Origin of the sequence: Citrobacter sp. Ce119 (genome assembly GCF_030334525.1) — a bacterium.
GTDB lineage: Bacteria > Pseudomonadota > Gammaproteobacteria > Enterobacterales > Enterobacteriaceae > Citrobacter > Citrobacter europaeus.
On record NZ_JAOWDR010000054.1, the window covers coordinates 1 to 57,671 of the forward strand.

Here is a 57,671-nt window from a genome sequence, read left to right on the forward strand (position 1 = left end):
TTCTTTAAGGTAAGGAGGTGATCCAACCGCAGGTTCCCCTACGGTTACCTTGTTACGACTTCACCCCAGTCATGAATCACAAAGTGGTAAGCGCCCTCCCGAAGGTTAAGCTACCTACTTCTTTTGCAACCCACTCCCATGGTGTGACGGGCGGTGTGTACAAGGCCCGGGAACGTATTCACCGTGGCATTCTGATCCACGATTACTAGCGATTCCGACTTCATGGAGTCGAGTTGCAGACTCCAATCCGGACTACGACATACTTTATGAGGTCCGCTTGCTCTCGCGAGGTCGCTTCTCTTTGTATATGCCATTGTAGCACGTGTGTAGCCCTACTCGTAAGGGCCATGATGACTTGACGTCATCCCCACCTTCCTCCAGTTTATCACTGGCAGTCTCCTTTGAGTTCCCGGCCTAACCGCTGGCAACAAAGGATAAGGGTTGCGCTCGTTGCGGGACTTAACCCAACATTTCACAACACGAGCTGACGACAGCCATGCAGCACCTGTCTCAGAGTTCCCGAAGGCACCAAAGCATCTCTGCTAAGTTCTCTGGATGTCAAGAGTAGGTAAGGTTCTTCGCGTTGCATCGAATTAAACCACATGCTCCACCGCTTGTGCGGGCCCCCGTCAATTCATTTGAGTTTTAACCTTGCGGCCGTACTCCCCAGGCGGTCGACTTAACGCGTTAGCTCCGGAAGCCACGCCTCAAGGGCACAACCTCCAAGTCGACATCGTTTACGGCGTGGACTACCAGGGTATCTAATCCTGTTTGCTCCCCACGCTTTCGCACCTGAGCGTCAGTCTTTGTCCAGGGGGCCGCCTTCGCCACCGGTATTCCTCCAGATCTCTACGCATTTCACCGCTACACCTGGAATTCTACCCCCCTCTACAAGACTCTAGCCTGCCAGTTTCGGATGCAGTTCCCAGGTTGAGCCCGGGGATTTCACATCCGACTTGACAGACCGCCTGCGTGCGCTTTACGCCCAGTAATTCCGATTAACGCTTGCACCCTCCGTATTACCGCGGCTGCTGGCACGGAGTTAGCCGGTGCTTCTTCTGCGAGTAACGTCAATCACTAAGGTTATTAACCTTAATGCCTTCCTCCTCGCTGAAAGTACTTTACAACCCGAAGGCCTTCTTCATACACGCGGCATGGCTGCATCAGGCTTGCGCCCATTGTGCAATATTCCCCACTGCTGCCTCCCGTAGGAGTCTGGACCGTGTCTCAGTTCCAGTGTGGCTGGTCATCCTCTCAGACCAGCTAGGGATCGTCGCCTAGGTGAGCCGTTACCCCACCTACTAGCTAATCCCATCTGGGCACATCCGATGGCAAGAGGCCCGAAGGTCCCCCTCTTTGGTCTTGCGACGTTATGCGGTATTAGCTACCGTTTCCAGTAGTTATCCCCCTCCATCGGGCAGTTTCCCAGACATTACTCACCCGTCCGCCACTCGTCACCCGAGAGCAAGCTCTCTGTGCTACCGTTCGACTTGCATGTGTTAGGCCTGCCGCCAGCGTTCAATCTGAGCCATGATCAAACTCTTCAATTTAAGTTTGATGCTCGTGAATTAAACTTCGTAATGAATTACGTATGTTCACTCAGAGACTTGGTATTCATTTTTCGTCTTGCGACGTTAAGAATCCGTATCTTCGAGTGCCCACACAGATTGTCTGATAAATTGTTAAAGAGCAGTGCCGCTTCGCTTTTTCTCAGCGGCGCGGGGTGTGCATATTACGCCATCCCGCTACAGAGTCAAGCGATTATTATCGCCTTTCCCCGCTGACCCGGCGGCTTGTAATCCGTTGCTCCGTGTCAGTGGAGGCGCATTATAGGGAGTTATTTCAGGCTGACAAGTTAAAAATACAAAAAACCTATCAAGCGATTACTTTTCAACCAATAGTTCAATTTTCGCCTGGTTTTTAAACAAAAACGAGCCCCGCAGGGCTCGTTTATTGTCGTTTGTGACTTACTGCACTGCCACAATACGATCGTCATTCACTTCCAGGCGAATCGTTTTGCCTGGAATCAGCTCACCAGACAGGATTTGCTGCGCCAGAGGGTTTTCGATCTGTTGTTGGATAGCGCGTTTTAATGGACGTGCGCCATACACCGGATCGTAACCATTCGCACTCAGCAGCTTAAGCGCCTCGTCAGAGATATGGATTTCATAGCCACGCTCTTCCAGACGTTTGTACAGACGCTGCAGTTGGATCTGAGCAATAGAAGCAATGTGCTGCTCACCCAACGGATGGAATACAACAACCTCATCTATACGGTTGATGAATTCCGGGCGGAAGTTATGGCTCACGACGCCCAGCACCATATCCTTCATGTGGCCGTAATCCAGCTCACCAAAGCGTTCCTGAATCAGATCCGACCCCAGATTCGAGGTCATGATGACAACCGTATTACGGAAATCGACCGTTCTCCCCTGTCCGTCAGTCAGACGACCATCGTCAAGCACCTGCAACAGAATGTTGAATACATCCGGGTGCGCTTTCTCCACTTCATCCAGCAGGATGACAGAGTAAGGACGACGACGTACCGCTTCCGTCAGGTACCCCCCCTCTTCATAACCGACATATCCCGGAGGCGCGCCAACCAGACGAGACACCGAGTGTTTCTCCATAAACTCGGACATATCGATACGCACCATTGCATCATCACTGTCGAACATAAAGTTTGCCAGCGCTTTGCACAGCTCAGTTTTACCGACACCGGTTGGGCCAAGGAACAGGAATGAGCCAATCGGACGATTCGGATCGGACAAGCCCGCGCGGCTACGACGGATGGCGTTAGAAACGGCTTCCACCGCTTCATTCTGGCCAATCACGCGGCTATGCAGCTCCTGCTCCATACGCAACAGTTTTTCCCGTTCGCCTTCCAGCATGCGAGCAACCGGGATCCCGGTCCAGCGCGCCAGCACTTCCGCAATTTCTGCGTCCGTGACTTTGTTACGCAGCAGACGCATGGTTTTGCCTTCAGACTGGGTGGCTGCTTCCAGCTGTTTTTCCAGTTCAGGAATTTTGCCGTACTGCAATTCAGACATCCGCGCCAGGTCGCCGACGCGACGCGCCTGTTCGATGGCAATTTTTGCCTGCTCCAGCTCAGCCTTGATAGTTTGCGTTCCCGAGAGGGATGCTTTTTCAGCTTTCCACTCTTCTTCCAACTCAGAATACTGGCGCTCTTTGTCGTCCAGCTCTTCATTGAGCATATCGAGACGTTTTTTACTCGCCTCATCAGACTCTTTCATTAATGCCTGCTGTTCCAGTTTGAGCTGGATAATACGGCGGTCGAGCCTGTCGAGTTCCTCCGGCTTGGAGTCAATCTGCATACGAATGCTGGATGCCGCCTCATCAATAAGGTCGATAGCTTTATCCGGCAACTGACGATCGGCAATGTAGCGGTGAGACAGCGTTGCTGCCGCAACAATCGCCGGGTCAGTAATCTGCACATGGTGGTGCAGCTCATAACGCTCTTTCAGGCCGCGCAGAATCGCGATGGTATCTTCAACGCTTGGCTCAGCCACAAACACTTTCTGGAAACGACGTTCCAGCGCCGCATCTTTTTCGATGTACTGGCGATATTCATCAAGCGTTGTTGCGCCTACGCAGTGCAGTTCCCCACGCGCCAGCGCCGGTTTCAGCATGTTCCCGGCGTCCATGGCGCCATCGGCTTTACCTGCACCTACCATGGTATGCAGCTCATCAATAAACAGAATGACATTGCCTTCCTGTTTCGAGAGATCGTTCAGCACACCTTTTAAGCGTTCTTCAAACTCACCACGATATTTAGCCCCAGCCACCAGCGCGCCCATATCCAACGCCAGCACACGGCGACCTTTTAAGCCTTCCGGCACTTCACCATTGATGATACGTTGGGCCAGACCTTCCACGATGGCGGTTTTACCGACACCGGGTTCCCCGATTAACACCGGGTTATTTTTAGTACGACGTTGCAGCACCTGAATGGTGCGGCGAATTTCTTCATCACGCCCGATTACCGGATCGAGTTTGCCCTGTTCGGCACGTTCGGTCAGATCGACGGTATATTTTTTCAAGGCCTGACGTTGGTCTTCAGCCCCCTGGTCATTCACGCTTTCACCTCCACGCATTTGTTCAATTGCCTGAGTGATATTGGCGGTCGAAGCACCTGCTGATTTTAATAAGTCGGTCAGCGTACCGCGTGACTCAAGCGCCGCCAGAACGAACAGTTCTGACGAAATAAAGTTGTCCCCACGTTTTTGCGCCAGCTTGTCGCAAAGATTCAGTACACGCACCAGATCCTGAGAAGGCTGAACGTCACCGCCGGTACCTTCTACCTGCGGCAACCGGCTCAACGCCTGGTCAATGGCTGTACGTAACTGGCCAGCATTAATGCCGGCAGACGTTAATAAAGGACGTACCGATCCCCCTTCCTGATTCAGCAAGGCGCTCATTAGATGAAGTGGTTCGATGAATTGATTGTCGTGCCCCAATGCGAGTGACTGGGCATCGGCAAGAGCAAGCTGGAATTTATTAGTAAGACGATCCAGACGCATAACTCCTCCCATAACAGGCCAAAATTGCTACTGGAGATTAAATGAGGTCATCCCTCAATTATTCAAGGTGAATGACCTGAATTATGTGAAAAGAAAATTACGCGTACCGGATCGTCTTGATTCTTTAGGTTATATCAGCCAAATAAAACTTGCCATACGACCCGTGGTATTGTCGCGACGATAAGAGAAGAACGTCTCACTTTCGCTGAAGGTGCAGCGGTCGCCGCCGTGGACGTTCTCTACGCCGACATTTGCCAGCCGCTGGCGCGCAAGCTGATAAATATTCGCCAGGTATTTGTCGCCATGCGGTACAAATGCAAGGTCCGCTTGCGGATCTTTCGCCATGAACGCTGCGCGAACTTCTGGCCCCACTTCAAACGCGTTCGGGCCAATCGCCGGGCCTAACCAGGCAATAATGTTTTCAGGTTTATCGGCAAAACACGCTACCGTCTCTTCCAGTACGCCGGCGCATAATCCGCGCCAACCCGCATGTGCCGCCGCGACTTCCGTTCCCGCGCGATTACAAAACAGCACAGGCAGACAATCGGCCGTCATCACCGCACAGACGGTGCCCGGCGTGTTGCTGTATGAAGCATCAGCACGTTTGGAGGCGTAAGGCCCGCCGGTCAGTTTCAGGACATCCTTACCGTGGACCTGCTCCAGCCAGACAGGCTTTGACGGCAGATTGCCCGCAGCAAACAGTCGTTTGCGGTTCTCTTCAACATGCTCCGGGTTATCGCCGCAATGGGCGCCCAGATTCAGCGAATCGTAAGGCGGCATACTGACACCGCCAATACGGGTAGAACTACACGCCGCAACACCTTGCGGTATCGGCCACTGCGGGACAATTAGCTTACTCATAGCCAGGCAATATCATCCTTATGTTCTTCGAAATCAGCGCGCATCACTGCAATCAATTGCACCATATCTTGTGGTATAGGCGCGTGCCATTCCATTTCGATACCGGAAATTGGGTGATACAGGCGCAGCATAGTCGCGTGCAGCGCCTGACGGTCAAATTTACGCAGCACGGAGATAAATTCGTCTGAAGCGCCTTTCGGTGGACGCGGACGGCCGCCGTAGACCTGATCGCCTACCAGCGGATGGGTGATATGCGCCATATGCACGCGGATCTGGTGCGTACGTCCGGTTTCCAGACGCAACCGCAGACGCGTGTGCACACGGAAGTGTTCCATAATGCGATAGTGCGTCACCGCCGGTTTACCCATTGGATGCACCGCCATGTGCGTACGTTTGGTCGGGTGACGGCTAATCGGTTCCTCAACGGTTCCGCCTGCCGTCATGTGACCAATCGCCACGGCTTCGTACTCACGAGTGATTTCACGCAACTGCAGCGACTCCACCAGACGTGTTTGCGCCGGAACGGTCTTTGCCACCACCATTAATCCGGTCGTGTCTTTATCCAGACGATGTACGATACCCGCACGAGGAACATCCGCGATTGGCGGATAGTAATGCAGCAACGCATTCAATACCGTACCATCAGGATTCCCGGCGCCCGGATGCACTACGAGGTCACGGGGCTTGTTGATGACAAGAATATCGTCATCTTCATAAACGATATCCAGTGGGATATCCTGAGGCTCAAAACGAACCTCTTCATCAATTTCTGCATTGATGGAGACGCGCTCTCCGCCCAACACTTTTTCTTTCGGTTTATCGCAAAGATTGCCATTTACCAGTACGCGCTGGTCGAGGATCCATTCTTTTATGCGCGATCGCGAATAATCAGGGAACAATTCGGCCAAAGCCTGATCTAAGCGTTGACCGAGCTGATTTTCGGAGACTGTTGCGGTGAGTTCTACTCGTTGTGCCATAAACTGCTTCTTCGTTTAACGTTGGGTTTTACGGCTTTGCCGTTTAATATAGTGTGCTATTGTAGCTGGTCTTAACCGGGAGCAGGAACAGAGAATCTCCCGTAAAACATTTTGAGGAAAGTCAAAACGTCATGACGCGCATGAAATATCTGGTGGCAGCAGCCACGTTGAGCCTGTTTTTGGCGGGTTGCTCTGGTTCAAAGGAAGAGGTGCCCGATAATCCGCCAAATGAAATCTACGCGACTGCTCAGCAAAAGCTGCAGGACGGTAACTGGAAACAGGCAATAACGCAATTGGAAGCGTTGGATAACCGTTATCCATTTGGACCGTATTCTCAGCAGGTGCAATTAGATCTCATATACGCCTACTACAAAAACGCCGATCTGCCACTTGCTCAGGCTGCCATCGATCGTTTTATCCGTCTTAACCCGACACACCCTAACATTGATTATGTCATGTATATGCGTGGCCTGACCAATATGGCGTTGGATGATAGCGCACTGCAAGGATTCTTTGGTGTTGATCGCAGCGATCGCGATCCGCAACATGCCCGAGCTGCGTTTAATGACTTTTCCAAGCTGGTACGTGGCTATCCGAACAGCCAGTACACCACTGACGCCACTAAACGTCTGGTGTTCCTGAAAGATCGTCTGGCGAAGTATGAATATTCCGTTGCGGAATATTACACTGCCCGCGGTGCATGGGTTGCCGTGGTAAACCGTGTGGAAGGCATGCTGCGTGACTTCCCTGATACTCAGGCAACACGTAATGCTCTGCCGTTGATGGAAAACGCTTATCGCCAGATGCAGATGAATGCGCAGGCAGAAAAAGTAGCAAAAATTATTGCCGCCAACAGCAGCAACACCTGATTTACCTCAGAATGCAAAACGGCAGCCCAACGGCTGCCGTTTTTTTATCCATTAACGTCATCACTGAAGCGGTTTAGCTTCGACGCATCTCATCAAATATGGCCTGCTTTCAGGTATTCCTCAAGTAAAAAATCGCTTGTTCCTGCTATGCCTCACAAAAAGGTTTTCTTGACAAAAAGCGACAAAATAATGTGATTTAGATCACACATTTTGACATTAGGAACGGTATGCTGGAATCACCAAGACGGGAAAGACAAGAGGTAAAATTTATGACAATGAACATTACCAGTAAACAAATGGAAATTACTCCGGCAATTCGCCAGCATGTCGCAGACCGTCTCGCCAAACTAGAAAAATGGCAAACTCATCTGATTAATCCACATATCATTCTGTCTAAGGAGCCACAGGGTTTCATTGCTGATGCCACCATCAATACACCGAACGGACATCTGGTCGCCAGCGCAAAACACGAGGATATGTACACCGCAATTAACGATTTGATCAACAAGCTGGAACGGCAGCTCAATAAAGTGCAGCACAAAGGCGAAGCCCGTCGTGCCACAACTTCAGTCAAAGACGCCAACTTCGTCGAAGCAGAAGAAGAGTAGTCCCTTACATTGAGTGTATCGCCAACGCGCCTTCGGGCGCGTTTTTTGTTGACAGGGTGAAAACAGTACGGGTACTTTACTGACGTAGCCAAAGGAAAATTAAATGAAACTTATCCCGTTCTTCTTCGCATTCTTTTTTACCTTCCCCTGAATGGGAGGCGTTTCGTCGTGTGATAAAGAATGCGAAGACGAACAATAAGGCCTCCCAAAACGGGGGGCCTTTTTTATTGATAACAAGAAAGGCAACACTATGACATCGGAAAACCCATTGCTGGCGCTGCGCGATAAGATCAGCACGCTGGATGAAAAATTACTGGCCCTGCTGGCTGAGCGACGTGGACTGGCCGTAGAAGTTGGCAAAGCTAAACTGCTTTCTCATCGTCCGGTTCGTGATATCGACCGTGAACGTGATCTGTTGGACCGACTCATTCAGCTTGGCAAAGCACATCATCTCGATGCTCACTACATTACTCGCCTGTTCCAGCTCATCATCGAAGACTCCGTCCTGACTCAACAGGCACTGCTGCAGCAGCATCTGAACAAAATTAACCCGCACTCGGCGCGCGTAGCTTTCCTCGGACCAAAAGGGTCATATTCCCATCTCGCCGCACGTCAGTATGCTGCCCGTCATTTTGAGCAATTTATTGAAAGCGGCTGCGCGAAATTTGCCGATATCTTTAATCAGGTCGAAACCGGACAAGCTGACTACGCAGTGGTTCCGATTGAAAACACCAGTTCCGGTGGGATTAACGACGTTTACGACCTACTACAGCACACCAGCCTGTCTATCGTTGGCGAAATGACCATTACGATAGACCACTGTGTCCTGGTGTCTGGCACGACGGATCTCGAGACCATTGAAACGGTATATAGCCATCCGCAGCCGTTCCAGCAGTGCAGCAAGTTCCTCGGTCGTTACCCACACTGGAAGATTGAGTACACCGAAAGCACCTCTGCGGCGATGGAAAAAGTTGCGCAGGCTAACTCACCCCGCGTGGCGGCGCTGGGGAGCGAAGCCGGAGGCGTACTGTATGGTTTGCAGGTGCTTGAACACATTGAAGCTAACCAGACGCAAAACATCACCCGCTTCGTGGTACTGGCGCGCAAAGCAATCAATGTTTCCGACCAGGTTCCGGCGAAAACAACGCTGCTGATGGCGACAGGACAACAAGCCGGTGCGCTGGTTGAAGCGCTGCTGGTACTGCGTAACCATAATCTGATTATGACTAAACTGGAGTCACGCCCGATTCACGGCAATCCGTGGGAAGAGATGTTTTATCTTGATATCCAGGCCAACCTGGAATCCCCGCAGATGCAAAAAGCGTTGAAGGAGTTGGGTGAGATTACGCGTTCGATGAAAGTGCTGGGCTGCTATCCGAGCGAGAACGTGGTGCCGGTGGATCCGAGCTGACAATCTTAATTTTCCGGATGGCGCTACGCTTATCCGGCCTACAATTCATGCGACTTTTGTAGGCCAGATAAGGCGAAGCCGCCATCCGACATCTTACTTAAGGACGGCTGTCATTCGCCTGGCGCAACAAAGTACGGCTTTCACTCTGGAAGCGTTTGGCATAATCGCCGAACCAGTGCTCCACCTTACGGAAGCTGTCGATAAACGCTTGCTTATCGCCCTGCTCCAGTAAACCGATCGCCTCGCCAAAACGTTGGTAGTAGCGTTTGATCAGCGCAAGGTTGCTCTCAGACGACATAATGATATCGGCATAAAGCTGCGGATCCTGGGCAAACAAACGTCCGACCATCGCCAGCTCAAGGCGGTAAATCGGAGAAGATAGCGCCAGCAACTGCTCAAGCTGAACATTCTCTTCCGCTAAATGCAGACCATAAGCAAAGGTCGCAAAGTGACGCAATGCCTGAATAAACGCCATATTCTGGTCATGTTCAACGGCGCTGATCCGATGCAGACGCGCGCCCCACACCTGAATCTGTTCCAGAAACCACTGATAAGCTTCCGGCTGACGTCCGTCACACCAGACAACGACCTGCTTGGCCAGACTGCCGCTATCCGGACCAAACATTGGGTGTAATCCCACCACCGGGCCGTCGTGCGCCGCCAGCATCGCCTGCAAAGGACCGTTTTTCACCGAAGCCAGATCCACCAGAATACAGTCGGACGGCAGACGCGGTAATTTGGCGATCACCTGCTCGGTGACGTGGATCGGCACACTGACGATCACCATGCCGGCATCAGAGACAATCTCCGGCGCGCGATCCCAGTCCTGCTGTTCCAGGATCCGTACCTGATAACCTGACAGGGTGAGCATTTTTTCAAACAGACGCCCCATCTGACCGCCGCCGCCGACAATCACCACCGGTCGCAGAGAAGGACAGAGCGTTTTAAACCCTTTATCGTTCTCACTGGAATAAGATTCGCGCATAACACGGCGCAGCACATCTTCAATCAGGTCCGGCGGCACGCCAAGTGCTTCCGCTTCCGCCCGGCGGGAGGCCAGCATAGAGGCTTCCCGTTCCGGCACGTAGATTGGCAGTCCAAAGCGGCTTTTTACTTCACCGACTTCGGCAACCAGCTCCAGGCGGCGTGCCAGTAAATCCAGCAGCGCCTTGTCGACTTCATCAATTTGATCGCGTAATGCGGTCAATTCAGCAACCATAACCAACCTCTTATGCTACACGCGCCGACAGCTGGCCGTTTAAATCCTGGCTAATTTCACGCAGTAGCGCATCCGTCATTTCCCAGCTAATGCAGGCATCGGTTACGGACACGCCGTATTTCATTTCGCTGCGCGGCTGTTCAGAGGACTGGTTGCCTTCGTGAATATTACTTTCAATCATCAACCCAATGATCGAGCGATTGCCATCTTTGATTTGTGCAATCACGGATTCAGCCACGGCAGGCTGACGGCGGTAATCTTTATTGGAATTACCATGACTGCAATCTACCATCAGAGAAGGTCGTAGTCCCGCCTGCTCCATCTCTTTTTCGCACTGGGCGACATCTGCCGGGCTGTAGTTCGGCGCTTTACCCCCGCGCAGGATCACGTGACCGTCTGGATTTCCCTGAGTTTGCAGCAGCGCAACCTGCCCGGCCTGGTTAATACCAACAAAGCGGTGTGACTGTGCCGCCGCGCGCATGGCGTTAATAGCGGTCGCCAGGCTACCGTCGGTACCGTTCTTAAAGCCAACCGGCATCGAAAGACCGGAAGCCATTTCGCGGTGGGTCTGCGATTCCGTGGTTCGGGCACCGATTGCGGACCAGCTAAACAGATCGCCCAGGTATTGCGGGCTATTTGGATCAAGCGCTTCAGTTGCCAGCGGTAGTCCCATATTCACCAGTTCAAGCAGCAGCTGACGCGCAATTTTCAGGCCTGCTTCAACATCAAAAGAGCCATCCATATGAGGATCGTTAATTAACCCTTTCCAGCCGACGGTGGTACGGGGTTTTTCAAAATAGACGCGCATCACCAGGTAGAGGCTATCGCTGACCTCTGCGGCAAGGGCTTTAAATCGACGAGCGTACTCAATAGCCATTTCAGGATCGTGAATGGAGCACGGGCCACATACCACCAACAGACGCGGATCGCGACCGGAGATAATATCTGAAATGGTTTTACGCGACTGGGAGATTTGCGCTTCTTGCGCCTGGCTCAACGGGAATTCAGCTTTCAGCTGCTCCGGAGTCATCAGAACCTGTTCGTCGGTAATATGTACGTTGTTCAGCGCGTCTTTTTGCATGATGGTGATCCTGTTTAGCTCGTTTGCGATAGTTGATCCTCAGCGAGGAGGAGATAACGATAACATAATGGGTAAAGATTTCAATCCACAATCCGTAAATTTTAATTTACAACATGCAATTTAAAGCCAAAATCAGCCATCATTAATGTACACTTAAATTTACACCAACCAATATTCAGATCCGCTATGCTTACAAAAACGAAGGAGTACAGGCAATGAAGCAATTCATCAGCACCTTATTTCTATTATTTATTAGCGGATGCCAGATAGATCCCTATACCCACGCCCCAACCTGGACGGGTACCGACTGGTACGATGCCGGGATACAAGATGCCATTTCGGGGTATGCCGTTAAAGATAATGAAACTCTTGCCGACAACTACAATGACCCTGAAGTCGATCGTACGAAATATCTTAAGGGTTACGCCGAGGGACAACGTAAAACCTGCCAGCAGGATTTTGTTTATGCCAGGGGTTTGACCGGGAAAACCTTTCCCGCAAGTTGTGATACGGTCGAAAATGTTGACCAGTTACACAGCGCCTGGCAAAAAGGGGCAACCGAAGGTGCTGCCTCAATAAGATTAAACTAAACAATAGGTTATATTTTATTAATCACTAAGATTTTACTTAAATCATCTGTTGCTTTATCCCTGGCATAATGACGGCTTAGGAAAATAATGTTATTTTGTCCTAAACAATCTTGAATGTATTTCGACGTTTTACGGCAAACGCTGGTAGGTAACTATTCATGAGCTATTCTTACCGACTCATACTTCTACTGGCACTGCTCCTGACCGGATTACCGCTGTACGCCCAAAGCGTTACGGAAGAAGCGAAATCTGTACGCGCTATGGTTTCCGGCATCGTCAGTTATACACGTTGGCCCGCACTGTCCGGGCCCCCCAAACTGTGTATTTTCTCTTCATCGCGTTTTTCCAGTGTTCTGAAAGATACCAGTGCTGGTGCATTACCCTATCTTCCCGTCATCATTCGTACGGAACAAGAAATATTAGTTTCGCAGTGTGACGGTTTTTATTTTGGAAAAGAATCCCCTACTTATCAGGTGGAATTAAAGAATAAATATCCGTCTAAGGCATTGCTATTAATTGCTGAACAGAATCCCGAATGCATTATTGGCAGCGCTTTTTGCCTCATAATTAAAGATGAAGATGTGAGATTTTCCGTAAATATGGATTCCCTTTCACGCAGCGGCGTAAGGGTCAGTCCAGACGTATTGATGCTTGCACGGAATAATAAGCATGGATAAGGACCATTCTCCCATAACACGCCCGACGTTTAAGCGGACATTGCGGCGTATCAGCATAATCAGCGTTCTGGTAACCATGACGCTGATCTGGCTGCTGCTCAGCATATCTTCCGTGCTGGCACTGAGGCAGTATGCGCAAAAGAACCTGGATCTGACCGCAGCAACCATGACCCGCACGCTTGAAGCAGCGCTCGTCTTTTCTGATGGTGTCGCGGCAACTGAAACGCTGGCGGCGCTGGGCCAACAGGGGCAATTTTCCGTTGCAGAAGTACGTAATAAAAACCAGAAGGTAATCGCCACCTGGTGCTATAACGCGCAGGATACGACCGAAAAAATCAGCGGTATGATCAGCCACTGGCTGTTCCCACAACCGGTTACTCAGCCGATCTTGCATAATGGCAACGTCATCGGCGAAGTACGATTGACTGCGCGCGATAGCGTTATCAGTCATTTCATTTATTTGTCACTGGCCGTTCTTACCGGGTGCATTCTGTTAGCGTCTGGCATTGCATTAATGCTCACTCGCTATTTACATAATGGCGTCGTGGAAGCTCTGCAAAATATCACCGAGGTGGTACATGATGTTCGTACCAACCGTAATTTTTCACGACGCGTTTCAGAAGAGCGCATTGAAGAGTTTCATCTTTTTGCCCAGGACTTTAATAGTCTGCTGGACGAGATGGAAGAGTGGCAGCTGCGACTGCAGGCAAAAAACGCCCAGCTTTTGCGTACCGCTCTACACGATCCTTTGACGGGCCTGGCGAATCGCGCCGCATTTCGCAGCAGTATTAACGCCCTGATGAATGACGATGCCGCGCACAGCAGTTCCGCATTGTTATTTCTTGATGGTGATAATTTTAAATTTATAAATGATACCTGGGGCCACGCAGCGGGGGATCGGGTCCTGATTGAAGTGGCAAAAAGGCTGTCCGAGTTTGGTGGAACTCGACATCACCCATACAGGCTTGGCGGCGATGAGTTCGCTATGGTGCTTTACAGCGTTCACTCTGAATACGAAGTTCAGCGGATCTGCGCGGCACTGTCACAAGAGTTTAACCGACCTTTTGACCTGCATAATGGTCATCTGGCAAGCATGACACTCAGCATTGGTTTTGCGCTGACGTGGGAACACGCCTCTGCCGAGAAATTACAAGAACTTGCCGATCAAAATATGTATCAGGCCAAAAATTTGCGTGCTGAACGCATTATTAAAAAATAAGGAATTACACACATGCTAAAACGTCTATTGTCGCCGCTTCTTCTGCTTTTACTGATTTTGGCGGGCTGTCAGGCACCTCAGGGAAAATTTACCCCAGAGCAAATTGCAGCCATGAAATCGTACGGATTTACCGAAGCTTCCGGAGACTGGTCTCTTGGCCTGTCTGACAACATTCTGTTTGACAAAAACGACTATAAGCTCCGTCCTGAAAGCGAAAAGCAGATCCAGGAAATGGCATCCAAACTGGCTGCTACCGGGCTTAACCATGCGCGCCTGGATGGTCATACCGATAACTACGGCGAAGACAGCTACAACGAAGCGCTGTCGCTCAAACGCGCGAATGTGGTTGCCGATGCCTGGGCAAAGGGCGCCAACATCCCCCGCACCAACCTGACAACCCAGGGCCTCGGGAAGAAATACCCGATCGCCAGTAACCAGACCTCAAAAGGTCGTGCTGAAAACCGCCGCGTTGCGGTCGTGATCGCGACACCATAATCACTCCCCACTGGCTGCGCACCGCGCAGTCATTCCATTGCCATAAAGAACAAAAGAGTAAATGTCGGGATAAAAAAAGGGCCAGCCTTTCGGCCAGCCCTTTTCTAACAGGATGTCGCTTGCGCGAATCTTAGTTAAGACGCTCTTTGATACGAGCAGACTTACCAGTGCGCTCACGCAGGTAGTACAGTTTAGCTTTACGAACAGCACCACGACGTTTAACAGCAATGCTGTCAACTACCGGAGAGTGAGTCTGGAAGACACGCTCAACGCCTTCGCCGTTGGAAATTTTACGAACAGTGAATGCAGAGTGCAGACCGCGGTTACGAATAGCGATAACCACGCCCTCGAATGCCTGCAGACGTTTTTTGGAACCTTCAACAACCCATACTTTCACTTCCACGGTATCACCCGGACGGAAGGAAGGTACGTCCTGCTTCATCTGTTCTTGTTCAAGTTGCTTAATAATGTTGCTCATAATTTAATCTCTTATCCTGGGTAAACTGATATTGGGGGCTTACGCCTGCCCATCATGTTTATGTTGCTGTTGTGCGTGTTCCTTTTTGAACTCCGCCAGCAACCTTGCTTGCTCTTCAGTCAGAGCCAGGTTTTCCAGAAGTTCAGGTCTTCTAAGCCAGGTCCGGCCCAACGACTGCTTCAAACGCCAGCGACGTATCTCAGCGTGGTTCCCCGACAGTAACACCGCCGGTACTTCCATCTGCTCTAACACTTCAGGTCGGGTATAGTGCGGGCAATCCAGCAACCCATCAGCAAACGAATCTTCGATTGCCGAAGCCTCATGACCCAGAACTCCCGGAATAAACCGGGAAACGGAGTCGATCAGCGTCATTGCCGGTAACTCACCACCGCTGAGTACGTAATCGCCGATTGACCATTCTTCGTCAATTTCGGTTTGAATCACGCGCTCATCTATTCCTTCATAGCGACCACATACCAGAATCAGCTTTTGATTCGTGGCCAGTTCGCTAACGCCCGCTTGATCAAGCTTGCGTCCCTGAGGTGACAGATAAATCACCTTTGCGCCTTCACCAGCCGCAGCTTTTGCTGCATGAATGGCGTCCCGTAAAGGTTGCACCATCATTAACATCCCCGGTCCGCCGCCGTAAGGACGATCGTCCACGGTACGGTGCCGGTCATGAGTAAAGTCACGAGGACTCCAGCTCTGGATGTTCAGCAGGCCATTTTTTACTGCCCGGCCAGTTACCCCGTAATCGGTAATTGCGCGGAACATTTCTGGAAACAGGCTAACGATACCTATAAACACAAGCCAATCCCCATAACGCCGACTTTTACCGTTTATCCGGTGGTTTAAAAACCAGGATCCCAATCTACTTCGATAGTACGAGTAGCGAGATCGACTTTCTTGATAACCTGCCCATCGAGGAACGGTACAAGACGTTCCTTGATACCAAACGCATCTTTCAGGTTTGCCTTGATGACGATGACGTCATTCGAACCGGTTTCCATCATATCGACAACTTTACCGAGATCGTAGCCTTCAGTGGTCACTACCTGGCAGCCCATAAGGTCTTTCCAGTAATAGGAACCATCTTCCAGCGCTGGCAACTGCGAGGAATCCACGACAATTTCGCAATTAGTCAGTAGATTCGCCGAATCACGATCGTCAACGCCTTTCAGCTTGATGATCAGATCCTGATTGTGGTGCTTCCAGCTTTCCAGCTGTACTTGCTGCCACTGACCCGCCTTCTGGATAAACCAGGGCTGATAGTCAAAAATGCTTTCGGCGTCTTCAGTGGAAGAAAACACTCTGAGCCAACCACGGATACCGTAAGAAGACCCCATTTTCCCCAAAACGATGGGTTCTACAGGAGCCTGTGCGGCGAGTTGCTTGCTCATCATGACCACCGTGACAGATTAAGCTGCTTTGTTTGCTGCTTTGATCAGCGTAGCTACGCGATCAGAAATAGTCGCGCCCTGGCCAACCCAGTGAGCGATGCGATCCAGATCCAGGCGAGTGCCTTCTTCTTTTTCGCTAGCGATTGGGTTAAAGAAGCCAACGCGCTCGATGAAGCGACCGTTGCGTGCATTACGGCTGTCGGTAACAACAACCTGGTAGAACGGACGCTTTTTAGCGCCGTGACGAGCTAAACGAATAGTAACCATAACATCCTCTTGTGTGAATAAAACACCCAGGCCCCATCGAGGAACGGAGCCCGGGTGTCATATTAAAAGCCCGAAAATTTTACTGATTTCTGGGGAAAATGCAATCAGCAGTTGATAACTCTGCTATAAAAGGCCGTTGGCGGTGCAGTCAGTTCGGTGCCGGCGTGCGCGCAGCCACCGGAGCGTACACGCAGTACGTGAGGATGGCGAGCACACCCCGGTGCCGAAATGGCAAACAAGCCAGGCCGATTAGCGGCCTGGGAATCCTGGCGGCATCATCCCCTTCATACCACGCATCATCTTCGCCATTCCGCCTTTCTTCATTTTCTTCATCATGCGCTGCATGTCGTCGAACTGTTTCAGAAGGCGGTTTACGTCCTGTACCTGCATACCGCAACCGGCAGCAATACGGCGTTTACGGGAACCTTTGATGATTTCCGGCTTAGCGCGTTCTTTCATCGTCATCGAGTTGATGATGGCTTCCATACGCACCAGCACTTTATCGTCCATCTGCGATTTCACGTTGTCAGGAATCTGACCCATGCCCGGCAGCTTGCCCATCAGGCTTGCCATGCCGCCCATGTTTTTCATCTGGTTGAGCTGCTCAAGGAAATCGTTGAGATCGAAGCCATCGCCTTTTTTCAGCTTGCTGGCTAATTTCTCTGCCTGCGCGCGGTCAACCTTGCTTTCGATATCTTCGATCAGCGACAGCACGTCGCCCATGCCGAGAATACGTGAAGCAATCCTGTCCGGGTGGAACGGCTCCAGCGCTTCGGTTTTCTCGCCGACGCCGAGGAATTTAATCGGCTTGCCAGTGATATGACGAATAGAGAGCGCCGCACCGCCACGGGCATCACCATCAACTTTAGTCAGCACCACACCGGTTAACGGCAGCGCTTCGTTAAAGGCTTTTGCCGTATTCGCGGCATCCTGACCGGTCATCGCGTCGACCACAAACAGCGTTTCTACCGGCTTGATCGAAGCGTGGACCTGTTTGATTTCGTCCATCATCGCTTCATCAACGTGCAGACGACCGGCGGTATCCACCAGCAGCACATCGTAGAATTTGAGTTTGGCTTCTTTCAGCGCGGCGTTAACGATATCGACCGGCTTCTGACCGACATCTGACGGGAAGAAGTCGACACCAACCTGCTCGGCCAGCGTTTCCAGCTGTTTGATCGCCGCCGGGCGATACACGTCCGCGGAGACCACCAGCACTTTCTTCTTGTGCTTCTCGCGCAGGAATTTACCCAGCTTACCGACGCTGGTCGTTTTACCCGCACCCTGCAGGCCCGCCATCAGTACCACGGCTGGTGGCTGCGCTGCCAGATTCAGGGTCTGGTTTTCTTCGCCCATTGCCGCAACCAGTTCGTTACGGACAATCTTGACGAACTCCTGACCCGGCGTCAGGCTTTTGTTAACTTCATGACCAACCGCTTTCTCTTTTACGCGATTGATAAACTCACGCACTACTGGCAGCGCTACGTCAGCCTCCAGCAGCGCCATGCGCACTTCGCGCAGCGTCTCTTTAACGTTGTCTTCAGTAAGGCGTCCACGGCCACTGATATTGCGCAGCGTGCGCGACAAACGATCGGTTAAATTATCAAACATTGTCTCTCGCCTGGGGTGGAAACGGTCGGTCGCGACAGCGACACATCAACAGAAATTTGTCGCAGTATAACATGAAGCCGCCTTTGTTGTTATGCAACGGTTGGAGCAGCGGTCACGTAACGCTATACTGCTTTTCTTTATCACTGGCCAACTGTCGACACCTATATGCCCGTTTTTGCTCTGCTTGCCCTTGTCGCCTACTCAGTCAGCCTCGCGCTGATTATTCCCGCTCTGCTGCAAAAAAACAGCGGCTGGCGGCGTATGGCTATTTTCTCTGCGGCCGTCGCGCTGGTAAGCCATGCTATCGCCCTGGAAGCGCGTATTCTGCCCGGCGGTGAAAGCGGACAAAACCTGAGTCTGTTGAACGTCGGCTCGCTGGTTAGCCTGATGATTTGTACGGTAATGACCATCGTCGCTTCCCGTAATCGTGGCTGGCTATTGCTGCCCATTGTCTACGCCTTTGCGCTGATAAACCTTGCCTTCGCCACGTTTATGCCTAACGAGTTCATCACTCATCTCGAGGCTACGCCGGGCATGATGATTCACATCGGGCTATCGTTGTTCGCTTACGCCACGCTGATTATCGCCGCGCTCTATGCACTACAGCTGGCATGGATCGATTACCAACTGAAAAACAAAAAACTGGCCTTCAGCAATGAGATGCCGCCGCTGATGAGTATTGAGCGGAAAATGTTTCATATCACCCAAATTGGCGTGGTTCTGCTGACGCTCACCCTGTGCACTGGCCTGTTTTACATGCATAACCTGTTCAGTACCGAGAACATTGATAAAGCCGTTCTCTCTATCGTGGCATGGTTTGTCTATATCGTTCTGTTGTGGGGGCATTACCATGAAGGCTGGCGCGGACGTCGCGTCGTATGGTTTAACGTCGCAGGCGCAGTCATTCTGACGCTGGCCTATTTCGGCAGCCGTATACTGCAGCAGTTCGTGAGTTAAATCTTTAAGGAACCCTACGTGGAACACATCTCCACCACCACGCTCATTGTCACGCTTCTCATCATGGTGGTCATTTCCGCCTATTTTTCCGGTTCTGAAACCGGAATGATGACCCTGAATCGCTACCGTCTACGTCATCGGGCCAAGCAGGGAAATCGTCAGGCAAAACGCGTTGAAAAGTTACTTCGCAAGCCGGATCGCCTGATAAGCCTGGTGCTCATCGGTAATAATCTGGTGAATATTCTGGCCTCCGCGCTCGGCACCATTGTCGGTATGCGCCTGTATGGCGATGCAGGCGTCGCCATTGCCACCGGGGTACTGACGTTTGTAGTACTGGTTTTTGCCGAAGTATTACCAAAGACCATCGCCGCGCTGTATCCGGAAAAAGTCGCCTATCCAAGCAGCGTCCTGCTGGCTCCCCTGCAGATTCTGATGATGCCCTTGGTATGGCTACTCAATACCATCACGCGGCTGCTGATGCGCATGATGGGCATCAAAACGGATATCGTAGTGAGCGGTTCGCTGAGTAAAGATGAGCTGCGAACGCTGGTGAATGAATCGCGCTCGCAAATCTCACGCCGTAACCAGGATATGCTGCTGTCAGTGCTGGATCTGGAAAAAGTCAGCGTCGATGACATCATGATCCCGCGTAACGAAATCATCGGCATTGATATTAACGATGACTGGAAGTCAATCGTGCGTCAGCTTTCGCACTCCCCGCACGGCCGTATTGTGCTTTATCGCGACTCGCTGGACGACGCCATCAGCATGCTGCGCGTACGTGAAGCCTGGCGATTGATGGCCGAGAAAAAAGAGTTCACTAAAGAGACCATGTTACGCGCCGCCGACGAGATATATTACGTACCGGAAGGCACGCCGCTCAGCACCCAGCTCATTAAGTTTCAGCGAAATAAGAAGAAAGTGGGATTGGTCGTCAATGAATATGGCGATATTCAGGGGCTGGTCACGGTCGAGGATATTCTGGAAGAAATTGTCGGCGATTTCACCACCTCAATGTCACCCACGCTTGCCGAAGAGGTAACGCCACAGAATGATGGCTCGGTGATCATTGACGGCAGCGCCAACGTTCGTGAAATCAATAAGGCGTTTAACTGGCATCTGCCGGAAGATGACGCTCGTACTGTGAACGGTATTATTCTTGAAGCGCTGGAAGAGATCCCAGTGGCCGGCACGCGTGTGCGTATTGGGCAGTACGATATCGATATACTCGACGTGCAGGACAATATGATTAAACAGGTGCAGGTATTGCCGGTCAAGCCGCTACGAGAAAGCGTGTCGGACCAGTGAGCGTAATTCAGGCCGGGTAGCGCGTGAGCATTACCCGACCTGAAGGCTGATTAGCCTTTGGCTTTCGCCACAGAGACCATCGCGGCGCGGATGGTACGTCCGTTCAGGGTATAGCCTTTTTGCATTACCATCAGCACATTACCGGCAGCAACTTCGTCAGACTCGACCATTGCAATTGCCTGGTGCACATTCGGGTCCATCGGCACATCGATATCCGCAACCACCTGTACGCCAAACTTCGCCACGACATCCAGCATTGACTTACGGGTCAGCTCAATACCTTCAACCATCGCCGCCATAGCGTCATTATCTTTGTCCGCCACTTCCAGCGCACGGTCCAGACTATCCAGCACCGGCAGCAGTTCGTTGACAAATTTTTCCAGCGCAAACTTATGCGCTTTTTCTACGTCAAGTTCGGTACGACGACGCAGGTTTTCCATTTCCGCTTTGATACGCAACACGCTGTCGCGCTCGCGAGTTTCGGCTTCAGCAAGCTGAGCTTCAAGATTCGCAATTTTTTCATCGCGCGGATCCACCTGCTCAGCAGAAGCGTCTGATTCAACCGCCTCAACTTCTTCGTGCTGATCCATGATAATTTCTTCCGGGGCTTGCCCCTCAGGCGTTTTCTGTTCTTTACTACTCATGAATTTCTCCGCGTTTTTTTCGCATTCATCTCGCTAACTTGGCTTATTATGGGGATCAGATTCAGGGATTCAAGGGAAGTACTCACATTGTCACTAATCTTCGTTACAAGGACCTCGAGAAAATGAACAAACATTTCAAGTGTATTGGCATTGTGGGGCATCCACGTCACCCCACTGCACTGACCACACATGAAATGCTCTACCGCTGGCTGTGCGCCAAAGGTTATGAGGTTATCGTTGAGCAACAAATCGCCCACGAGCTACAGCTGAAAAATGTGAAAACCGGTACGCTCGCAGAGATTGGCCAGCAGGCAGACCTCGCCGTGGTCGTCGGCGGCGACGGCAATATGCTGGGCGCCGCACGCACTCTGGCACGTTATGACATCAAGGTTATTGGCATTAACCGCGGCAACCTTGGTTTCCTGACTGACCTTGACCCAGACAATGCCCAACAGCAGCTAGCTGACGTGCTGGAAGGCCACTACATCAGCGAAAAGCGCTTTTTACTCGAAGCCCAGGTATGCCAACAGGATTGCCAGAAGCGCATTAGCACTGCGATCAATGAAGTTGTGCTGCACCCTGGGAAAGTGGCGCACATGATTGAATTCGAAGTCTATATCGATGAAATCTTTGCCTTCTCTCAACGTTCAGATGGGTTGATTATCTCCACACCAACTGGTTCTACCGCCTACTCGCTCTCTGCCGGAGGCCCAATTCTGACACCTTCTCTGGATGCCATTACGCTGGTTCCGATGTTTCCGCATACGCTTTCCGCGCGACCGCTGGTGATCAACAGTAGCAGCACTATACGCCTGCGTTTTTCTCATCGCCGGAACGATCTCGAGATCAGCTGTGACAGCCAAATAGCCCTGCCTATACAGGAAGGTGAAGACGTATTGATTCGCCGCTGTGATTATCATCTGAACCTGATACATCCAAAAGATTACAGCTATTTCAATACATTAAGTACAAAACTAGGCTGGTCAAAAAAATTATTCTAATTTAACGCTAACCTCTTTACTGTATAAAAAACCAGTTTATACTGTATGTAATTACAGTTATGGTTTTTCATACAGGAAAACAGCTATGTTGGCACAACTGACCATCAGCAATTTCGCTATCGTTCGTGAACTTGAGATCGATTTCCAGAACGGAATGACCGTTATTACCGGTGAGACCGGTGCGGGTAAATCCATTGCCATTGATGCTCTCGGTTTATGTCTGGGCGGACGCGCAGACGCCGACATGGTGCGTGCAGGCGCCACGCGAGCCGACCTCTGCGCCCGTTTTGCCTTAAAAGATACCCCCGCAGCTCTGCGCTGGCTGGAAGAGAACCAGCTTGAGGAAGGCCGTGAGTGTCTACTGCGTCGCGTAATCAGCAGCGACGGCCGCTCTCGTGGCTTTATTAACGGTACCGCCGTTCCATTGTCGCAGTTGCGCGAACTGGGCCAGTTACTTATTCAAATCCACGGTCAGCATGCACATCAGCTCCTGACTAAATCAGAACACCAAAAATCCCTGCTGGACGGTTACGCCAATGAAGCGTCCCTGACTCAAGAAATGGCTGCGCGCTACCAGTTGTGGCACCAAAGCTGTCGTGACCTGGCGCATCATCAACAACAAAGTCAGGAACGCGCAGCCCGGGCGGAACTATTGCAATACCAGTTAAAGGAACTGAACGAATTCAACCCGCAGCCGGGCGAATTTGAGCAAATTGATGAAGAGTACAAGCGTCTGGCTAACAGCGGGCAATTGCTCACCACCAGCCAGCAGGCGCTGGCTATCCTGGCGGATGGTGAAGACATCAATTTGCAAAGCCAGCTGTACACCGCAAAGCACCTGGTTACTGAACTGGCAGGCATGGACGGCAAGCTTTCCGGTATTCTGGATATGCTGGAAGAGGCCACTATCCAGCTCAGCGAAGCCAGCGACGAGCTGCGCCACTATTGCGATCGTCTGGATTTAGACCCTAATCGTTTGTTCGAACTTGAGCAGCGCATTTCTAAACAAATCTCGCTGGCGCGTAAGCATCATGTTGCCCCTGAAGCGCTGCCACAGTTCTATCAGTCATTGCTGGATGAACAACAGCAACTGGACGATCAGGCCGACTCGCTCGAAACTTTAACCCTGGCGGTGAACAATCACCATTTGCAGGCATTGGAAACGGCAAAAATGCTGCACCAGCAGCGCCAACATTATGCTCAGGAGCTGGGACAACTTATTACAGAGAGCATGCATACTCTCTCGATGCCGCACGGTGTCTTTTGCATTGATGTGAAATTTGAGGAGCACCATCTGAGCGCAGACGGAGCCGATCGCGTTGAGTTTAAAGTGACGACTAACCCGGGTCAGCCGTTACAGCCAATTGCGAAAGTGGCTTCCGGCGGGGAGCTGTCGCGTATTGCGCTGGCGATTCAGGTCATTACCGCACGTAAAATGGAAACTCCGGCGCTGATTTTCGATGAAGTGGACGTGGGTATCAGCGGCCCAACTGCTGCGGTGGTGGGCAAAATGCTGCGTCAGTTAGGCGAGTCAACTCAGGTAATGTGTGTGACTCACCTGCCGCAGGTTGCTGGCTGTGGTCACCAACACTTCTACGTCAGTAAAGAAACGGATGGCGCGATGACGGAAACACACATGCAGCCGCTTGATAAACGCGCTCGCCTGCAGGAATTAGCCCGCCTGCTTGGCGGTAGCGAAGTGACGCGCAATACCCTCGCAAATGCAAAAGAACTGCTGGCGGCATAAACTTTTTTACCTTGTGAAGGTCTGAGTTCAACATAAAATCGCCGACCGACCCGACAGCAAAAGGTTTTAAAGTGGTGAAAGGTCTATTATCATCGGCATATTACATATGAGCCGCGTACTGCTCGGGCCCGAAAAGGAATCAAATCACTATGCGCTGTAAAACGCTGACTGCTGCTGCAGCAGTACTACTGATGTTGACTGCAGGCTGTTCCACTCTGGAGCGAGTGGTTTACCGCCCTGACATCAACCAGGGGAATTATCTGACACCGACCGATGTCGCCAAAGTGCGCACGGGTATGACGCAACAACAGGTTGCTTATGCCCTGGGTACACCAATGATGTCCGATCCTTTTGGCACTAACACCTGGTTTTATGTGTTCCGTCAGCAGCCTGGACATGAAGGCGTAACCCAGCAAACGCTGACGCTGACCTTTAACAGCAGCGGCGTATTGACCAACATTGATAACAAACCCGCTCTGACCGACAACAAGTAGGTTTGAAGATCAAAAAAAGGTGCTCAATGAGCACCTTTTTTATTGTCTGTTATTTTTTAGCGGATTTCTCTGCTCGCTGTCTGCGCAGCTCTTTTGGATCAGCAATCAGTGGCCGGTAAATTTCCACCCGATCGCCGTCATGCAGAACATCAGCAAGCTTTACCGGACGGCTGTAGATACCCACTTTGTTTTTACTGAGATCGATATCGGTTCGTAACTCCAGCAGCCCGGAAGCGCGGATAGCCTCTTCCACTGTTGCACCCTGCTGCAGCGTTACGCGCTGTAAATACTGTTTCTCAGGCAGCGCGTACGCCACTTCAACGACAATTTTAGCCGACGCTGACACTGTAAACCTCTTTCGCGCGAACCGTGAAGGCTTGCACCATATTTGAAGCCAGTTCTTTAAAGATACGGCCAAACGCCAGCTCGATTAACTTATTGGTAAACTCAAAATCGAGATGAAATTCAATACGACACGCTTCATGACTCAGTGGCGTAAACTTCCAGCCGCCAATCAGTTTCTTGAACGGTCCATCGACCAGATGCATCAGGATGCTCTGGTTACTGGTCAGTTGATTGCGCGTGGTGAATGTTTTGCTAATCCCTGCTTTCGAAACATCCACAGCGGCCGTCATTTGTCCCGGAGTCGACTCCAGGACGCGGCTACCAGTGCAACCCGGCAAAAACTGGGGATAGGATTTAACATCATTCACTAACTGATACATCTGTTCCGCACTGTAAGGTACTAAAGCGGTCCGGCTAATCTGAGGCATAACAATTCCCATCAATATCAATCACACAAATAATACCATTTATCACCTGCTAAAAAAAACGCTATAGCCTAACTCGTGCTAAGATAGCGCCTTGCGCCCCGCTGGATGAAATGGGGTGTTTTTCGATTCCAGATTACCTATACTGAGCGGCATTATGACGAAGAAAAAAGCACACAAACCTGGCTCAGCCACAATCGCGCTGAACAAGCGCGCACGACACGAATACTTTATTGAAGAAGAGTTCGAAGCTGGACTCGCCCTGCAAGGTTGGGAAGTCAAATCCCTGCGCGCGGGTAAAGCTAACATCGGCGACAGCTATGTCATTCTCAAAGACGGCGAAGCGTTCCTGTTTGGCGCCAACTTCACGCCGATGGCGGTGGCCTCAACACACGTGGTCTGCGATCCCACCCGTACCCGTAAGCTGTTGTTAAACCAGCGTGAGCTCGACTCTCTGTATGGTCGTATGAATCGTGATGGTTATACCGTCGTTGCGCTTTCGCTGTACTGGAAAAACGCCTGGTGCAAAGTGAAAATTGGCGTCGCGAAAGGTAAGAAACAGCACGATAAGCGTTCCGATGTGAAAGAACGCGAATGGCAGGTAGATAAAGCGCGTATTATGAAAAATGCTGGCCGCTAAACGAAACTTCCCTGTGACCAGTCTCTCATTCTGAGGCTGGTTCTTATTTTTTAGTTATTGAAACCCACCCAATACATTCACCAGGTTTATAGTTTATTTGTGCTGAATCGTTCAGGTATGAAATAAACCTCCCTGACGTTACGATAGCAGTCCATAGTCTAATAAAATAAAAGTTCAAGACCATTACGCTCATATTTTTACTTATTTAATAACACTATTATTACTGGTGTTTATTATATTAATGCGTATTCACGCTAAAATAAAAACCATAAAATACAATATGTTATAATAGCTGAGATCGTTAAAAGCATACTGGAAAGTATCCTTTTCAAATCACTAAATACTTTTTTAATATGGATAAGTTGCAGAATACTTTCTTTCTGACTATATCATCTAATACGAAAGAACTATTCAACCCAAAGGGCCCGAACGTAATTAATCAATAAAATAACATCTGCTTGACCTAATCAATGAAATTACATGTGTAAATTCATCTTTATGATGAACGGGCCCCTGTCTGCTCATTTTCCCAACGCGCTGTTGCGGATTAATACTCCCGGCATGCCATCAGGAGTGAACATATGCGTCTACTCGCCGTTGTATCAAAATTAACTGGCGTTTCCACAAATGTTGAATCCTCTGAAGTTACGCTCAGTTCGCCTTCTATCGTGAAACTGTCGGTGTCACGTGAGGAGGTGAGCCAACTGACACGCGTTAATCAGGACTTGGTTGTCACACTCCGCTCAGGTGAAACCATCACCATTAAAAACTTCTATGTCGGAAAAGGTGATGCGCAAAACCAGCTTGTTCTGGAAGACAGCAATGGCGCGCTATGGTGGGTTCAGGATACTGACGGGGCATTCCATTTCCAGCATCTGGACGATCTCACTCCGCTGATGACGGCCGAAGGTAGCCATGAAGGCGGCGCCGTCTGGCCGTGGGTTCTTGGCGGGATCGCGGTCGCGGGCGGAATTGGCCTTGCTGCGGGTGGTGGTGGCGGTGGCGGCGGTGGAGGAAGTGATAATAACGCCGGGAACGGTAGTGGTGGGAACGGCAATGGCAATGGCAATGGCAATGGCAACGGTGAAGGTAACGGCAATGGTGAAGGAAACGGTGGGAACGGTAGTGGCGACGGCGATGGTGGCACACCGCCAACGACAACCCCTAACATGCCTGACGTACCCGTTATTACCAGCGTAATCGATAACCAGGAGCTGATTACTGGTCCTGTTAATCAGCAGGAATCCACCAACGATAATACACCCACTCTGCAGGGCACCGGTCCCGCAAATGCCACATTGCATATTTTTGATAACGGCGTCGAAATAGGCCAGGTCACTATCGATGCCAACGGCAACTGGTCGTTTACGCCATCATCTCCGCTCGCAGACGGTACCCACCAGTTTACCGTCAGTGCATCAGACGGTACGGGCAGCAGCGGCATGTCGGACAGCTGGGAGATTATTGTCGATACGCTTGCCCCCGACGCCCCTGTGGTCACGCAGGAAATCGACAATGTTGGTTCCATCACCGGACTTATCGCCAATAACGGCATAACCGACGATGCCACGCCAACTCTCACAGGCACAGGCGAGGCAGGTAGTTTTATCAGCATTTCTGATAATGGCATTCTGATTGGCATGGTTCAGGTGGATGACAATGGTAACTGGACGTTTACACCCGACACGCCGCTCAGCGACGGCGTTCACAATCTGACGCTGACGCAAACTGACGCCGCGGGTAACGTCAGCGCGGAAACGAGCGTGCCAACATTCACAGTTGATACTACCCCGCCTGCCGCCGCGGTCATTACTTCCGTTAATCCGGAAGGTACAACGGTGACCGGGAGCGCGGAAGCGGGAAGCCTGGTCATTATTATCGGCAGCAATAATCAGGTTTTAGGTTCAACCACCGTTGATCAAACCGGTAATTTCTCGATCGCGATTTCTCCCTCACAGACGCACGGTGAAGCCCTGATCGCGAAGATTCAGGACCGGGCAGGCAACGTCGGGCCAGACACGTCCTTCAATGCCACCAACTCTGGCTACCCGGGCGTACCCGTTATCGTCAGCATTATGGATGATGTTGCCCCTTCAACCGGACCATTGAACAATAATCAGGCCACTAACGACCCAACGCCTACGCTCTCGGGTACTGCGGATGCCAACAGCACGGTTAATATTTATAACAACGGGGTGTTTGTTGTAAGCGTGCTTGCCGATACCAGCGGCAACTGGACCTGGACCTCCGCTACGCTCTTGCCTGACGGCCCACACGCCTTCAGCGCCACGGCGACAAACCAGTCAGGGACAGGAGGTATGTCGGCGGCATTTAATATCAGCATTGACACTCTGCCACCGCCAGCGCCGGACGATGTCAGCGTTTCCGCTGATGGTAGCGTCGTCACCGGGACAACTGAGCCGGGCAATACCGTGGTTATTACCGACGGCAATAATGTTCAGATCGGCAGCGGCGTCGCCGGAACGGATGGCGCATTTACCATTACCATTAACCCGCCACAGACCAATGGCGAAACCATTACCGCTATCGCCACCGATCCAGCCGGAAACCCAAGCCCACCGGAAACTGCACTTGCGCCAGACATCACGGCCCCGCAGCCGCCGGCTAACTTGCTGATAAATCCCACTGGCGATCAGGTTACCGGCACCGCAGAATCCAATAGCACGGTACATATTCTGGGCCCAGATGGCACAATTATTGGAACGACAACCGCCGGCCCGAACGGAAGTTTCACCGCCACGCTGCTTCCGCCGCAGACCAACGGAGAACATCTTGTCGCCAACGCGACGGATGCGGCTGGCAATACCAGCGGCAACAGCGCGATTACCGCACCGGATACCACGGCACCTGATGCGCCTACTGGCGTTATCGTCGCCGGTGACGGCGGGTCTGTGAGTGGACAAGCTGAAGCGGGAAGCACCGTCACCGTCAAAGACAGCAACGGTAATCAGATTGGCGTAGGCCAGGCTGACAGCGGCGGCAACTTCGCCGTGTCGATTACGCCATCGCAAAAGAACGGCGAAACGGTAAACGTCACCGCAACGGACAGCAGCAATAACGAGAGTCAGCCGACTTCCGCGCTGGCGCCGGATATCACAGCCCCCGGAACACCCATCATTACCGCCGTGACGGATGACCAGCCCATGTACCAGGGCCCTCTCGATAACGGCGACGTCACTAACGACAGCAAACCTAAACTGGAAGGCACCGCCGAAGCAGGTTCTCAGGTCAAAATTTACGATAACGGCATCCTGCTGACGACCGTTACCGCTGATATCAACGGTAACTGGGACTATACGCCAGCCTCGGCGCTGGGCGAGGGCGCTCACATCTTCACGGTGACCGCCACAGACGCCGCGAATAACGCCAGCAGCGCGGCAAGCTGGAAAATTATTGTCGATACCATTGCCCCAACAGTTCCAGTGATAACGTTGGTTAACGATGATGTTGGCAGCATTACGGGTAGTGTGGCAAACAACGGTTGGATCACCAACGACAATACGCCAACCATCTCGGGTACTGGTGAACCAGGTTCACTGGTGAGCCTGTACGATGGCATTCAGCTGTTGACGGTAATTCTTGTCGACAACTCGGGTACCTGGATCTATACCGTTCCGGGAAGTCAGGCGCTCAGCGATCGCACCCATCAGTTTACGGTATCGGCAACCGATGCCGCCGGTAATGTCACCACCTCACCCACAGTGGTCAGCGTTACCGTAGATACCCAACCGCCAAGCGATCCTGTCATTTTGGCTGTGACCGACGACGTTGGGAATGCGCCTATCGATCTACCTACCGGAAGCCGTTCAAACGATACCTTGCCAGTGCTGAAAGGTACCGGAACAGCCGGTTCTACGGTCACCATCTATGATGGGGCTACGCCAATTGGAAGCACGACTGTTTTACCCGGAGGCACCTGGAGTATTCAACTCAGCCAACCGCTCAGCGAAGGCTTACACAATTTATCCGCTATCGGAACGGACGTTGCAGGCAACGCCAGCAACGCCGGGAGCTTTACGTTAACCATCGATACCACGCCGCCAGCCGCACCGGTTATCGTCGCCGGGGAGGGACTGATAGGCAGCGCCACTCTCCCCCTGGCAAACGGCGGCAGTACGAAAAGTACCACCCCTGTTCTTTCGGGGACTGGCGAGCCGGGAGCTACCATCACCGTTGCAGATAACGGCACAACGTTGGGTAACACCATCGTCCAGCCTAATGGTACATGGACATTTACGCCGCCAAATGCGCTTCCTGAAGGACCGCATCAATTCACCGCCACAGCGACTGACGTTGCGGGCAACACCGGGATCCCGTCGGCAAGCTTTACCCTGACGGTAGACAATACGCCTCCCGCACAGCCTGGCGCGCCCATCATTACCGACGATGTGGCTCCGGTTACGGGTGTCGTGACGAATGGCAACACTAATGACACCACGCCAACCTTTAGCGGTACCGGTACAGCAGGTGATGTTATTTCGGTGTATCTCGATGGCAACGCTACGCCGCTGGGCACCACCAAGGTTGGTGCGGACGGCACATGGAGCTTTACGCCGACCACGGCTATTAACCCGGACAGTTATCAGGTCACCATCACCGCAACCGATCCGGCAGGCAACGTCAGCCAGCCGTCGACTGCCGTCACCCTGAACATTGATATTACGCCTCCGGCAACACCTACGATCTCTGCTGCAAATGACAACGCAGGCACTGTTCTGGGAGATATCCCAGCAAACGGCACAACCGATGACAGTACGCCAACTGTGCGCGGAACCGGGGAGAGCGGCTCGATCATTACGCTGTATAACGGCACTACCGTCATAGGCACTACTACCGTAGTAAATGGTTTGTGGAGCATCACACCGACGACGGCGCTGCCCAACGGCACCTACACGCTGACGGCAGTCGCCACCGATGCTGCAGGCAACCCCAGCGGCACCTCAAACAGCATTTCGTTTACGGTGAATTCGACACCGCTTACCGCCCCGCAGGTGACGGATATTGCAGATAACGTCGGCGTGATTACCGGTACACTCGGCAATGGAAGCGTGACGGACGATCTCTCCCCCACCGTCAGCGGAACGGGAACTCCGGGCAGTACGATCCTAATCTATGATAATGGCAATCTCATCCCGCTAAACATCACGGTAGGAGCCGATGGTAAATGGAGCGTGGACGTTCCGCTTTCTGCCAATGTGGAACATACGCTGACCTTTGGCGCACAGGATGCGGCAGGTAATAGCCTCCCGGCGGGCAACCCGGTAATTATAACAACCGATACGCAAGCGCCACCTGCCCCCATCGTAACCATCATAGATAATAACGGTACGCTGGTGAACGGGACAGCCGAACCGGGCAGCACCGTCATCATCAGAAATGGCACCACGGTCCTCGGCCAGGCCGTTGCTGACAGCATTACCGGCGCTTACACCGTCACGATTTCACCGGCTCAGACGGCGGGTGAAACAATGAACGCGATCGCTCAGGATCAGGCGGGCAACCAAAGCGGAGAAACATCGTTTACCGCCTCTATCTCGGGCCTTCCACACCCACCGACTTTGCAAATCATCGACGATGTTCCTTCCGGTTTAACTGAAATTGGTAACGGAAAAACGACCAATGACACGCAGCCAACCTTACAAGGCGTGGCAACAGCCGGCGCTGATGTACATATCTACCAAAACGGAATTCTGCTGATCACCGTCCCGGCTGACGCGAGTACCGGTGCCTGGAGCTACACCATCCCCAGCGCGCTGGCGGACGGCACGACCTGGAACTACGCGGTCTCTCAAACGGTTGGACTCGACACCAGCGGCCTGTCGCCAAACTATGCCATTACCATCGATACCACCGCGCCGCTCGCGCCAGACATCACCGCCGTTACTGATGACGTGGCTCCGGTGACGGGCAATGTCGGCAGTGGACAAAGCACCAACGACACGCGTCCTACGTTGAGTGGTACTGGCGAAATTGGGGCGACCATTACGGTTTATGACGGCGGCGAGTCCATCGGAACCACGACCGTAAACAGCAGCGGAAACTGGAGCTTTACCCCGCAGAATGCCCTGAGCGACGGTATTCACACCTTTACCGCGCGCGCCACCGACGCCGCCGGAAACCAGGGAGTTGCATCTGCCCCATACCCGATTACGGTTGATACGGGCCTGCCTTCGGCGCCGATCATTGTGTCAGTAACCGATGATGTAGGTGTAACGTCCACGCTCATTTCCGGGCAGGCAACCAACGATAATACGCCAACCCTGGCAGGTACCACCGAAGCCAATAGCGTAGTCACCATCCGCGATAACGGCACGGTGATTGGCACAACCACCAGCGACGGAAGCGGCATCTGGAGCTTTACGCCTTCTCCGGCGCTCGGCGAGGGCAATCACGCGTTGACCGCCACGGTCACGGACGCTGCTGGTAACGTCAGCCCGGCAACAGCGCCATTCTCGCTGTTGGTCGACACACTCCCACCAGTAGTGCCAACGATTGTGTCAGTTATCGACGATCAACCGGGAAGCACTCTGCTGACCAACGGCCAACTGACCAATGATGCCCAACCCACGCTGAATGGCATTACCGAACCCAATGCCATTGTCACTATTCGCAGTAATGGTACGATCATCGGCACCGCAAATGCCGATGGCTCCGGTAGCTGGAGCTTCACCCCTACCAGCGCGCTGGCTCAGGGCGAAAATATCTTTACCGTGACGGCGACGGACGCGGCTGGCAACACCAGTGGAGCCTCCGCCTCGTTCAGCGTTCTGGTCGATTCAATTGCCCCATCAGCACCGGTAATTCTGACCGTTCAGGACAATACCGCGCCGACAACCGGGCCTATCTCCAACGGGCAAATCAGCAACGAAAGTCGCCCGGCGCTCAGCGGTACCGGTGAAATTGGCGCGACCATTACCGTGCTGAGCGATGGTCAACCCATTGGCACCACCATCGTCGGCGCAGGCGGAACCTGGAGTTTTACGCCCTCCGCGGCATTAGGTAACGGCCTGCATACTCTGACCGTCACGGCTACAGATAGCGCTGGCAATACCAGTCTGCCTTCTGGCGGCTTTACCTACACCGTCGATACTTTGGCACCGACAGCACCGGTGATTACTCAGGTTGCAGATGATGTCGGCCCGCTGATCGGTAATCTGAACAACGGTCAGGCCACGAACGATCCACTTCCGACACTTAGCGGTACGGCGGAAGCCAATTCCACGGTGAGAATTTACGATAACGGATCGTTAATCGGCTTTACTTCCGCGGATGGTACGGGCGCCTGGAGCTTCACACCTGGAACCCAGCTTGGCAACGGTAACCACGCGCTGACGGTAACAGCCACCGACGCGGCCGGAAATATCAGCCCAACGTCTGCAGGATTTAACATCGTTGTGGATACCGTCGCCCCGCTTGCGCCAACGATTATCCAGGCTTTTGATGACGTGTTGCCGGGAACCGGAACGCTGTCGAACGGAGCCTTTACCAACGACACCCGCCCCGTACTCAACGGCTCAGCGGAAGCCGGTGCCCGGGTAGCCATCTACGATAATGGCACGCTGCTGGCAACGGTGACTGCGACGATAGACGGCACCTGGGAATATCTGACCACCACACTTGGCAACGGCCAGCATGTGTTTACCGCCATCGCCACCGACGCTGCCGGGAACGTGAGTCCTGTCTCAGGCGGGTTTACTATTAATGTCGACACCATTGCGCCATCCGTCCCACTGCTGGTCTCTGTAGTGGATGATATCGCAGGCGGCGTGTTCAATGCGGCGCTCAGCAACGGACAGTTGACCAACGATGCGCGCCCGACGCTGAACGGCACCGCCGAGGCAGGCAGCACCGTCAGCATCTACGACGGAAGCACCCTGCTGGGTACCGCTGTGGTGCAAAGCAATAACAGTTGGTCGTTTACCCCAACCACACCGCTGGCGAATGGATCGCACACCTTCACCGTCACCGCCACCGATGCGGCGGGCAACACCAGCGGCGCGACGCCAGGCTTTAGCGTGGTGGTCGACACCACGGCGCCGACGCAGCCTTCGATCAGCAGCATTATTGATGATATTGGGCCAAATACCGGGCCGATTGGCAGCAATCAGCCAGCTAACGACGCGCGCCCAACGTTAAACGGCATCACGGAAGCCAACGCGCGGGTTGATATTTATGATAACGGCAGTTTTGTCACCAGCGTGACGGCGGATGGTAGCGGCAACTGGAACTACACCCCGGCTACCGCGCTGGCGCAAGGCACCCATTCCTTTACCATCACCGCAACGGACAGTGCGGGTAATACCAGTGGCATGTCGTCTGCGGCCGCGATCGTGGTCGATACCGTTGCCCCGGGGATCCCAACCGGGCTGGCGGTAAACGCCAACGGCACCGCGCTCACCGGCGTTGCCGAGCCAAACAGCACGGTCATTATTACCTCCAGCGGCGGAACGGTGCTCGGCACGGCAACCGCCAATGCCTCCGGTAATTTCACCTTCACGCTGAACCCACCGCAAATCAGTGGGCAAACGCTGCTGGTTAGCGCACAAGATGCCGCAGGCAACATCGGCACGGCGGGTAACGTGCTGGCACCGTTTACCGGCGTACCGCCTGCGCCTGTTATTGCCAGCGTGTTCGATGACGTCGGCACGATCACGGGGCCGGTCGCGGCGGGCAAAACCACCAATGACACCCTGCCAACCCTTAGCGGAACAGCGCAGGCTAACGCCATCGTCAGCCTGTTCAACAACGGCGTACTAATGGGCACCACAACCGCAGACGGTAACGGGCTGTGGAGCTTTACCCCATCCGGCGCGCTCAGTGAAGGTAACCACGCGTTTACCGCCACTGCAACCAACGCCAACGGTGCAAGTGGGTTGTCCGGTTCGTTCAGCGTGATTGTGGACACCACGCCACCGCTCGCGCCAACAATACTGATCAGCGCCGATGGCGGTACCGTCAGCGGCGTCGCCGAAGCGGGAAGCACGGTCACCATTTCTCTGCCCGGCGGCACCAGCGTGACGGCAATCGCCAACAGCAGCGGTGTCTACAGCGTAAACCTGCCGGTTCGCCAGATTGAAGGACAGTCGCTGTCCGCCACGGCGACCGATGCGGCGGGAAATACCTCATCGCCGACAAGCGCTCTCGCACCGGTATTGCCGCTGCTGGCGGAAGACAATGTCACCAGCCTGCCGCTACAAACCGATGTGACCGTCAGCACCGAGCATCAAAGCGATTATGGCTTCCTGTTGGTCAATGCGCTGGGGAATGTCGCCAACGTACTGGGGAACGATACGGCAAGCGTGAATTTCAGCATCGCTTCTGGCGGCAGTGGATCCATTACAATCAATGCCGCTGCGACCGGCGTGGTGCTGTCACTGCTGAACACGCTTGAAGTCGTTATCCAGCGCTTTGACACTGGGCTGAATGCCTGGGTGACAGTGGTGGATACCGGGAAACCAGACTTCGCCAGCCTGCTCACCCTGGGCGCCTCGGGCGTAACGCTCAATTACAGCGGGCTGACTGGCGGTGATTACCGCGTGGTCAGCTACAACACCAACCTGCTGGCGACCGGGGCATACACCAGCCTTGATGTCTCAGTGGTAAAAGCCAGCGCAGGGACCATCATCGGTGGTACCACGGAATCCGGGAATATCATCACCGATACCGATCCCGCCAACGGGCAGGATAACGCGCCTTCCGGCACGCTGGTCACCGCCATCACCGACGGTAACGGCAACGTTGTGAACATCCCGGCAGGCGGCATTGATGTGCAAGGGAAATACGGTATTCTGCATATCAATCAGAACGGTAGCTACACCTATACCCTGACCAATACGTCAATCTCGGTGTATGGTCGTTCTGAAAGTTTCACCTACACGCTGACGCATGGCAGCGATCACTCCTCGGCAAAACTGGTGGTAACGCTCGGCCAGGCTCCAACCACCAGTACGGTAACCGCGGCAGACGATGTAGCTGCGCTGACTTACGGGACGCAGGTCAACGCAGTTGATCATGGCACATCACAGCAAACCGGGTTCACGCTCGCCAACGTCGGACTGGGTAATGTGCTGGATGTCAGCCTGGTTAACGGTTTAACCAATCCGATCAAATTTAACGTAGATGACGGCGCAACCCGCACGCTAACCGTCAAGGCCAGCGTGCTCGGCGTCACGGTGGGCGGTTTTGATCTCTATGTTTATCGCTTCAACGAGTCTATTCAGCAGTATGAACAGTTCCGCGTGAAACCTAACTGGGTCACGGCGCTGTTAGGTGGTAGCTCAACGGACTACACCATCACCCTGCCGGGCGGTGACTATCTGTTCCTGCTTAACGCCTCCGGCGGTCTGACGCTGCTGACCGGTTACACCCTGGATATTAAGGCGGATCACACCTACGCCGTCGACAGTCTGACAGCGACAACCAATGGAAACCTGCTGGTCAACGATTCGGCTCCGGCCAATACCGTTATTACCGAAGTGAATGGTGTCGCCGTTAGCGGCACCGGCACTACCAGCATTAACGGGCAGTACGGCACGCTGACTATCGATGCGAGAGGGAACTACACCTACACGCTGAGAAGCGGACTGGGCGCAGACGGTATCAACACGCCGGACAGCTTCGTGTATAAGGTCAGAGCGCCAAATGGCGATACCGGCAGCGCATCGCTGAACATTACGGCAACCCCACAGGCGCTGGATGCCGTAAACGACATCAGCAGCCAGATGGCGGTCACCACCCAGGCTGATACATCCAGGTCGTTTACCGACAACAGCGTTGGTAACGCCAGCTGGAGCGCCCAACTCCTTTCACCCACCTCACAAAATGGTACTGGCGTCATTGAAGTCGCGACGGGAACGGCGGTGCAAAACGCCATACTGCATTTTAACGTCGCTTCAGGTCTGACGCTGGGCGGACTGACCGTCACCTGGGCGCTGTATGACAGCAACAACGTCAAGATTGCCGGTAACTCATTCAATGGCGGATTGCTGATTGGCGGCAATATCGATATTGCCCTCAGCGGGGTAGTACTGCACCCCGGCAACTATCGCCTCGACTATACCGGCAGCGTCGGGGCTCTGGGGCTGGGGAATATCACCATCACCCCCAGCGTGAAAGGCACGATAATCGATCTGCAAAACTTCGAGACTTCAACAGCGAACAGCGTCACCGGCAATATTTATGACGGAGACCATATTGCCAGCGTGCATACCTTGCTAACGGTGAATGGCACGGGCGGCAGCGCCGCCACGCTGGATCCGCTGAGCAGCACGACCAGCGCCATCATTAACGGGTTGTACGGCAAACTGACCATTGGCATTGATGGTCATTACACCTATGCCCTCAACAGCGATGTCTCGCTCTCCACCATCGTCACCAAAGAGACATTTACCTACACCCTTAACGACCAGAATGGCCATACCGATACCGCTACGCTGACCATCAATATGAATCCGCAAGTGGTGAGTACCGTCGATGCCGATCGCCTGACTGGCAGCGCCTACGGCGATACGCTGATTTATCACCTGCTCAATGCCAACGACGCTACCGGCGGTAACGGAACAGCGGACACCTGGACCAACTTCTCGCTGGCCCAGGGCGACAAAATCGATATCGGCGACCTGCTGGTGGGCTGGAACGGGCAGAACGCTACGCTCGGCAACTACCTCACCGTGACCACCAGCGGTAACAACACGGTGATTGCTATCGACCGCGACGGTACGGGCAACACTTATCACTCAACCAATCTCATAACGCTGGAGAACGTACACACCACGCTCGATGAGCTGGTGCAACAAAATCACATTGTACCCTGACGTTAACGCAATGCGTTAAAGCGCCATAACTACAGCCCCGGATGCCATGACGTCCGGGGCAATAACAGTCGTCGCTGCCGTATTTTGTAAGGGATAAACTATGAGAAATGTCGCGCCTGTTGCCCTGCTGCTGGCATTAACGCTCTGTACCCTGCGGGTGAATGCCGAAGATGAACTGCAAATTATTACGCCGGAAGGACTGGCTACCAGCCAGATGCTTCCCTCGCTGGACGGCGCGGTTGCCGATCTGCCGCTGAGCGCTGCTGCCCCCGGCAGCCTGACGCTCAACGACGCGGTAAGTCGTGCCGTCAGCTGGCATCCTTCTATTCGTGAATCGATCGGCAAACTGCTTTCGCAAAACGAGCAGATCGACGTGGCGAAATCGAAATATTACCCGCAGGTTTCTGCCGGAATGAACAACGGTTACAGCAATACCTACACCGACCACGGCTTTAGCCCGGCGCTGGTTATTTCGGTGTCACAAATGCTGTACGACTTCGGCAAAGTGGCAAGCCAGGTTCGCGCCGAAACCGCCGGAGCTGCGCAACAGCAGGCGAATGTATTACTCAGTATTGATACCATCGCCCACGCAACCGCCAATGCGATAGTCCAGGTGCAGACGTGGCAGCAAATGGTGGATGCCGCCGAAGAGCAGCTCACTGCCTTAAACGGCATTGGTCGACTGACCCGTCAACGCAATGATGAAGGGGCAACCTCGCTGTCCGACGTGGTGCAAACCGATGCGCGCATCGAGTCCGCGCGTTCTCAGTTGGCGCAGTATCAGGCCAATCTCGACAGCAGCAAGGCCACTCTGATGAGTTACCTCGGCTGGAACTCGCTTAACGGCATCAGCAACGAATTTCCGGTCAAACTGGACAGCAGCTGCGATGTGGTCAAACCGGAAGATAAACTGGTTCCTGCGGTGCTGGCGGCCTGGGCGCAGGCAAATGTGGCGCAGGCAAACCTCGATTACGCCAACGCGCAGATGACGCCCACTATCTCTCTGGAACCGTCGGTTCAGCACTATCTCAACGACAAATACCCCAGCCATGAGGTGCTCGACAAAACCCAGTACTCCACGTGGGTAAAGGTCGAGATGCCGCTGTATCAGGGGGGCGGACTCACCGCCAGGCGCAACGCCGCCAGTCACGCGGTAGAGTCTGCACAGTACTCCATCCAGCGCACCCGACTCGAAGTACGGCAGAAATTACTGGAGTCCCGCAGCCAGGCGTTGAGCCTCGCCACCGCTCTGCAGATTCTGCGTCGCCAGCAGCGGCTGAGTGAACAAACGCGTGAGCTTTATCAGCAGCAGTATCTGGACCTTGGCTCGCGCCCGCTGCTCGACGTGCTTAACGCCGAGCAGGAGGTATATCAGGCCCGTTTTGCTGAACTCCAGACCCAAAACCAGTTGCGCCAGCTCCAGTTGAACTGCCTCTATAACACGGGCTCTCTTCGCCAGGCGTTCGCCTTAAATAACCGCAGTATTCAATCGGTGGAGATCAAGCTATGAGCGACCTCGATTCACATGCGGAAGATGCGATTGGCGAACACGCCCTGAGCCAGTGGGCGCAGGCGATGACGCATATTGCCAATCACTATCGCGTCACCTGTTCGCCCGGCGCAATCCAGGCCAACGCCCCATGGTTTGCGGGAAAAAGCCGGGCCACGGCCCTGTCGCAACTGGCGCGTCAGGCGGGACTATCATTTCATGCGCTGGATACCGCCACGCAGGCGTTCGGTCAGTGGCGTCTACCGGTAGTCGCGGAGCTACGCGACGGCCAACTGATGGTGATAGAGCATTTCAACGGTGAAGATACGTTAGATGTTTTTATCATCGCCGAAGAAGGCCAGCGTAACCGGTTAACGATTGCAGAACTTCTGCCGGAGATCGTGAGCATTACCGCGCTGCGCCCGCTGTCGGCGCTGAAGGACAGTCGGGTCGACCGCTATATTTCGCGCTTCAAGCCCGACTGGATGCGCGAACTGGTGTTAAAGGACATCCGCCCTTACCTGCCGGTCATGATTGCCGCCTTTTTGATTAACGTTCTGTCGCTCGCCGGGATTATCTTCTCCATGCAGGTCTATGACCGGGTGATCCCTGCCCAGTCTTATCCAACGCTGTATGTTCTCTCCACCGGCGTTCTGGTCGCGGTGCTGTTTGGCTTTTTGCTGCGCGAAGCGCGTACCCACATAATGGACCTGCTCGGCAAACGCGCCGATATGCGCATTTCCGATCGCGTGTTCAGCCACGCGCTGAGGCTGCGCAACAGCGCCGTTCCCCGTTCGACGGGGAGCTTCATTTCTCAACTGCGCGAGCTGGAACAGGTTCGCGAGATGATCACCTCTTCGACCATGTCGACCATTGTCGATCTGCCGTTTTTCTTTTTGTTTATCGTGGTGCTGGCCTTTATCGCCCCGCCGCTGGCATGGATAGCTCCCGTCGCAGCCCTGCTGATGATCCTGCCCGGTTTGCTATTACAGAAGAAGCTGGCGGTGCTCGCCAACCAGGCTGCCCATGAATCCACCCTGCGCAACGCAGTGTTGGTCGAAAGCGTTCAGGGGCTAGAAGACATCAAGCTGATGCAGGCGGAAAACCGCTTTTTACAGCAGTGGAACAGCTACATCCGCATTACCGGAGAGTCCGGGCTGCGCACGCGCAGGCTGACTCAGGGGCTGATTGGTTGGGGTATGTCGGTACAAAGCCTGGTCTACGCCGCCATCATTATGTTCGGCGCGCCGATGGTCATTGAAGGCACCATGACCACCGGGGCTGTGGTGGCCGCTTCGATGCTCGGTTCCAGAATGATTGCCCCGATGGCTAATCTGTGCGGCGTGCTGGCGCGCTGGCAACAGGTCAAGGCCGCGAAGATGGGGTTAGACAGCATCATGCAGCTTCCCACCGAAACGCAGTACGATGAAGACCGGGTGCATCAGGAGATTTTTCACGGTCATTATCTGTTTGAAAACGCGCACTTTCGCTACCACAGCGACGATCAGCGCGTTCCACTGCGCATCTCGCGTCTGGAGGTCATGCCCGGCGAACGGGTGGCGATCCTCGGGCGTAACGGTGCCGGAAAATCAACCCTGCTACAGGCCATGGCGGGCGGAGTGGAGATTATCCAGGGCGATGTCCGACTCGACAACCTCAGTCTGGCGCAGATCGATATGGCTGATTTACGCCGCAACATCGGCTTTCTTAGCCAGAACGCACGGCTGTTTTTCGGCACCCTGCGCGAGAATCTGACCCTCGGCGCACCGCACGCCAGCGACGCGCAGATCTTCGAAGCACTGGAGGTCAGCGGCGCGGCGGCTTTCGTTAAACAACTCGCCAAAGGGCTGGCACATCCCATTATGGAGGGCGGCAACGGTTTGTCCGGTGGACAACGGCAGTCGATCCTGCTGGCAAGAATGCTGCTGCGATCGCCCAATGTCGTGCTGCTCGATGAACCCAGCGCCTCGCTGGATGAACATACCGAGCGGGAGTTTATTCAGCGACTGAACCAGTGGCTGGGCAACCGCACACTGATTGTCGCCACCCATCGCGTACCGGTCCTGGAACTGGTCGAGCGCGTGGTGGTGTTAAAAGAAGGCCAACTGGTCATGGATGCCCCGAAAGCGCAGGCGTTGAATGCGAGCCGGGCACCCGCCCCAACTCACGGTCGGGAGTGGAAAAATGAAAACCAATCCGCATGACGCCGCCATGGATGACCTTGATATCCGTCGCGAGCACCGTTTTTCCGGGGCCAGCCGCATTATTCTGCTCAGCACGCTGCTGTTTGCCGTCCTGGGTATCTGGGCATATTTCGGCAAGCTGGATGAAGTCTCAACCGGCAGCGGGAAAGTAATACCCAGCTCGCGAGAGCAGATCTTGCAGTCGCTGGATGGCGGCATTCTCGCCGAGCTTACGGTTCGCGAGGGCGATAAAGTGCAGGCCAATCAAATTGTGGCGCGCCTCGACCCCACCCGCTCTGAGTCCAACGTTGGGGAGAGCGCCGCCCGTTATCGCGCCTCACTGGCTTCCAGCGCAAGGCTTAATGCCGAAGTTAACGATCTGCCGCTGGTCTTTCCCGATTCACTGCGCGCCTGGCCGGATCTCATCGCCTCCGAAACTCGCCTGTATAAAAGCCGCCGCGCGCAGCTTGCGGATTCAATGGCGGAACTGCAGGATGCGCTGGTCTTGGTCAATAAAGAGCTGGCCATCACCCAACGGCTGGAGAAAAGCGGCGCGGCCAGCCACGTAGAAGTGCTGCGCCTGCAACGACAAAAAAGCGATCTGGGATTAAAAATCACCGACCTGCGCTCGCAATATTTCGTGCAGGCGCGGGAAGCGCTGTCAAAAGCTAACGCCGAAGTGGACATGCTGGCGGCTATTTTGAAAGGACGCGAGGATTCCGTCACCCGTCTGACCGTTCGCGCGCCGATGCGCGGTATCGTGAAAAACATCCAGGTCACCACCATTGGCGGCGTAATCCCGCCTAATGGCGAGATGATGGAGATTGTGCCGCTTGACGACCATCTGCTGATAGAAACCCGCCTGTCGCCGCGCGATATCGCGTTCATCCACCCCGGTCAGCGGGCACTGGTGAAGATAACCGCCTATGACTACGCCATTTACGGCGGTCTGGAAGGCGTAGTCGAAACCATCTCTCCGGACACCATTCAGGACAAAGTGAAACCGGAAATCTTCTACTACCGCGTGTTTATCCGCACCCATCAGGACTTCTTGCAGAACAAACTGGGACGCCATTTCTCCATCGTACCAGGCATGATTGCCACAGTGGATATAAAAACAGGTGAAAAAACCATCGTCGACTATTTAATCAAACCGTTTAATCGCGCAAAAGAAGCGCTGCGCGAACGGTAAATCCTTGAGGATTAGGGGTTGCGGGGGCTGGTCACGCGTGTCACAAGTCTGTTATACTTGCTCTAACACATTGGGGCTGATTCTGGATTCGACGGGATTCGCGAAACCCAAGGTGCATGCCGAGGGGCGGTTGGCCTCGTAAAAAGCCGCAAAAAAATAGTCGCAAACGACGAAAACTACGCTTTAGCAGCTTAATAACCTGCTCTGAGCCCTCTCTCCCTAGCTTCCGCTCTTAAGACGGGGATCAAAGAGAGGTCAAACCCAAAAGAGATCGCGTGGAGGCCCTGCCTGGGGTTGAAGCGTTAAAACTAATCAGGCTAGTCTGGTAGTGGCGTGTCTGTCCGCAGGTGCCAGGCGAATGTAAAGACTGACTAAGCATGTAGTACCGAGGATGTAGGAATTTCGGACGCGGGTTCAACTCCCGCCAGCTCCACCAAATCATGATCCGGATACGTCCGGTAAAGTACAGAAAGCCCGCACGGCATAAGCCCTGCGGGCTTTTTTGTGTCTGTCGTTGTCCGAGAACATCCGGTTAAATCCAGAGAAAATTGGTACACGTTTAGGTACACGCTATACTGTGGTCCATTAAACGTGTACCAATTATGGAAGGAATCTAGGCATGGCGCGTATCACACGCCCCCTCACTAATAACGAGATCCTTAAAGCTAAGCCCCGTGAAAAGGACTATACCCTGCACGATGGTGACGGCCTGTTCTTACTTGTCAAAGCATCTGGTAAAAAACTCTGGCGCTTCCGATACCAACGTCCTGTAAGTAATAGCCGCACTAATCTGAGTCTCGGTTCATACCCTGCCCTTACGCTCGCAGCCGCTCGCCAGATACGCGACCAACATTTAGCTGCGCTAGCTCAAGGGATGGATCCACAACAGCAGCAAGAGCAAGCATCAGAGCAACGTCAGATTGAGCTGGATAGCATTTTCTCAACTGTGGCTGCCAACTGGTTCAAAATGAAGAGCAAAAGCGTCACAGAGGATTATGCGAAAGATATATGGCGCTCTTTAGATAAGGACGTGTTCCCGGCAATCGGTGCAATACCCGTTCAGGAGATAAAGGCCAGAACGATTGTTGAAGCATTAGAGCCAATCAAAGCGCGCGGAGCTCTTGAGACAGTTCGCCGCCTAGTACAGCGTATTAATGAAATCATGATTTATGCTGTTAACACTGGCCTGATTGACGCAAACCCAGCATCAGGGGTTGGGATGGCATTTGAGAAACCTAAAAAACAAAATATGCCGACACTGCGGCCAGAAGAATTGCCAAAGTTGATGCGCTCTCTGGTCATGTCAAATCTGTCTGTTCCGACTCGTTGTCTTATTGAGTGGCAGCTTCTGACCCTAGTGCGCCCTTCTGAGGCTTCTGGTGTTCGGTGGGTCGAGATCGATCTCGATGCCAAACTCTGGACGATTCCCGCCGAACGAATGAAGGCTAAGCGTGAACACATTGTCCCTTTGTCACCTCAGGCTTTAGATATTTTGGAAGTGATGAAGCCAATTAGTGCTCATCGCGAACATGTTTTCCCCAGTAGAAACGACCCAAAACAATCGATGAATAGTCAGACTGCTAATGCTGCTTTAAAGCGGATTGGATTCGGAGGAAAACTAGTAGCTCACGGACTTCGTTCAATTGCTAGTACAGCATTAAACGAAGCCGGATTTAATCCGGATGTAATAGAGGCTGCTTTAGCGCATTGCGATCGTAATGAGGTGAGAAGGGCATATAATAGATCTATTTATTTAGAGCAAAGAGTTGAAATCATGAATTGGTGGGGATTAACATGTATGGATAGTTATTTTAATAAGTTGAAAAACAGCTCGGGGGCAGTATGAAAAGCGTTCTTATAACGGATTTAGATAATACACTATTTGACTGGTTTTCAATTTGGCATAAAAGTTTCAGCGCAATGCTTAATGAAATATCTTCAATCAGTGGCATATCTATAGAAGAGCTCAAACCACAAATCAAGAAAATACATCAAAAACATGGCACTGCTGAATATGCTTTTGTAATTGAAGAAATACCTAGCATTAGAGCTAAATATGGAAACAGAGAGACCATAAATAAAATATTTGATCCAGCAATTCATGCATACAGAAGTGAGCGAAAAAAGCACTTAAAACTTTACGATGGTGTTTATGACACCCTTAACACACTCAAAAACATGGGTGTACTAATTATTGGCTATACAGAATCAAAAGAATTTTATTCAAATTATAGAGTTTCCAAATTAGGTCTCGATGGAATAATTGATATTCTATTTTCTCCTGAAGATCATACAATTCCTTTTGGAGTTATTCCTCAGTCAAATTATCAATTAACAAAAACCGTTAACATGCATACTCCACAGGGGGAAATAAAGCCTAATCCAAAAATCCTTAAAGACATTATACACTCTGTGGAAGCAACGCCAGAAAAGTGTATTTACGTTGGGGATAGTGAAATGAAAGATATTGCTATGGCACTTGAAGCTAATGTTGATGCGGTATTTGCAAAGTATGGTACAAGTCATTTTTCTACAAACACCGATGATTATGACCTATTGAGGGATGTCACTCACTGGACAGATTCTGATGTCGAACGTGAAAGAAAAATAAAAGAAGAGAATAAAGATATTCATGCAAAATTCATAATCAACCGATTTGATGAAATTCTACAGTTATTTCAATTTCAGAGGTTTTCAAAATGAACTCACAGGATAACGTTAAAAAATCTGATAATGTCGACATTGAAATACTAAAAATAAAAGTTGATGTTTGGAAGCAAGTGATAAACACGCAGCAACATTTTAATGATTTAGCGATGAAGATACGCAATTTCGCTATTTTAATCCTCTCGGCTTTCATTGGTGCTATCGCCGTTAGTTTCAAATCAGGCTTTGCACTTGTAGTTATGGGGCACTCGACGTCTATTGCTACCATTCTATCATTTGGTGGAGCAATAATATGGCTATTATTTTTCTTTGTCGATGTATATTGGTATCATCCCTTGCTAATCGGGGCAGTTAAGAAAGGCATGGAAATTGAGTCTCATTTAGATAAAGAATTGGGTAATGTCATTGATTTGACGCACACTATAGGACGTGAAAGCCCTAAAGAAATAAAGTTTAGCTTTCGTAAAAAAGAAATTGCCAAATTTAAACTGCATAGCAATCATAAGGCAAAAACATTTTATTTAGGTGTATTCTTCCTACTAATAGCTTCTTCAATTATATTATTATTCGTGGACACTCCTGAAACTTTAGCCAAAAAAGTTGAGCACCAATTTTTTAATATCGAATGCAAAAGAACCATCAACTTTGATGGAGTGGATTGCAAAATCATTTCAAGATAATAAAAAGTGGCCTAACATAGGCCGCTTTTTATTCATCGAACAGATCTGGATATTTCTTTTTTAATTCATCATTTACTTTTTTATCATGCAATTGACGGCTTTCATGATTATTCACTATCCTACTACAACTCAGCGCCTTCTTTATTTTCTCATTTAAAATCTCATTACTTTGAATAGCTCTATATTGATCTTTCAAAGATTTTTCCAAACATACATATGCAATTGTGAAAGCTAATACAAGAATGTGTTTTTCCACATCATCATCCCTAACAAACGTCTTAAAATCCTCCACTTGCATTATTATAGTTTTTGTTTTATTGGCCATTTCCTTATCGAAAATACTATACGGATTATGTGCATAAATATTTCTAATTGAATTGATATTATTAAATAGAGGCCTAACATTCTTAGATAAAATTCCCAACCCAATGAGCATATCCACTTTAAGAATGAAACTAATCCTCCTAACCTCAAGAGAAGAAGCATCATACATTGATAGAGTTAACAACTTATCAAGAATTGAATCCAATTCAAAATGGCATTTTATTACCAGAGAAAGCTGATCTTCGGTATTATTAGCCACTTCAATGAAATCATTAAAATTCATTACTTTCATTTTAAAACATCCTTTTTACATTACCATTTAATATATTTTTCTTTTAACTAAATGCATGTTGCAATCCATTATATAACGCTATTCTCTCTATTTTTTCAATTGATATACACAAGTTTTTTAAAATTGCCAAAACAACCAATCCTTCTGTTATTTTCATAAACCTGAACACTCTCTCATCTGACTCTTGAAATAAAGGTTGATGTATTATTCTATTTCTTGAAGTACATATTTCATTAATAGGTATTTTTTTCAAACCAAGTTGCATAATGATCGACTCTGAAAATCCGCTGATAAAGTGATGGATACAACTTTCCGTATTATTTTTAGCTTTATTAGCTCTCTTTATCGCCCTAAAAAAATCACTGATAGAGGCATCTGGAAAACTTTTTTTAAAATTACTTTTATTCTCTCTAAGAAAATCTTCCAATTTTTTTTCATCAACATACGACGATTTTTCCAATGTCATTTGCTCAAGAACCCGATAAAAACCTAGAAATTTTTCCTCACTATTATTCACCATTGTATAGCTGACATATTTTTTTATCATCTCACGTGTATTATCATTATTGCAATTAAAGTAACTATCCCATATCAATGTAGGAAATTCGTTTTCTGAGTCATCATGAAATGGTGTTGAGTACGGGATAAAAAATCCCATTTCAGATCTGTTTCCAGAATTCTTTTTCTCCGCAAAATAAAAATCTGCGCCATCACGAAACAAATGTGAACTGCTGTATACTTTTACTTCATCAATATCTATTGAACCACCAATTAAAAAACGTAATATCATATACAAATCTACGTAATGCTTAATTAAATCATCTAAATCAATACCATTTTCAAAAGTGATGGAGAAGTTTGGTTTTACGGACAAACCGACTGTGTGTAACCCACTCAAACCACCTAATTTAAATGAATAGTAAAGTCCAATACGGCCTAATCCCTTAATGTTCTTTTCAAACTCAGTACAATCATCATCGTCAGGCAATTGATTCATCAACCCAGCACCAATAATACGTTCTAACCTCCTAGTACAACCTGACCACTTTTTCAGTCCCTCGCCAAAAACACTAATTCTTGAAAAGGAAATGTTTTCATTTAAATGACTCTTAGACTTTAGAAAGCCTTGTACTGAATATGAATAATCATTAAATCGGCCATTACCGCCTAACCTCATGTGCATACTTCCGTTCAATTCAAGTCCGAATAACAAAAAGTAATCTAAATCACTTGAGAAAATTACCTTTTTAAGAGCCAACATATCCATGTAATTTCTTTTAACTTCACAGTTAAAATCCAAGATCCTTAGTGTGATTTTATTTCCAGCAATTGTCATTTCTGCAACATGATGCTGATTATCTAATTCTACAGCCCCCTTCAATAAACCAGAAAAACCATCAGTATAGTAATTTACTTTGTCCTTCATCATTCATCCTTTAAGTTGATTACAGTTATTTTTAGTTCATACAAGGGTTATAGTCCCCTAAAAATATTATGATTAAACCATTTTATTATATACGCGCGCAATGCTCTCCCCGCCACGCCTGCCCGCTTAAGAGGTCGCTTTTAATGCAGGTGCATGAACCGGCTCAGGCCGCGCCGGTACTGGCGCGGTGGGGAAAATAAAATACGGGGATTTGCATGCAAAACCATGCACCTTATGGATGCATGGCTTTTTTCGGGAAAAATAGCGGAATTTTCGCGGATTTTTTTGCGTGCTACCGTGCGGCCAGTTCTGCACGTCGACGGGTGTAAATCAGGTTCTGTGCCGGGGTGAATTTCTCGCGATTATCATCCCGCGAAGCCGCATCAGGCCTGAATCCGATGGCCGTTAAAATATCGCTGTCCTGCGCGGAATAATTAATTTTTTCATCTGCGGCCAGCCACACCGACAGGGCTTCACGCAGATAATCAACCGAGTGCTGCATGGCGCTCTGTTTTACTGCGGGAAGCTGTTCGTTATACCCCATCAGCTCAGGTGCCAGCGTGGCGGCCAGCTCCGCGCCGTGCTGCCGCATAAAGTCATGGAGCCGGTTGCGGATGCTGATGTGCTGCACCTCCTCATGTGAGCGGATATAGCGACCGGCGGCCTGATTAATTTCCCATTTTTTCACATCGATATTGTCGCGCAAATCCTGCATTCTGCGCGGGATTTGTTCGTCACCGGCAAGGAGCTGTTCACGGTATTCCCGTTCAAGGTCTGCCAGTTCGGCTTTACGTTTCAGCCAGCTATTTTTGTTCGTCTGACAGGCCTCAAAGGCCTGCTGTATTGTCACAGTGGTCACGTGTCTCTCTCCTGATTAATGCCGGAACGGCGAACTGTAGCAGCCCTGTACTTTACGCGGCGGTGGTGGCGCCACCGGCGCGGGGTCGGGTTTCTCCGGTGCGGCACGTATCACACCGTCAACCGACTCGATGGTGCGGAAAGTGGCCGAGCATTCGATATTGGTACACTGGTGATAACGCTGTTTGACGTTTTCCGACAGATAACGGCTGGTACGGACGTGCGCGGTCTTTTTGCAGAACGGACAGTGAAACATAATTCAGCCCTCTGCCTGTTCGTGGTCTTTTGCGGCCAGTTCAGCGGCAAGCTTCATCCGTCTGGCCGGGCTTCTTAACAGCGCCATATCAACCCCGGTTATGATCGGGCGATTCATGCCCGTTACGGACAGAACCGGCTCCTGCTCCATATCAAAATGATACAGGGCTGACTGCAGATTCAGGGCATCACCCAGCTCGCGGGTCACGGTCGCACGCGGCGAGGTTTCTCCGCTCATTTCCAGCGACCGTATACGCAACAGAAAGGCACGTAACAGTGCGGGGCTGATACCGGTCAGCGCCTTCTTCCACTCGCTGTTGGCGTAGGTAGTGAACGCTTTTTCATGGGCGCTGATATAAGCCGTACCGGAGGAGCATGTGCCAAGCATGGCGAGACTTTTGTCTTTCTCCAGCTCGGTAATCAGACCGATGAACTCATCAGCCAGTTCGCGGCTGGCGATACGTTTACTGTGTTCAGCTTTCAGTTCAGGAGTGAGGTTGCCGCGCAGAGTTCGAAAGCGGCTGCGCCAGTCCTGTTCGGCCTGTGCACTTTCACTGAGCGCGGTCTGTCGTTCCTGCTCACAACGCTGAATGGAAGCCTCAATGTCGCTGAGTTTACCCATGCTGGTCGTGTGTGCGTCTTTTGCTTCGTTAAGTGCGGCCAGCGCACCGACAATACGTTGTTCCGCGCCTTCATCCTGTTTACTGATAACGGTCTGCATGGCTTTGATAATGAGTTCGGGTTTCATGTTCAGGCTCTCCGTGTGTTCAACCTGAAATGATTCTGACGCCTCCTGCACAACAACACGATTCATTGCCGTTGTCAGAGTGCTGGCACAAACAGACCTTAGAATCAGGCTGGCCAGAGAAAGGTCGCAGGAAAACCTTACTCACCGTTTGTTTTTTTACTTATAACTATTCACCACTGTTCACCTTAAATAAAAAGATAAGTAATACAGTAAGTTAAAGGGTGAACAGTTGTAGGTCTGACTGTTCACCGTCTGTTCACCACTGTTCACCCTTCAGTTTTTTCAGCCAGTCAGTCACTTAGACTTTTTAGTGATTAAAAATAATAAATATATAAAAAAAAGCAATCAGCAATGGGCCACCGGTTTGCCAACGTTTGCCAAAAAACGGCCAACGTTTGCCACTGTATAAAAAACGCTCTGTTGTGTGGTAGAGCAGTACAAAATGACTTGTTGCCCTGAGGGAAAATATTCACAAAATAGAGAGCTACCCGAAGCCGGACGGACACGACCGGCACTGTATGGACTTTGTGAGGTAGCCCGATGCACACCGCTTTTTCTTCCCCGTCTTCTGCCCCTGCCGCCCCGCTGATGCCGGTTTCTGATACCGTTCACGAACGCTTTATCCGTCTGCCCGAAGTGATGCATCTGTGTGGCCTGTCCCGCTCGACCATTTACGACCTCATCAGCCGGGAAGCCTTCCCGAAACAAATCTCCCTCGGTGGGAAAAACGTGGCGTGGGCGCAGTCTGAAATCACCGCATGGATGGCAGATCGCATTGCCGAACGTAACCGGGGCTATGACGCATGATGATGACCGTTCAGCAAACAGCCCCTTTTTCTGGCTTGCTTCTTTTCGCTGTTTCCAGGTATAGTTTTCCCGCTGTCGCAAAATCGGCAGCCGGGCGTGAGAACCCGAGTTTAACTGTGGCGACACCGGACGCGCCATGCGTCTTTTTTTGTGTCTATGCTTTTGCACACCCATTTATCGGGCAACGGTTCTTTGTCTGTTGCGCCGTCAAAATAATGGTGGCTCAGGCGGGGCAGCCTTCGGGCTGGCCGGTTTCCATAGTTGCCGGTTTCTCACCCCCGTCTGGGCTACCACCATTGCGTGAGAACTTCGGTGGTAGCTGTAATCAGCTAACTATGGAGGTTGCCGCTATGGCTACGACCCTCACCCCTTCACACCCGCAGTTTGTCTTTGTGTTTGCCGCCGTTCGTCGCGCAGACCGTAACCCCCGTATCTGTATGCTCCGCACCGTTGCCGGTGATGAGCACGCCGCACGCCTTTCCCTCGTTCGCGATTACGTCCTCTCGTTTGCTGGCCGTCTGCCGGTTGCGGAGGTGCGCGCATGAGACACACCACCATTACCGCCCGTGACCTCGAATGTCTGGAGCATATGCGCAACGTCGGCCAGCTCGTCAATGAGCTGATGCAGGTGCAGGACTGCGCGACCGTTCGTCGTGACCCGGCGCAGCAGTTACAGCTCACCTCCGTGATTTACCTCATGACCGCCCAGCTCGACGGTGTGGTCGAACGCTGCAATCAGCAGTGGCTGACCGGGGAGGGTAACGTATGAAAAAGCCATTACCGCCCGTATTACGCGCCGCGCTGTATCGTCGCGCCGTGGCCTGTGCATGGCTGACCCTGTGCGAACGCCAGCACCGCTACACGCACCTCACCCTCGACGCGCTGGAAAGCGCCATTGCCGCCGAGCTGGAAGGCTTCTACCTGCGCCAGCACGGCGAGGAAAAAGGTCGCCAGATTGCCTGTGCCCTGCTGGAAGATTTGATGGAAGCCGGACCACTCAAAGCCGCGCCGTCGCTGTCCTTTCTCGGGCTGGCCGTGATGGATGAGCTTTGCGCCCGTCATATCACCGCACCGGTACTGCACTGAGGGAGAAAATAACCATGAAAATGAACGTAACGGAAACCGTAAAACAGGCGTGCGGCCACTGGCCGCGCATTCTCCCTGCGCTGGGTGTGAAGGTGATTAAAAACCGCCATCAGGCCTGCCCGATTTGTGGCGGTGATGCCTGTAGCGATCGCTTTCGCTTTGATGACCTGGAGGGGCGCGGCACGTGGTACTGCAACCGGTGTGGTTCGGGTGACGGACTCAGGCTTGTCGAAAAGGTGTTCGGTGTAAATCCGTCTGAGGCCGCCCGGAAGGTGAATGCCGTGACCGGCAACCTGCCGCCGGTTGCCCCGGAAGTGATTGCGGCCGCAGAGGCTGCAACCGATGCCGACCGCAAAGCGGCGGCTGCACTGGCCGTCAGGCTCATGGAGAAAACCCGACCGGCCACTGGCAATGCCTACCTCACCCGCAAGGGTTTCCCCGTTCTGGAATGTCTGACGCTCACCGTCATGCATAAAACCGGCGGCGTGACGTTCCGCGCCGGGGATGTGGTTGTCCCGCTGTATGAGGATACCGGCGCACTGGTTAACCTTCAGCTTATCAATGCTGACGGTCTCAAACGCACCCTGAAAGGCGGTCAGGTCAAAGGGGCATGTCATGTCATCGAAGGGAAAAAACAGGCCGGAAAACGCCTGTGGATTGCGGAGGGTTATGCGACCGCGCTCACCGTACATCATCTGACCGGGGAAACCGTCATGGTGGCGCTGTCCTCCGTGAACCTCCTTTCTCTGGCGAGCCTTGCCCGTCAGAAATACCCGGCCTGTCAGATTGTCCTCGCCGCCGACCGTGACCTTAACGGCGACGGCCAGAGTAAAGCCGCTGCGGCCGCAGACGCCTGTGAGGGCGATGTTGCCCTGCCGCCGGTATTCGGTGACTGGAATGATGCGTTTATACAGTACGGCGAGGAAGCCACGCGAAAAGCGATTTATGACGCCATCCGGCCACCGGCGCAAAGTCCGTTTGATACCATGAGCGAGGCGGAATTTACCGCCATGAGCGCCAGCGACAAGGCCTTGCGGGTGCATGAGCATTACGGCGAAGCGCTGGCGGTGGATGCGAACGGCCAGCTCCTGTCCCGCTATGAAAACGGCATCTGGAAAAATATCCCTGCCGCCACTTTTTCACGGAATGTTGCTGACTTATTCCAGCGTCTGCGCGCCCCGTTCTCGTCGGGGAAAATTGCTTCGGTGGTGGAGACCCTGAAACTGATTATTCCCCAGCAGGATACACCGGCGCGCCATCTGATTGGTTTTCGCAACGGGGTACTCGATACACAAACCGGCCTGTTCAGCCCGCACAGTAAATCGCACTGGCTGCGCACGCTGTGCGACGTGGATTTTACCCCGCCGGTGGAAGGCGAAATGCTGGAGACTCACGCGCCGAACTTCTGGCGCTGGCTCGACCGTGCGGCCGGTAAAAATCCACAAAAACGCGACGTGATTCTGGCTGCGCTGTTTATGGTGCTGGCGAACCGCTACGACTGGCAGCTCTTTCTCGAAGTCACCGGTCCCGGCGGGAGCGGCAAAAGTATTCTGGCCGAAATCGCGACCCTGCTCGCCGGGGAAGATAACGCCACGTCAGCCGATATCGACACACTGGAAGACCCGCGCAAACGTGCATCCCTGATTGGCTTCTCGCTAATCCGTCTGCCAGACCAGGAAAAATGGAGCGGTGACGGCGCAGGGCTTAAGGCCATCACCGGCGGCGATGCGGTCTCAGTTGACCCGAAATATCAGAACCCGTACTCAACACATATTCCGGCAGTGATTCTGGCCGTGAACAATAATCCCATGCGCTTCACCGACCGCAGCGGCGGGGTGTCACGTCGCCGGGTGATTATTCACTTCCCGGAGCAGATTGCCCCGGAGGAACGCGACCCGCAGCTCAGGGATAAAATTGCACGCGAGCTGGCCGTCATTGTGCGCCAGCTTATGCAGAAATTCAGCGACCCGATGACCGCCCGCGCACTGCTCCAGTCGCAGCAGAACTCCGACGAGGCACTCAGCATCAAGCGCGATGCTGACCCGACGTTTGATTTTTGCGGCTATCTGGAAATGCTCCCGCAGACCAACGGGATGTTTATGGGTAATGCCAGTATTATCCCGCGTAATTACCGTAAATATCTTTATCACGCGTATCTGGCCCATATGGAGGCTAACGGGTACAGGAACGTGCTCAGCCTGAAAATGTTCGGGCTGGGGCTGCCCATGATGCTGAAAGAATACGGCCTGAATTATGAGAAGCGGCACACAAAGCAGGGGATACAAACCAATCTGTCGCTGAAAGAGGAAAGCTACGGCGACTGGCTGCCGAAGTGTGACGAACCCGCAGCAACATAACCAACTCCAGACCGGCAACAGCCGGTCTTTTTCTTTCTGGCCATTGCCACAAGGTGAACAATCCACTGTTCACCCTTCACCGTATATTCACCCTGTATCAACATGAAATTATTGATAAAAAACCAGAGGTGAACAGTGTGAACAATAAAACCTGAAAAAACTTTTTATCACCCCGCGCATCGCCTTACCGGGCGCATCCTGGACGAGCAAAAATCACATAGGTGAAGAGTCGACTGTTCACTCTTCACCAACTCATCACCACCTAACCACATGATATAAAATGATAAATAACCGAGGTGAACAGTGTGAACAGTTAAATGCAAAAAAACTTTTTTTCTGTGCTTATTGTTTAAAAAAAAGACCACATGAAAAAGGTGACACATTTCTAAAGAGGGATCGTATTACTATGACATTTCATAATTGGTACACGTTTAGGTACACAATTGAAAGTTGAATACGGAAAAATCCTTTATATTTAATACATTGAGAAATTTATTCAGACTCCGCCAGCCCAAACACCGATGAAAAGCTCTCAGCGTAAGCTGAGGGCTTTTTTGTGTCTGTATTGCCAGTAGCACTGGTCAAATCCAGAGAAATGGGTACACGTATAGTTTCACGTGTGAACGTGTGATTAAAATTCAACCTCACTTCTGATAAGCAAACTGCAGCGCCAAATAAATATCAGGCAGCATCATGATGCAGGCCCATGCTAAATAATGATGATAACTCGTTATTTAACCCAATATTAAATGTGGATTTCCCCCAAGACAACGTAACCGTATTAATTTCTCACACTGCAAAAGTGGAAAAATAGCGTTATCCGCACTTACAGTTTTTTCCTAAAGCCAGCGCTTCGTTTGTATGCCATGCTTAACCACGCTAATAACTTATAACGCTAAGCGAGGATATTATGAAAAAGACAATTATCGCATTATCTGCAATTCTGCTGGCTTCTCCCGTTATTGCCGCCACGACACACGCAACTGATAATGATGTAGCTGCCGCACACGAAAACGCCAATACCGCAAAAGAAAAACTGCATCAGGCGCAGAATCAGGGCGAAGAGCAAAAATTAAAAGCCAAACATGCTGCTGAAGGCAAACAAGATGACCTGAGCAGCAAAGTAAGTGAAGGTTCACAAAAAGCCTGGAATACAACCAAAGAAGGTACTGAAAAAGGCTGGAATGCAACAAAAGAGGGTACCGAGAAAGGCTGGAATAAGACCAAAGAAGGTGCTGCCTCCGTTGAGAAAAAAGTCAGTGAATAATCTTCCAAACATTGAAAAATAAAAAACCGCGAAAGCGGTTTTTTATTATCAGCTATTCTTATAATAAATGCAGAAACGCATTAAAGGGTACTGGTTTACTGAACAGGTATCCCTGACCAAAGCTAACGTCCATCCGTCGCAGCCTCTCCATCTGCTCTTCACTTTCTATCCCTTCCGCTACCAATGGGATCCTGGCCAGTTCAGAGAGGTGAACAATGTTGCTGATAATGCTATCACTCACGCCACCTTTACCCAATGAATCGATAAACATCTTATCAACTTTCAAAAATCGCGGCGCAATACGTTGCAGCGCAGCATAGTTAGAATACCCGGTCCCAAAGTCATCCAGGGCTAGTGCCGCTCCCGCCTCCTTCAAGCGCTTCAGCACGCTTTCACGAATCAGATTCTGCTGTCGCTCGGTGATTTCCAGCATCACGCCAATATGAAACAAGTTCATCCGCCGAATAAAGGCGATAGTGGCATCGGTAAATTCATTATCTTCCAGTGACAGTGGAGGTATGTTAATACCGATGTGAAAGGGTATATCGCAATGATCCCTGAGGCACCGCATATCAGTCTCTACCTGCGTCAAAAGTTTCAGCGTCAGCGCATTGATCAAGCCGCTATGTTCAGCCGTGTGGATAAATTCGTTAGGGGGAATAATTCCCTGCTCAGGGTGATTCCAGCGAGCGAGAACTTCAGCCCCGACGATTTTTCCGGAAGCGAGTTCGACGACGGGCTGATAAAATGGAACAAATTCATCATTATGAATCGCACGCTGCAGTATTTTTATCGGTGAAATCCGCTGCACCCGGCGTAAGTGGAAATATAACAGCAACGACAGTAGAACAAATAAAATAAGAAGATAATGGTTATCTCGCACATAATCTGCAATGCCATCCTGTGAATCCGTCACAATCCAGAAAGGATAGTTTTGTGAGGCCATCTGCACGAAAGGATGTTTTGCTGGATACAATAAAAAATGCACATCAATTTTTGCTTTACGGGCAAAATCCATGAGAATTTTATCGATCGCCGCTTTATATACCGCAACCGCCACCACCTGCCCCTGAAACGGAAAATAGAGGATATACATCTCCGTCTTCAGCCGATAAATCTGTTCAATCATCAGTGAGTGTGTGGTCGTTCCTCTGGAAACAATCCCCGGCGATTCTCTGCCTTCGAGAGAAGAACAGTTCCACTCACCATTCCTGATAATACTGACTGAACGAATCTTCTCGCCAGATGCCGTAAGAAGACGCAATTTTCGTAGCAGATCGTCGGTGCAATTTTCCTGGATATTTGCGCTGGCCAACACAGCCAGCGTATTTACGTCGTCAAATATCGTGTCGATTTCTTCGATCAGGCTATTTATCGCGTGTTCCCTGACAAGTTGTCCCTCTCTATCCCATTGCTGCCATGACGTCAGCACACCGGCCAGAAGAAAAAGCAACACCAGCATGATGGGTGTGATTTTCTTGGTTACAGACATGATTAACTCGTGTTGTTGAACAAAGCGCCCTGAAGGACGCTTTTTAGATGTTATTTCAGGAGGAAATAACCAGACTGACATACGCCAGTCTGGCTGAACTTGCCCGGCAGAATCAGCTTAGAAGTTCCATTTCACACCGACCATCGCAGCGCTGTCGTTATAGCCTTTGTCGCCAGCCTGGACCCCGATGTTGCCCCACAGATTAAGACGCGGACTCACCTGTCCTTCCACACCCACTTTTACCTCGGCGATATTTTTCGCCCCATCCTGACGAACATTCACGCCGTCCATGGTCGTACTGAAATCACGTGAATTGTGCAGCCAGTTCAGTTCGGCAAACGGCTGGAATTCACGCTCTTTACCGTTATCCATCTGATGATGGCTCTTAATCCAGGTTTTCAGGCCCAGCCGGGTCTGTACATTGCCGCTACCGTTGCTGGTGATACGGGTGCCGTTGCTTTCCTGATGATCGTCCGCCTTCACGCCCATCCAGACCGCCTGCGCCTGAGGCTGGATGTACCATTCATTCAGCGTGCCCTGACTGCCGGAAAATTCGCCCATTTTCTGGGCATATCCCATTTCCAGCGAAGCGGTCACCCCTTTCGATTTATATGACTCGCCCTGCAGGTCATCGCCTTTAACATTGTTATCAAACCAGCTGTACTGAGCCCAGCTGTCCAGCCAGGCGCCGTTATGCGACGCGTCATTGGCATACCATGTGGCATACACGCCGGTGCTGTAGCCATTGACTGAACCCCGGGAACGATAACCCGTGCGTGATGACCGGGTGTTACTGTGGTCGTTCCCGTAGCCCGCCATCACGCCCAGGTGCCAGCGGTCAAGTCCGTT

General features: G+C 51.7%; 47 protein-coding genes, 1 rRNA gene, 1 other RNA gene and 1 other annotated feature (1 of these 50 running past the window's edge). Of the genes, 28 read left to right on the forward strand and 21 right to left on the reverse strand.

The window, feature by feature from the left end; genetic code table 11:
* Nucleotides 1-10 precede the first annotated feature (10 nt).
* The 4 genes from OGV80_RS14380 to rluD form a co-directional block, all read right to left on the reverse strand.
* Nucleotides 11-1,550: ribosomal RNA gene (locus OGV80_RS14380) — 16S ribosomal RNA — on the reverse strand.
* 417 nt (nt 1,551-1,967) lie between these two features.
* Nucleotides 1,968-4,541, reverse strand: a complete 2,574-nt coding sequence (clpB, locus tag OGV80_RS14385) for an ATP-dependent chaperone ClpB (RefSeq protein WP_043017231.1) — start codon at nt 4,539-4,541, stop codon at nt 1,968-1,970.
* Nucleotides 4,542-4,670: 129 nt separating this feature from the next.
* Nucleotides 4,671-5,402 carry a purine nucleoside phosphorylase YfiH gene (yfiH, locus tag OGV80_RS14390; RefSeq protein ID WP_080626219.1) on the reverse strand — a complete coding sequence of 244 codons (732 nt, stop codon included), beginning with the start codon at nt 5,400-5,402 and terminating at the stop codon, nt 4,671-4,673.
* Nucleotides 5,399-6,379, reverse strand: coding sequence for a 23S rRNA pseudouridine(1911/1915/1917) synthase RluD (gene rluD, locus OGV80_RS14395; protein WP_043017233.1), 981 nt, complete (start codon nt 6,377-6,379; stop codon nt 5,399-5,401). The genes yfiH and rluD overlap by 4 nt, the downstream gene beginning before the upstream one ends.
* A 131-nt stretch (nt 6,380-6,510) precedes the next feature.
* On the opposite strand from rluD, the gene bamD reads away from it, so the two are divergent.
* The 4 genes from bamD to pheA all read left to right on the forward strand — a co-directional run bounded on the left by bamD (nt 6,511) and on the right by pheA (nt 9,267).
* The gene (gene bamD / locus OGV80_RS14400; protein WP_043017234.1) at nt 6,511-7,248 is read left to right on the forward strand and encodes an outer membrane protein assembly factor BamD; all 738 of its coding nucleotides are present in this window, start codon (nt 6,511-6,513) and stop codon (nt 7,246-7,248) included.
* Between the two features lie 269 nt (nt 7,249-7,517).
* Complete coding sequence (gene raiA, locus OGV80_RS14405) at nt 7,518-7,856, forward strand: ribosome-associated translation inhibitor RaiA (protein ID WP_003031244.1); 339 nt, start codon at nt 7,518-7,520, stop codon at nt 7,854-7,856.
* 102 nt (nt 7,857-7,958) lie between these two features.
* Nucleotides 7,959-8,084, forward strand: a sequence feature (Phe leader region).
* Entirely contained in the window at nt 7,960-8,007 is a 48-nt protein-coding gene (gene pheL, locus OGV80_RS14410) for a pheA operon leader peptide PheL (RefSeq protein ID WP_101706155.1), read from the forward strand. It overlaps the preceding feature by 48 nt.
* A gap of 22 nt (nt 8,085-8,106) precedes the next feature.
* Nucleotides 8,107-9,267, forward strand: coding sequence for a bifunctional chorismate mutase/prephenate dehydratase (gene pheA / locus OGV80_RS14415; RefSeq protein ID WP_075145815.1), 1,161 nt, complete (start codon nt 8,107-8,109; stop codon nt 9,265-9,267).
* A gap of 97 nt (nt 9,268-9,364) precedes the next feature.
* On the opposite strand, the gene tyrA is transcribed toward pheA, so the two are convergent.
* Both tyrA and aroF read right to left on the reverse strand, forming a co-directional pair.
* Entirely contained in the window at nt 9,365-10,486 is a 1,122-nt protein-coding gene (tyrA, locus tag OGV80_RS14420; RefSeq protein WP_003826456.1) for a bifunctional chorismate mutase/prephenate dehydrogenase, read from the reverse strand.
* Nucleotides 10,487-10,496: 10 nt separating this feature from the next.
* Nucleotides 10,497-11,567, reverse strand: a complete 1,071-nt coding sequence (gene aroF, locus OGV80_RS14425; protein ID WP_016154067.1) for a 3-deoxy-7-phosphoheptulonate synthase AroF — start codon at nt 11,565-11,567, stop codon at nt 10,497-10,499.
* A 215-nt stretch (nt 11,568-11,782) separates the two neighbouring features.
* On the opposite strand from aroF, the gene OGV80_RS14430 reads away from it, so the two are divergent.
* The 4 genes from OGV80_RS14430 (at nt 11,783) to OGV80_RS14445 (ending at nt 14,548) form a co-directional block, all read left to right on the forward strand.
* Entirely contained in the window at nt 11,783-12,157 is a 375-nt protein-coding gene (locus tag OGV80_RS14430; protein ID WP_043017971.1) for a DUF2799 domain-containing protein, read from the forward strand.
* A 158-nt stretch (nt 12,158-12,315) separates the two neighbouring features.
* Nucleotides 12,316-12,834 (forward strand): regulatory sequestration protein YfiR, encoded by a 519-nt coding sequence (gene yfiR, locus OGV80_RS14435; RefSeq protein ID WP_043017236.1) that lies wholly within the window; start codon nt 12,316-12,318, stop codon nt 12,832-12,834.
* A complete protein-coding gene (gene dgcN / locus OGV80_RS14440; protein WP_286515182.1) occupies nt 12,827-14,053 on the forward strand; it encodes a diguanylate cyclase DgcN/YfiN in 1,227 nt (408 codons plus the stop codon). Before yfiR ends, dgcN begins: the two co-directional genes overlap by 8 nt.
* Nucleotides 14,054-14,065: 12 nt before the next feature.
* Nucleotides 14,066-14,548 carry an OmpA family protein gene (locus OGV80_RS14445; RefSeq protein ID WP_043017238.1) on the forward strand — a complete coding sequence of 161 codons (483 nt, stop codon included), beginning with the start codon at nt 14,066-14,068 and terminating at the stop codon, nt 14,546-14,548.
* Between the two features lie 130 nt (nt 14,549-14,678).
* Here the strand turns inward: OGV80_RS14445 and rplS are convergent, their stop codons facing one another.
* The 5 genes from rplS to ffh all read right to left on the reverse strand — a co-directional run bounded on the left by rplS (nt 14,679) and on the right by ffh (nt 18,304).
* Nucleotides 14,679-15,026 (reverse strand): 50S ribosomal protein L19, encoded by a 348-nt coding sequence (gene rplS, locus OGV80_RS14450; RefSeq protein ID WP_002914145.1) that lies wholly within the window; start codon nt 15,024-15,026, stop codon nt 14,679-14,681.
* Between the two features lie 39 nt (nt 15,027-15,065).
* Nucleotides 15,066-15,833: a tRNA (guanosine(37)-N1)-methyltransferase TrmD gene (gene trmD / locus OGV80_RS14455; protein WP_003031232.1), complete on the reverse strand. Its 768-nt coding sequence runs from the start codon at nt 15,831-15,833 to the stop codon at nt 15,066-15,068.
* Between the two features lie 44 nt (nt 15,834-15,877).
* A complete protein-coding gene (gene rimM / locus OGV80_RS14460; protein ID WP_003031230.1) occupies nt 15,878-16,426 on the reverse strand; it encodes a ribosome maturation factor RimM in 549 nt (182 codons plus the stop codon).
* A gap of 18 nt (nt 16,427-16,444) precedes the next feature.
* Nucleotides 16,445-16,693, reverse strand: coding sequence for a 30S ribosomal protein S16 (gene rpsP, locus OGV80_RS14465; RefSeq protein WP_003031228.1), 249 nt, complete (start codon nt 16,691-16,693; stop codon nt 16,445-16,447).
* Between the two features lie 249 nt (nt 16,694-16,942).
* Complete coding sequence (gene ffh, locus OGV80_RS14470) at nt 16,943-18,304, reverse strand: signal recognition particle protein (protein ID WP_003031226.1); 1,362 nt, start codon at nt 18,302-18,304, stop codon at nt 16,943-16,945.
* 165 nt (nt 18,305-18,469) lie between these two features.
* Between ffh and OGV80_RS14475 the strand changes: the two genes are divergently transcribed.
* Together OGV80_RS14475 and OGV80_RS14480 are read left to right on the forward strand one after the other, a co-directional pair.
* Nucleotides 18,470-19,261: a cytochrome C assembly family protein gene (locus OGV80_RS14475; RefSeq protein ID WP_043017239.1), complete on the forward strand. Its 792-nt coding sequence runs from the start codon at nt 18,470-18,472 to the stop codon at nt 19,259-19,261.
* Nucleotides 19,262-19,279: 18 nt separating this feature from the next.
* Nucleotides 19,280-20,569: an HlyC/CorC family transporter gene (locus OGV80_RS14480; RefSeq protein ID WP_008324538.1), complete on the forward strand. Its 1,290-nt coding sequence runs from the start codon at nt 19,280-19,282 to the stop codon at nt 20,567-20,569.
* A gap of 50 nt (nt 20,570-20,619) precedes the next feature.
* On the opposite strand, the gene grpE is transcribed toward OGV80_RS14480, so the two are convergent.
* On the reverse strand, nt 20,620-21,213 hold the full coding sequence (gene grpE, locus OGV80_RS14485) for a nucleotide exchange factor GrpE (RefSeq protein ID WP_043017972.1): 594 nt from the start codon (nt 21,211-21,213) through the stop codon (nt 20,620-20,622).
* Between the two features lie 122 nt (nt 21,214-21,335).
* Here grpE and nadK point away from each other — a divergent pair, with 122 nt between their 5' ends.
* From nadK to bamE, 3 genes are all read left to right on the forward strand, one after another.
* Nucleotides 21,336-22,214, forward strand: coding sequence for an NAD(+) kinase (gene nadK, locus OGV80_RS14490; RefSeq protein ID WP_032944608.1), 879 nt, complete (start codon nt 21,336-21,338; stop codon nt 22,212-22,214).
* A gap of 85 nt (nt 22,215-22,299) precedes the next feature.
* Nucleotides 22,300-23,961 carry a DNA repair protein RecN gene (gene recN, locus OGV80_RS14495; RefSeq protein WP_047409398.1) on the forward strand — a complete coding sequence of 554 codons (1,662 nt, stop codon included), beginning with the start codon at nt 22,300-22,302 and terminating at the stop codon, nt 23,959-23,961.
* A gap of 149 nt (nt 23,962-24,110) precedes the next feature.
* Nucleotides 24,111-24,455 (forward strand): outer membrane protein assembly factor BamE, encoded by a 345-nt coding sequence (gene bamE, locus OGV80_RS14500; RefSeq protein ID WP_003826401.1) that lies wholly within the window; start codon nt 24,111-24,113, stop codon nt 24,453-24,455.
* A gap of 49 nt (nt 24,456-24,504) precedes the next feature.
* Here the strand turns inward: bamE and OGV80_RS14505 are convergent, their stop codons facing one another.
* Together OGV80_RS14505 and ratA are read right to left on the reverse strand one after the other, a co-directional pair.
* Nucleotides 24,505-24,801, reverse strand: a complete 297-nt coding sequence (locus OGV80_RS14505; RefSeq protein WP_003839823.1) for an RnfH family protein — start codon at nt 24,799-24,801, stop codon at nt 24,505-24,507.
* On the reverse strand, nt 24,785-25,228 hold the full coding sequence (ratA, locus tag OGV80_RS14510) for a type II toxin-antitoxin system toxin RatA (RefSeq protein ID WP_003031213.1): 444 nt from the start codon (nt 25,226-25,228) through the stop codon (nt 24,785-24,787). Before ratA ends, OGV80_RS14505 begins: the two co-directional genes overlap by 17 nt.
* A 154-nt stretch (nt 25,229-25,382) precedes the next feature.
* On the opposite strand from ratA, the gene smpB reads away from it, so the two are divergent.
* The 9 genes from smpB (at nt 25,383) to OGV80_RS14555 (ending at nt 45,910) form a co-directional block, all read left to right on the forward strand.
* Nucleotides 25,383-25,865: an SsrA-binding protein SmpB gene (gene smpB / locus OGV80_RS14515; protein WP_043017973.1), complete on the forward strand. Its 483-nt coding sequence runs from the start codon at nt 25,383-25,385 to the stop codon at nt 25,863-25,865.
* Between the two features lie 581 nt (nt 25,866-26,446).
* A complete protein-coding gene (locus OGV80_RS14520; RefSeq protein WP_286515185.1) occupies nt 26,447-37,699 on the forward strand; it encodes a BapA/Bap/LapF family large adhesin in 11,253 nt (3,750 codons plus the stop codon).
* 100 nt (nt 37,700-37,799) lie between these two features.
* Nucleotides 37,800-39,209: a TolC family outer membrane protein gene (locus tag OGV80_RS14525; protein ID WP_200001741.1), complete on the forward strand. Its 1,410-nt coding sequence runs from the start codon at nt 37,800-37,802 to the stop codon at nt 39,207-39,209.
* Entirely contained in the window at nt 39,206-41,392 is a 2,187-nt protein-coding gene (locus OGV80_RS14530; RefSeq protein WP_075145811.1) for a type I secretion system permease/ATPase, read from the forward strand. Before OGV80_RS14525 ends, OGV80_RS14530 begins: the two co-directional genes overlap by 4 nt.
* Before the next feature lie 7 nt (nt 41,393-41,399).
* The gene (locus OGV80_RS14535) at nt 41,400-42,563 is read left to right on the forward strand and encodes a beta-barrel domain-containing protein (RefSeq protein WP_286515209.1); all 1,164 of its coding nucleotides are present in this window, start codon (nt 41,400-41,402) and stop codon (nt 42,561-42,563) included.
* A 72-nt stretch (nt 42,564-42,635) separates the two neighbouring features.
* Nucleotides 42,636-42,999: a transfer-messenger RNA gene (gene ssrA / locus OGV80_RS14540) on the forward strand.
* A gap of 183 nt (nt 43,000-43,182) precedes the next feature.
* The gene (locus tag OGV80_RS14545) at nt 43,183-44,409 is read left to right on the forward strand and encodes an integrase domain-containing protein (protein WP_286515188.1); all 1,227 of its coding nucleotides are present in this window, start codon (nt 43,183-43,185) and stop codon (nt 44,407-44,409) included.
* Complete coding sequence (locus OGV80_RS14550; RefSeq protein WP_286515190.1) at nt 44,406-45,266, forward strand: HAD family hydrolase; 861 nt, start codon at nt 44,406-44,408, stop codon at nt 45,264-45,266. Before OGV80_RS14545 ends, OGV80_RS14550 begins: the two co-directional genes overlap by 4 nt.
* Nucleotides 45,263-45,910, forward strand: coding sequence for a hypothetical protein (locus OGV80_RS14555; RefSeq protein WP_286515192.1), 648 nt, complete (start codon nt 45,263-45,265; stop codon nt 45,908-45,910). Before OGV80_RS14550 ends, OGV80_RS14555 begins: the two co-directional genes overlap by 4 nt.
* A gap of 28 nt (nt 45,911-45,938) precedes the next feature.
* On the opposite strand, the gene OGV80_RS14560 is transcribed toward OGV80_RS14555, so the two are convergent.
* From OGV80_RS14560 to sid, 5 genes are all read right to left on the reverse strand, one after another.
* Nucleotides 45,939-46,526 (reverse strand): hypothetical protein, encoded by a 588-nt coding sequence (locus OGV80_RS14560; protein WP_286515194.1) that lies wholly within the window; start codon nt 46,524-46,526, stop codon nt 45,939-45,941.
* A gap of 43 nt (nt 46,527-46,569) precedes the next feature.
* Nucleotides 46,570-47,955 (reverse strand): ApeA N-terminal domain 1-containing protein, encoded by a 1,386-nt coding sequence (locus OGV80_RS14565; RefSeq protein ID WP_286515196.1) that lies wholly within the window; start codon nt 47,953-47,955, stop codon nt 46,570-46,572.
* A gap of 289 nt (nt 47,956-48,244) precedes the next feature.
* Nucleotides 48,245-48,811 (reverse strand): phage polarity suppression protein, encoded by a 567-nt coding sequence (locus tag OGV80_RS14570; RefSeq protein WP_286515198.1) that lies wholly within the window; start codon nt 48,809-48,811, stop codon nt 48,245-48,247.
* 15 nt (nt 48,812-48,826) lie between these two features.
* Entirely contained in the window at nt 48,827-49,066 is a 240-nt protein-coding gene (locus tag OGV80_RS14575; RefSeq protein ID WP_000468229.1) for an STY4826 family bacteriophage gene regulatory protein, read from the reverse strand.
* 3 nt (nt 49,067-49,069) lie between these two features.
* Nucleotides 49,070-49,813 carry a capsid size-determining scaffold Sid gene (sid, locus tag OGV80_RS14580; protein WP_286515199.1) on the reverse strand — a complete coding sequence of 248 codons (744 nt, stop codon included), beginning with the start codon at nt 49,811-49,813 and terminating at the stop codon, nt 49,070-49,072.
* Between the two features lie 540 nt (nt 49,814-50,353).
* On the opposite strand from sid, the gene OGV80_RS14585 reads away from it, so the two are divergent.
* From OGV80_RS14585 to OGV80_RS14610, 6 genes are all read left to right on the forward strand, one after another.
* Nucleotides 50,354-50,620, forward strand: coding sequence for a helix-turn-helix transcriptional regulator (locus tag OGV80_RS14585; protein WP_000556587.1), 267 nt, complete (start codon nt 50,354-50,356; stop codon nt 50,618-50,620).
* On the forward strand, nt 50,617-51,165 hold the full coding sequence (locus OGV80_RS14590; RefSeq protein WP_286515200.1) for a host cell division inhibitor Icd-like protein: 549 nt from the start codon (nt 50,617-50,619) through the stop codon (nt 51,163-51,165). The genes OGV80_RS14585 and OGV80_RS14590 overlap by 4 nt, the downstream gene beginning before the upstream one ends.
* Nucleotides 51,162-51,389: a hypothetical protein gene (locus tag OGV80_RS14595; protein WP_001216601.1), complete on the forward strand. Its 228-nt coding sequence runs from the start codon at nt 51,162-51,164 to the stop codon at nt 51,387-51,389. Before OGV80_RS14590 ends, OGV80_RS14595 begins: the two co-directional genes overlap by 4 nt.
* Nucleotides 51,386-51,706, forward strand: coding sequence for a DUF5375 domain-containing protein (locus tag OGV80_RS14600; RefSeq protein WP_286515202.1), 321 nt, complete (start codon nt 51,386-51,388; stop codon nt 51,704-51,706). Before OGV80_RS14595 ends, OGV80_RS14600 begins: the two co-directional genes overlap by 4 nt.
* 14 nt (nt 51,707-51,720) lie before the next feature.
* Nucleotides 51,721-54,063 (forward strand): primase-like DNA-binding domain-containing protein, encoded by a 2,343-nt coding sequence (locus tag OGV80_RS14605; RefSeq protein ID WP_286515204.1) that lies wholly within the window; start codon nt 51,721-51,723, stop codon nt 54,061-54,063.
* Between the two features lie 910 nt (nt 54,064-54,973).
* Nucleotides 54,974-55,330, forward strand: a complete 357-nt coding sequence (locus OGV80_RS14610) for a KPN_00521 family repetitive protein (RefSeq protein ID WP_003826111.1) — start codon at nt 54,974-54,976, stop codon at nt 55,328-55,330.
* A gap of 58 nt (nt 55,331-55,388) precedes the next feature.
* Here the strand turns inward: OGV80_RS14610 and OGV80_RS14615 are convergent, their stop codons facing one another.
* Together OGV80_RS14615 and OGV80_RS14620 are read right to left on the reverse strand one after the other, a co-directional pair.
* On the reverse strand, nt 55,389-56,822 hold the full coding sequence (locus OGV80_RS14615; protein WP_286515207.1) for an EAL domain-containing protein: 1,434 nt from the start codon (nt 56,820-56,822) through the stop codon (nt 55,389-55,391).
* Between the two features lie 117 nt (nt 56,823-56,939).
* Nucleotides 56,940-57,671, reverse strand: part of the annotated coding region (locus OGV80_RS14620) for an autotransporter outer membrane beta-barrel domain-containing protein (protein WP_286514947.1) (this coding region is incomplete at its 5' end). The annotated region continues 1,655 nt past the right edge of the window; 732 of its 2,387 annotated nt are in view.

Coding starts and splice junctions, on each gene's coding strand:
- clpB (WP_043017231.1), bottom strand. CDS start 4,541: ATGCGTCTGGATCGTCTTACTAATAAATTCCAGCTTGCTCTTGCCGAT.
- yfiH (WP_080626219.1), bottom strand. CDS start 5,402: ATGAGTAAGCTAATTGTCCCGCAGTGGCCGATACCGCAAGGTGTTGCG.
- rluD (WP_043017233.1), bottom strand. CDS start 6,379: ATGGCACAACGAGTAGAACTCACCGCAACAGTCTCCGAAAATCAGCTC.
- bamD (WP_043017234.1), top strand. CDS start 6,511: ATGACGCGCATGAAATATCTGGTGGCAGCAGCCACGTTGAGCCTGTTT.
- raiA (WP_003031244.1), top strand. CDS start 7,518: ATGACAATGAACATTACCAGTAAACAAATGGAAATTACTCCGGCAATT.
- pheA (WP_075145815.1), top strand. CDS start 8,107: ATGACATCGGAAAACCCATTGCTGGCGCTGCGCGATAAGATCAGCACG.
- tyrA (WP_003826456.1), bottom strand. CDS start 10,486: ATGGTTGCTGAATTGACCGCATTACGCGATCAAATTGATGAAGTCGAC.
- aroF (WP_016154067.1), bottom strand. CDS start 11,567: ATGCAAAAAGACGCGCTGAACAACGTACATATTACCGACGAACAGGTT.
- OGV80_RS14430 (WP_043017971.1), top strand. CDS start 11,783: ATGAAGCAATTCATCAGCACCTTATTTCTATTATTTATTAGCGGATGC.
- yfiR (WP_043017236.1), top strand. CDS start 12,316: ATGAGCTATTCTTACCGACTCATACTTCTACTGGCACTGCTCCTGACC.
- dgcN (WP_286515182.1), top strand. CDS start 12,827: ATGGATAAGGACCATTCTCCCATAACACGCCCGACGTTTAAGCGGACA.
- OGV80_RS14445 (WP_043017238.1), top strand. CDS start 14,066: ATGCTAAAACGTCTATTGTCGCCGCTTCTTCTGCTTTTACTGATTTTG.
- rplS (WP_002914145.1), bottom strand. CDS start 15,026: ATGAGCAACATTATTAAGCAACTTGAACAAGAACAGATGAAGCAGGAC.
- rimM (WP_003031230.1), bottom strand. CDS start 16,426: ATGAGCAAGCAACTCGCCGCACAGGCTCCTGTAGAACCCATCGTTTTG.
- rpsP (WP_003031228.1), bottom strand. CDS start 16,693: ATGGTTACTATTCGTTTAGCTCGTCACGGCGCTAAAAAGCGTCCGTTC.
- ffh (WP_003031226.1), bottom strand. CDS start 18,304: ATGTTTGATAATTTAACCGATCGTTTGTCGCGCACGCTGCGCAATATC.
- OGV80_RS14475 (WP_043017239.1), top strand. CDS start 18,470: ATGCCCGTTTTTGCTCTGCTTGCCCTTGTCGCCTACTCAGTCAGCCTC.
- grpE (WP_043017972.1), bottom strand. CDS start 21,213: ATGAGTAGTAAAGAACAGAAAACGCCTGAGGGGCAAGCCCCGGAAGAA.
- nadK (WP_032944608.1), top strand. CDS start 21,336: ATGAACAAACATTTCAAGTGTATTGGCATTGTGGGGCATCCACGTCAC.
- recN (WP_047409398.1), top strand. CDS start 22,300: ATGTTGGCACAACTGACCATCAGCAATTTCGCTATCGTTCGTGAACTT.
- bamE (WP_003826401.1), top strand. CDS start 24,111: ATGCGCTGTAAAACGCTGACTGCTGCTGCAGCAGTACTACTGATGTTG.
- ratA (WP_003031213.1), bottom strand. CDS start 25,228: ATGCCTCAGATTAGCCGGACCGCTTTAGTACCTTACAGTGCGGAACAG.
- smpB (WP_043017973.1), top strand. CDS start 25,383: ATGACGAAGAAAAAAGCACACAAACCTGGCTCAGCCACAATCGCGCTG.
- OGV80_RS14520 (WP_286515185.1), top strand. CDS start 26,447: ATGCGTCTACTCGCCGTTGTATCAAAATTAACTGGCGTTTCCACAAAT.
- OGV80_RS14525 (WP_200001741.1), top strand. CDS start 37,800: ATGAGAAATGTCGCGCCTGTTGCCCTGCTGCTGGCATTAACGCTCTGT.
- OGV80_RS14530 (WP_075145811.1), top strand. CDS start 39,206: ATGAGCGACCTCGATTCACATGCGGAAGATGCGATTGGCGAACACGCC.
- OGV80_RS14535 (WP_286515209.1), top strand. CDS start 41,400: ATGGATGACCTTGATATCCGTCGCGAGCACCGTTTTTCCGGGGCCAGC.
- OGV80_RS14545 (WP_286515188.1), top strand. CDS start 43,183: ATGGCGCGTATCACACGCCCCCTCACTAATAACGAGATCCTTAAAGCT.
- OGV80_RS14550 (WP_286515190.1), top strand. CDS start 44,406: ATGAAAAGCGTTCTTATAACGGATTTAGATAATACACTATTTGACTGG.
- OGV80_RS14555 (WP_286515192.1), top strand. CDS start 45,263: ATGAACTCACAGGATAACGTTAAAAAATCTGATAATGTCGACATTGAA.
- OGV80_RS14560 (WP_286515194.1), bottom strand. CDS start 46,526: ATGAAAGTAATGAATTTTAATGATTTCATTGAAGTGGCTAATAATACC.
- OGV80_RS14565 (WP_286515196.1), bottom strand. CDS start 47,955: ATGATGAAGGACAAAGTAAATTACTATACTGATGGTTTTTCTGGTTTA.
- OGV80_RS14575 (WP_000468229.1), bottom strand. CDS start 49,066: ATGTTTCACTGTCCGTTCTGCAAAAAGACCGCGCACGTCCGTACCAGC.
- sid (WP_286515199.1), bottom strand. CDS start 49,813: ATGAAACCCGAACTCATTATCAAAGCCATGCAGACCGTTATCAGTAAA.
- OGV80_RS14585 (WP_000556587.1), top strand. CDS start 50,354: ATGCACACCGCTTTTTCTTCCCCGTCTTCTGCCCCTGCCGCCCCGCTG.
- OGV80_RS14590 (WP_286515200.1), top strand. CDS start 50,617: ATGATGATGACCGTTCAGCAAACAGCCCCTTTTTCTGGCTTGCTTCTT.
- OGV80_RS14595 (WP_001216601.1), top strand. CDS start 51,162: ATGAGACACACCACCATTACCGCCCGTGACCTCGAATGTCTGGAGCAT.
- OGV80_RS14600 (WP_286515202.1), top strand. CDS start 51,386: ATGAAAAAGCCATTACCGCCCGTATTACGCGCCGCGCTGTATCGTCGC.
- OGV80_RS14605 (WP_286515204.1), top strand. CDS start 51,721: ATGAAAATGAACGTAACGGAAACCGTAAAACAGGCGTGCGGCCACTGG.
- OGV80_RS14610 (WP_003826111.1), top strand. CDS start 54,974: ATGAAAAAGACAATTATCGCATTATCTGCAATTCTGCTGGCTTCTCCC.
- OGV80_RS14615 (WP_286515207.1), bottom strand. CDS start 56,822: ATGTCTGTAACCAAGAAAATCACACCCATCATGCTGGTGTTGCTTTTT.